Origin of the sequence: Phycicoccus sp. (assembly GCF_035325325.1) — a bacterium.
Lineage (GTDB): Bacteria > Actinomycetota > Actinomycetes > Actinomycetales > Dermatophilaceae > Phycicoccus.
This window is the reverse complement of the sequence record NZ_DAOLAC010000001.1, coordinates 1-56680: the sequence shown is the minus strand read 5'-3', so window position 1 is coordinate 56680 and position 56680 is coordinate 1. Positions and strand designations below refer to the sequence as shown.

Genomic DNA, 56680 nt, shown 5'->3' with positions numbered 1-56680 from the left:
TAGAGCTCGCGCAGCCACCCGGGGTCGGCCACGTCGTCGGCGTCGCAGAACGCGACCCAGTCGGTGCTCGCGGCCTGTACCCCGCGGTTGCGGCCCACGGCCGGCCCGTGCACGACCCGCTCCGCCTGCCAGGGCAGGACCCGGACCCGCAAGCGGTCGGCGTAGGCCGGCACGGCGTCCAGCGAGCCGTCGGTGCACCCGTCGTCGACGACGATCACCTCGAACGGCTCCGCGAAGTCCTGCGCCGCGAGGGAGTCGAGCTGGGCGCGCAACAGCGGGCCGGGGTCGAGGACCGGGATGACCACGCTGACGACCGGTGCGGCGGCCCCACTCACCCGTGCACCTTCCGCCGGACCAGGCTGGTGGCCGCGGCGAGCCCGGGCGGCTTGACCAGGAGGACGAGGCCCCCGAAGACGACGAGGCCGACCGCAACCCCGACGACGAGCTCGACGAGCCAGGAGGCACCAGCCCCCCGGACGAGCGTGGTCGCACCGACGACCGCCGCGGTCATGACCGCCGTCAGGAGGACGTGCGGCAGGAGGCCACGCAGGAAGTCGCGCAGCCGCATCTCGATGTGGTGGAAGGCCAGCATCAGCCCGAACGGGGCGAGAACGAGGTTGCCGATCGTGTACGCGGCGGCGACGGCGACGATCCCCCACTGCACCGCGAGCAGGGTGAGCCCGGTGAGGACCACCGTGTAGACCAGGCCCCACCGGTAGGACCAGTCGCTCCGGCCCTTGGCCAGCAGCAGCTGGGCGCTCGAGCCGACGACCGACTGCACGGCGGCGGCCGGCGCGAGCCACACGACGATGGGGACGGCGTCGACCCACTTCTCGCCGAGCAGGACGTGGATGAGGGGCTCGGCGACCGCGGCCAGCCCGAAGAGCGCCGGGAACGTCACGAGCGCCACGACCTGCGAGGAACGCAGGTACCCGCTGCGCAGGGCGACGTTGTCGGACTGCCGCCGGGAGAAGGCCGGGAAGGTGACCTCGGCGACGACGCTGCTCACCGAGGAGACCGGTGCCAGCGCGGTGCTCTTGGCCATCGTGTAGAGGCCGAGCGGGGCGGCGCCGAGGAACCGGCTGATGATCAGCTTGTCGACCTGGTTGAAGAAGAAGAAGAGCATGTTCGAGAGGAACAGGTTGCGGCTGTAGCCCCAGATCGACCCCAGGCTCGCGGCGCTGATCGTGCGCGTCGGGCGCCAGCGGTCGAACCACCAGACGAACGCGGTGTCGACGCTCTCGCCGACGGCGACGCCGAGGACGAGCGCCCAGTACGACATCCCGAGGGCCGCACCGGTGATCGACACGGCGGCGGTGACGACCGCGGCGACGGTCGTGGAGACCGCCAGCTCGCCGAAGCGCAGGTCGCGGCGCAGCAGCGAGTGGTGGATCTGGCCCAGCGACGAGATCACCGCGATGCCCGCGAACGCCTGCAGCACACCCGTCGACTGCGGGTTGCCCAGGCCCGAGGCCAACGGTTCGGCGAGGAAGAACATCCCGGCCCCCAGGAGCAGCCCCATGCCGAGGTTGAGCGCGAAGACCGAGTTGCGCAGCACCTGGTCGGCCTGCGGGCGCTGGATGAGGGCCGAGCCGGTGCCGAGGTCTCTCAGCTGGTCGAGGAACGCGACGACGACGAGCGCGATCGCGACGACGCCGAAGTCGGCGGGGAGCAGGAGGCGCGCGAGGACGATGTTGGCGCCGAACCGGACCCCCTGCGAGACGACCTGCGCCATGGCCGTGTACCGGGCCGCGCGGGCGACGATGGTGACCCCGACCTGGTGGCCCTCCGGTGCGGTGGCGCCGGCGGAGCGCACGTCCTCGTCCATGCCTGCACCGTCACCTGACTCGACGTTCTTTCCCCTGACCCGGCCATGCTAGGACACCCGGAGGGCGCCCCGGGCGGACTTCGGGAACCCCGGGCGACCCTCGTCGGGGTGGCTCGTGGCCGGTCCCCGCCGCGGGCCGATCAGCCCATCCCGCAGAGGTTCAGGGGCTTGCCGGTGGCGTCCCAGACGTTGCCGCTGCTCCTGAAGGTCGACTTCGGGTTGGGGTAGCAGGCGTCCCAGTGGATGTCGCCGCCGATCCGGTTGCGCGTGACCGAGGTGTTGGTCGACGGGTCGATGAAGATCGGGAACCCGTACCCGAAGAGCCAGTTGCGGTCGATCGTGACGTTCGAGTTGCCACCGTTGGCGTCCTCGAGGTAGATCGCCGCGTTGAGCTGCGAGGTGTAGGGCCCGCCGTCGTAGACCGAGCACGAGATGGTCAGTCCGTTGACCCCGCGCACCTGAGTGCCGTCGTAGTGGGCGTCCGAGGACGGCCGCGGGTCGTGGAGGTAGTTGTAGCGCAGCGTCACCCCGCGCACCTGGCTCCCGCGGTCCGAGGTCACGTGGATGGCGTCCTCGCCGCCGCGGCCGAGGTTGGAGTACTGGACGACGACCGACGAGGCGCTCGAGATGCTGACGTTCTGGGCGGTGACGTGGTCGATTGTCACCTTGCTCCCCTGGACCAGGATGCCGCCGCTCACGGCGACGTTCTGCACGGTGACGTTCGAACCGGTGATCGTCAGGTCTGAGACGTTGGCGTTCTTCAGGACCGCACCGTTTCCGAGGGTGGTCCGCGACGAGCTCGACCGAGTGCCGTGTGCGCCGGTGGTGGAGGCGGAGGGCCGGACCGGGCAGGAGCCGATCGAGCCCGTCGCCGGCGTGGTCGACGACGGCGGCTTGGTCGTCGGGCGCGTCGTGGGGCTTGTCCGCGACGGACGCGGGGAGGCCTTGGTCGGCCTCGTCGACGGGGTGGGTGCGGGGGTCGGCGTCGCGGTCCTCGTGGGCGTCGAGGTCGGCGTGGGGGTCGCCGTCCCCGTGCCGACGCACGGTTGGACCGACGAGCCGTCGGTCCGCACGTTGTCGGACTGCCGGACCGGTGCCGGGTCCGTGTTCTGGCACAGGCCCCAGCGCGGCGTGGCGCCGAAGGTGTTGCGGTCGAGCCGGACGTTGCTCGCGCCCGTCATGACGGTGAAGCCGCCACCGTCGAGCCAGTTGTCGGAGACCTGCACGTCGGAGGTCCCACCGTTGGCGTCTTCGAGGTACAGGGCGGCGTTGCCGTACGCCCCGAGCTGGTACCTCGAGCAGGTGATCGACACCGACTGCGCGCCCCGCACGTGCGTGCCGCTGTACGAGGTGCGGTCCGTGGCCGCCGGGTCGTGGATGAAGTTGCCGGACAGCGTGATGTCGCGGACCTGCCTGGCCGGACCCTGGTCCGATGTCAGCTGGATCGCGGTCTCGCCGCCGGACAGGTTGGAGTCGCGGACCGAGACGCCCCGGGCGCCGGCGATGACGACGGCCTGCGCCGTGACGTGGTCGAGGGTCACGTCGTCGCCGGTGACGACGACCGTGCCCGGCACCTTGACGTGCCGGAGTGTGGCGCCGGCCGCCGTGACGTCGAGCGAGCCGGGGACGGCGACGCCGAACAGCTCCTCCCCCGGGGTGGTGACCGCGGTGAGGTCCCGGGCACGGGTCGCCTCGGTGGCGCCCGTGTTCGTGGCGGTGGGCCGCGCGGCGCAGCGCTGCGAGACGTCGGACACGGTGCTGCCGGGCAGGCGGAGGGCGAGGACGAGGGCGAGGACGGACGCCACGCACAGGCCGACCGCGAGCGCGCGGCGGCCCGTGCTCGAGGGCACGAGGCGGGTCAGGGGCGACAGGGACGTCATGGGCCGGGAACTCCGGACAGGGCTGGGAGGGATGCCCTGCCGAGACAGGACATGACGCGAGCCTGCACCTCGCGTCCTGACAGCCTGCACGAGTACGGCGGTCGTGCCGGTGGCTCCACTCTCGCAAAGGGTTCCGCACGGGTCAACCTCGCCCCCCCGCCGACGAGACGCCGCGCGGGCGGGCTCCCGTGGCCCGGCCACCGGCAGAGGGCCGACGTGCCAGAGTGGGGGCATGAGGCGAGCCGACCCGCCCCGGGTCCTCTACAGCTTCCCGCACACGCTCGGGGCCCCGGGGATCGGCACGACCGCGGCCGCGCAGGTCAGGGGGGTCCTCGACGTCGGCGTCGAGCTCACCGTCGTGTGCACCTCGTCGGTGGCGGACACGCACGGGGCCGACCTGCGCACGACGCTCACCGTCTTCGGTCACCGCGTGCCCCACCGGGTGTTCCTCACCCCGCAGCGGGCCTACGACCACCACGACCGCGTCGTGGCGTCCGTCCTGCGGCGCGGGGAGTTCGACGTCGTGCACACGTGGCCCCGCGGGTGCCTCCGCACCCTCTCCGCCGCCCGCCGCCTCGGGGTCCCCTCGCTGCGCGAGGCGCCGAGCCCGCACACCGGCCACGCGCTCCGGGCCGCCCGTCGGGCGGCGGCCGAGTGGGGCCTGGATCTGCCGGCGGACCACTCGCACGCCTACGACGAGGGCCTCATCGCCCGGGAGGAGGCGGAGTACCGGGCCGCCGACCACCTCCTCGTCCCCTCGGCCTACGCCCGGGACACCTTCGTGCAGGCCGGGCACCCTGCAGACCGGCTCCTCGGCTCCCGCTACGGCTTCGACCCCGCCCGCTTCCGGCCGGAGGACCGCCCGGTCCCCGCCGAGCGCCCGCTCTCCGCGGTGTTCCTCGGCCGCGGCGAGCCGAACAAGGGCCTGCACCTGGCCCTGGACGCCTGGTTCGGGTCGGGCGCGGCCGGCCGCGGCGGCCGCTTCGTCGTCGCCGGGGCCCTCTGGGCGCCGTACACCGACCAGCTCGCCGACCGGCTCGCCCACCCGAGCGTCGAGGTGGTCGGGTTCGTCGACGACACCCCCGCGCTGCTGGCCCGCTCCGACGTCCTCCTCCTGCCGAGCTACACCGAGGGCAGCGCGCTCGTCACCTACGAGGCCATGGGCAGCGGTTGCGTCCCGCTCGTCTCCGACGCCACGGGTGCGCCGGTCCTGGACGGGGTCGACGGCTTCGTCCACCCGGTCGGCGACGGGGCGGCGCTCACCGCCCAGCTGGCCGCGCTGGTCGAGGACCCCCTGCTGCTCGCCCGGACCCGCGCGGCCGTCCTCGCGCGGCGGGACGAGCTCACCTGGGCGGCAGCCGGGCGGCGGCTGGCGGAGGTCTACCGCTCGGTGCGGGACGGCGAGCCGGCCGGCTGACCCGACAGCACCCGTCGCGCGTTGCCCGCGTACAGCTTCTCGAGCAGCTCCGGCTCGAGCCCGAGCCCACTGATCGTCCACCGTCCGGCGTGCGGGACCTCGCCCGTCGAGTAGGGGAAGTACTCGTCCTCGGTCTCGGCGAGGCGGAAGTAGATCCGCACCTCCTCGGCACGGAAGGGGAAGACGTCGGTGCCGAAGAGGACCTGGTCGGGGTGGTCGGTCACGAGGCGCCGCGTCGCGCGGGGCTGGCGACCGAGCTCGCCGACCCGGGCGGCGACGTCGACGACGAGGTTCGGGTGGGCCGCGAGCAGGCCGGAGACCCACGCGAGGTCCTCGGTGCAGCCGGCGGCGTGCGCCGCGACCCACTGCGTCCGGGGATGGCGGCCCACGACCGTCTCGAGCGACTCGAGGAGGCGGGCGCGGCCCTCGGGGCCGAGCGCGGCCCGCGAGGAGCCGGGGAAGCGCCGCAGCTCCTCCAGGCGCTCGTTGTGCCGGTCCATCGGGAGGAAGAAGGCGAGCGGGTCGGCGACGTGGATGAGGACGGGCACGCCCAGCTCGCCGGCCGTCTCCCAGAGCCCATCGAGCCGCGGGTCGTCGGGGAGCACCCGCCGCCCCCCGGCGTCGGTGACGTCCAGCCCGAGGTCCTTCCACACCTTGAGCCCGCGCGCTCCGGCGTCGACCGAGGCCCGCAGCGACGCGGCCAGGCGCTCGTCCGCGTCCGGCCGCCTCAGCAGCTCCCAGTCGACGTGGCAGAAGGTCGCGAAGCGCTCCGGGTGCGCGCGGTCGTACCGGTCGAGGTTGGCCTCGAGTTCGGCACTCCAGCGGCCGTCGAGGTTGACGACCGTCGCGATGTTGCACGCGTCGAGGTCGGCGAGCAGCCGGCCCACGTCCGGCGCCATCCAGCTTCCGTCGCGGGTGAGCCACCGCCCCAGGTGGTTGTGCACGTCGACGGCGGGGACGGCGGCCGCGGGTACGTGGTGCTCGGGCAACGTGAGGAGGGACCGGGGGGCGAACCGGTCGAGGCGCGGCGCCGGGTGGGCGAACCGCCGGGCACGGTTGCGCAGGGCCCGACCGGCGCGCCTGGCGTCCACGGTGCACGTCCTCCCTGCGCTGATGTGACGTCCGGCAGCGTATCCCGGCTGCGGCGAGCGCCGCCGGTGGATGCGCCGGACGTCGCCGGGGTCACACCCGTGCCGGGCGCCCGGTTTGCGGCGGCGAACTCCGGCGGGGCTCCGGCCCGCCGTGCGATGATCCCGGGGTGACCGAGGGAGAGCCGCCGCAGCTGCTCGTCGTCACCGTCACGTGGAACAGCCGAGAGCACCTCGAGGGCTTCGCGGAGTCGCTCGCCCGCGGGGCGGAGGGGCTGCGCTGGCACCTCGTCGTCGCGGACAACGCCTCGAGCGACGGCACTCCCGAGGCGGTCGAGGCCCTCGAGTGGCCCGTGGGCGGCACGGTCGAGGTGCTGCGCACGGGGGGCAACCTCGGGTACGCGGGCGGCATCAACGCCGCCCTGCGGGTGCTGCCACCGGACCTGCCCCTGCTCGTCACCAACCCCGACGTGCGCTACACCGGCGCCGCCGTGACCCGGTTGTTCGACGCCTGCGCGTCCGGGGTGGCCGACATTGCCGTGCCGGTGCAGGTCGACGGCGAGGGCACCGCCCTGCCCACGCTGCGCCGCGCCCCGAGCGTCGCGCGCGCCTGGGGCGAGGCCGTCCTCGGCGGGGCCCGCGCCGGGGCCCGCCCGCGCTGGGGCGAGATGGTCACCGACCCCGCCGCGTACCGGCGGGCGACAGTGGCCGACTGGGCCTCCGGGTCCGTGCTGCTCGTCGCCGGCGCGTGCCGACGGGTCGTCGAGCCCTGGGACGAGCGCTACTTCCTGTACTCGGAGGAGACCGACCTCGCATTGCGCGCCAAGGACGCCGGGTTCCGAGTGCGGCTGGTCCCGGACGCCGTCTGCACCCACCTCCTGGGCGACTCGCACCGCAGCCCCGGCCTCTGGGCCCTCCTCAGCGTCAACCGGGTCCGGCTGTTCCGCCGGCGACACGGACCGGTGCCGACCGCCGCGTTCCGGCTCGGTCTCGTCGTCGGGAGCGTGGCTCGGCTGGTCGCCACCCGCGACCGCACCCACGCCGCCGCGCTGCGCTGGCTGGTCGCGCCGTCTCGGAGCTGGCCGCGCCTCGTCGCCCGGCTGCAGGGGGGCTGACCACGCGGTGCGGCCGTCGGGCTGTCGTCAGCCCCGGGCCCGGTCGTCGCGCCAGGAGGCCTGCCGGCCCGAACGGGCGGCCAGCTCCGCGGCCAGCGTCAGGGCGACGTAGACGACCGCCGCGGGCGCCAGCCACGGCCGGCGCAGGACGACCCCGGCCCAGGCGAGCCGGTCGCTGCGGGAGCCGTCGGCCGGGCCCGCCGGTACGGGGCCTGGCGGCACCGGGTCGCTCGAGCCGGCGCGCAGCAACCGGTTTCCCTGCCGCACCCGCACGAGGCGCCGGTACAGCTCACCGGTGCGGCGAGGCATCCGCACGCGGACCGTGACCTCCGAGACGACCCGCTTCTCACCGGCGGCGAACAGCCCGTCGAGGAACAGGTCATCGGCCACGAGCTCGGGAAAACGCTCGAACCGGGCACGGCCCTCCTCGGACAGCACGACGAGACCACGCCCGAAGAGGCCTGTCGCCATGACCGGGAGGTGCTGGTGGACCGCCGCGTAGGCCCGGACCGGCAGGGCGCAGCCGCGCACGTCGAGGACGCGCCGCGGCGCGACGGCGAGGACGGAGCCACCAAGGGAGGCCGCAAGACGCAGCAGGTCGGCGGCCGGCACCCGAATGTCGGCGTCGAGATAGGCCCGGGGGAAGCCCGCGGCCGCCGCGTCACCCGCGTCGAGGGCCGCGGTCTTGCCCGGTTCCGCGCGCTCGACGACGGTTACCCCCCGCCCCCGGGCGATCGCCGCGGTGTCGTCGGTGCAGCCGTTCGGCACCACGACGACCTCGAGCGGCGGCTCGTGCCGGAGCGCGTCGAGGCAGGCGCCGATGACGGCCTCCTCGTTGTACGCCGCGATGACGACGCTGACCACACCCGACTCCCTCCGCTCCCAACGGCCGTGAGTCTACGGACGACGCGACCGAGTTCAGCGGGGGGCGTGCACCCGCTGCTGCGCGTCGAGCAGCCCGAGGGTGACGAGCTGCTCCACGGCGTCGGCCGCCTCGTCGAGGACGAACGGCAGCTCCTTGCGCTCGGCCGGCGAGAAGTCGCGCAGGACGAAGTCGGCGGGGTCCATTCGGCCGGGCGGGCGGCCGATACCGACCCGCACCCGGTGGTAGTCCTTCGTGCCGAGCGACGAGGAGATGGACCGCAGCCCGTTGTGCCCGCCTTCTCCCCCACCGCGCTTGAGCCGGATGGCGCCGGCGTCGATGTCGAGCTCGTCGTGGACGACGACGAGCCGCTCGGTGGGGATCGAGAAGAAGGAGAGCAGCGCCTTGACCGGCCCGCCGGACTCGTTCATGTAGCACGACGGCACGGCGACGACGGCCGCAGGGCCGGGCACGCCGCCGGGTCCGGTGCCGAGGCGCACCTGGGCGGCGACGGCGCGCGCCTTGTGGGTGCGCAGGGTGTCACCGGAGCGACGGACGATCTCGTCGACGACCATGGCGCCGACGTTGTGCCGGTTGCCGGCGTACCCCGGGCCGGGGTTGCCGAGGCCGACGACGAGCCAGGGTCCGGAGTCGCTCACGGCGTCGATCATGCCATCCGCCCGGGGGACGACGACGGGGCCCGGTCCGTGCGGACCGGGCCCCGTCGTTGTGTGTGGTGTGCGGCTCAGGCCTCGTCGGCCTTCGCCTCGGCGTCGCCCTCGGATGCCCCGCCCTCGGCGGCGGCCTCGCCCTCGGCGGCCTCGTCCTCGGCGTCCTCGCGCTCGATGCCGACCTCGGCCTCGGCGGCCTCGAGCTCGGCCTCGAGCTCCTCGGCGGTGACCTGCTGGGTGACGTTGACGACGAGCACCTCGGGGTCGGTGACGAGGGTGGCGCCCGCCGGGAGGGTGACGTCGCTGGCGTGGACCTGGTGGCCGGCCTCGAAGCCCTCGACGGAGACGGTGACCCACTCGGGGATGTTCGTCGCCTCGACCTCGAGCTCGAGGGTCGACTGGACGGTCGTGACGACGGTCTCGGGGGCGGCCTCGCCCTCGACGTGCACGCCCACCTCGACGTGGACCTTCTCGCCCTTGCGGACGACGACGAGGTCGACGTGCTCGATGACCGGCTTGATCGGGTCGCGCTGGACGTCCTTGGCGAGCGCCATGTGCTCCTTGCCGTCGATGACGAGCGTGAGGAGGGCGTTCGTGTGCTTGAGGGCCAGCATCGCCTCGTGGCCCGGGAGGGTGATGTGCACCGGGTCGGTGCCGTGGCCGTACATGACGGCGGGGATCTTGTCGGCGCGGCGGATCTTGCGGGCGGCGCCCTTGCCGAACTGGGTGCGCTGCTCGACGACGAGCTTGGTGACCTCGCTGGACACGGTTGACTCCTGGGGTGGTTCGAAGCGGACGGTTCGTCGGTCCTCGACGCGGGACGTGGCACCGGACCGGCGCGCGAACGGCCCGCGGACCCCCTCGGGTCTGCGCGCCGCCAGCGTCGATCACGGATGGTCGCGGGCCCTGCGGCCGCCGGACTCCTTCGTCCGGTGCGACGTCCCTCGCCGAGGCAACCCCGAGAGTCTAGGCGACCGGTGACGGAAGGTCGAAATCGGCGGGCGCCTGCGGCTCCCGCCGGGCCCCGCGCCGCTCCCCGACCCGCACCGCCGCGACCCCGGCGAGGATGACGACGCCGCCGACGAGCTGCCACGGACCGGGCAGCTCGCCGAGGACCACCCAGGCGAAGAGGACCGCGAAGAGCACCTCGGTGAGCCCGACGAACGAGGCGAGGGTGGAGCCGAGGTGGCGCGCCCCGAGGACCCCGAGGACGTACGCGACCGCGGCAGCGACGACGACGAGCTCGGCGAGGGCCACCCACGCGGGAGCCGAGGCGCCGGCGAGCCCGACCCGCGCGGCGCCGAACCGCATCGGGATGACCCCGCTCGCCCCGAGCAGGGCGAGGACGACGGCGCCGGCCGCGAGGCCGAACGCGGCGAAGGTGAACGAGGGCAGCGACGTCGGGCGCGCGGCGAGGACGTAGTGGCCGGCGAGGCCGGCGGCGGCGAGCGTGCCCCAGGCGACGCCGACGAGGTCGGGGGTGCTCTGCCCGGTGACGTCCAGGACGAGGGCGAGGCCGACGAGCGCGAGGACGACGCCGACGCCGGTCAGCCGGTGGGGTGCGCGCCGGGTCAGCGCCCAGACGGCGAGCACGACGAGGACGATGCCGAGGTACTCGATGAGCAACGCGACCCCGACGGTCAGCCGCTCGACGGCTTGGAAGTAGCCGAGCTGCGCCGCGGCGACGGCGAGGCACCCGTAGAGGGTGGTCAGCGGGAGCTCGCGGACGACCGAACGCATCCGGTGGCGGACCTGCCAGAGCCCGACGGGCAGCAGGAGGGCCGACGCGCCGGCGATCCGGACGAGGACGACCGCCCCCGGTGACCACCCCGCCTCGATGAGCGCCTTGGCGAACGGTCCGGAGGTGCCGAAGGCGGCGCTGGAGAGCAGCAGCGCGAGCAGACCCACCCCGACGTGCCTGCGAACGGCCTCGACCACGGTGGCCACCTCCCGGTGCGTCTCGACCCCGCCTCGGCCGGCCACGGCCTGTAAGGAGTCAAATGTTATGTTGATCCTGACGCTAGGACATCACCCTGTCAGGAGTCAAGATGGTGTTCACCCATGACACCGACGTCGTGCTGCGGCACGCGGCAGCCCTCGTCAACACCGCGCCCGGGCACGGGTCGAGCGAGGTCGAGGACCTCCCCGACCTCGCGGCGGTCCTCGCCTGGATGGACCGCTGGTCGTGGAGCGGCGCTCGGCCCACGACCGAGGCCGAGGTCGCGGCGCTGCACCGCGTCCGCGCCCGCATCGGGCGTCTCTGGGTCGCCACGCTCGAGCAGCAGGTCGAGGAGGTGAACGCACTGCTCGCCGCCGGCCGAGCCCTCCCCCGGCTCGTCGAGCACGACGGCCAGGGCTGGCACGTCCACGCGACCGACGACGCGGCGCCGTTCGCCGACCGGGTCGCGGTCGAGCTGGCGATGGCGATGGTCGACGTCATCCGGGCCGGGGAGCGCGAGCGGCTCGCCGTCTGCTCCGCCGAGGACTGCGACGACGTGTACGTCGACCTGTCCCGCAACCGCTCCCGCAAGTTCTGCGAGGGCACGTGCGGCACCCGGGCGAACGTCGCCGCCTACCGGGCCCGCAAGGCCGGCGAGGCCTCCTGAGCCGCTGAGTCGGCGGCCAGGCGGTCAGGCGGTCAGGTGGTCAGGCGCGGCCAGGCGGTCAGGCGCGGCCGCCGAAGAGGCTCGTCACCGAGCCGTCCTCGAAGACCTCCTTGACGGCCGCGCTGATCAGCGGCGCGATGGAGAGCGTCGTCAGGCGCTCGAACTCCTTCTCCGGGGAGATCGGGAGGGTGTTGGTGACGATGACCTCGCGGGCCGAGCAGGCCTGGAGCCGCTCGACCGCCGGTTCGGAGAGGATCGCGTGCGTCGCGGCGATGACGACGTCCTTGGCGCCGTCGGCCTTCAGTGCGTCGGCGGCCTTGGTGATCGTGCCACCGGTGTCGATCATGTCGTCGACGAGCACGCAGACCCGGCCGCGCACGTCACCGACGACGCGGTTGGCGACCATCTCGTTGGGACGGTTGATGTCCCGGGTCTTGTGGATGAAGGCCAGCGGCGCTCCGCCGAGGCGCTTGGACCACTGCTCGGCGACCTTGATGCGCCCGGCGTCCGGCGAGACGACCGCGAGGTGCTCGTCGCCGTACCGGCGCGCGACGTACTCCGAGAGCACCGGGATGGCCATCAGGTGGTCGACCGGGCCGTCGAAGAACCCCTGGATCTGGTCGGTGTGCAGGTCGACGCAGATGAGCCGGTCCGCGCCGGCCGTGCGGAACAGGTCGGCGACGAGCCGGGCGCTGATCGGCTCGCGGCCGCGGTGCTTCTTGTCCTGCCGGGCGTAGCCGTAGAACGGCATGACGACGGTGATCCGCTTGGCACTGGCCCGCTTCAACGCGTCGACCATGAGCAGGTGCTCCATGATGTTCTCGTTGATCGGGCTGGTGTGGCTCTGGATGACGAACGCGTCCGAGCCGCGCACCGACTCCTCGAAGCGCACGTAGATCTCGCCGTTGGCGAAGTCGTAGGCGCTCGTCGGGACGAGCTCGGTGCCCAGCTGCGCCGCGACCTCCTGGGCCAGACCGGGGTTCGCCCGGCCCGAGAAGACCATGAGCTGCTTCTTGGGCCGCTTGCGGATGTTGGCCGACGGCGGTCGGTTGTCCTTGCTCACCGGTCGGTGTCCTCCGGGGTCGGCTCGGTGTCCGGGCTCTGCCGGTCGGCGCGGGCGCGCGCGGCGGCGTCCGCGGTGCGGGTGCCGGCGCGGGCGCGGGCGACCCATCCGTCGATGTTGCGCTGCCGCGCACGGGCGACGGCGATCTGTCCGGGCTCGACGTCCTGGGTCAGGGCGCTGCCCGCGCCGACGTAGGCGCCGTCGGCGATGTCCACCGGGCTGACGACGACCGTGTGCGAGCCGACGAAGCTGTGCGCCCCGACGCTCGAGTGGTGCTTCGCGACGCCGTCGTAGTTGGCGAAGACGGTGCCGGCGCCGATGTTGGCCCCCTCGCCGATCGTCACGTCGCCGGCGTACGTGAGGTGCGGGACCTTGGCCCCCTCGCCGATCTCGGCGTTCTTGGTCTCGACGAACCCGCCGATCTTGCCGCGGGCCCCGAGCCGGGTCCCGGGGCGCAGGTAGGAGTAGGGGCCGACCGTCGCACCGGGACCGACGACCGCGAGGTTGGCGACCGCGCGGGTGACCTCGGCGCCGTCGCCGACCTCGGTGTCGGTGAGGGTGACCTCCGGCCCGATGACGGCCTCGGCGCCGATGCTCGTCGCGCCGAGCAGCTGGGTGCCCGGGAGGATCGTCGCGTCGCGCCCGATGCTCACGTCGACGTCGATCCACGTCGTGGCCGGGTCGACGATCGTCACGCCGGCGCGCATGTGCTGCTCGCAGACGCGCTGGTTGAGGACCCGGCCCAGCTGCGCGAGCTGGACGCGGTCGTTGACGCCCTCGGTCTGCCACGGGTCGTCGACGACGTGGGCGCTGACCGCCCGCCCCGACTCCCGGGCGATCTGGACGACGTCGGTGAGGTACTTCTCGCCCTGCGCGTTGTCGGTGCCGACCCGGGCCAGGGCCTCGCGCAGCAGGTCGGCGTCGAACGCGTAGATGCCCGAGTTGATCTCGGTGATCGCCCGCTCGTCCTCGCTCGCGTCCTTCTGCTCGACGATGCGCGCGACGTGGCCGTCGGCGTCGCGGACCACGCGGCCGTAGCCGGTGGGGTCGGCGAGGTGGGCGGTGATGACCGAGACCGCGCTGCCGGAGGTCGTGTGCGCCTCGGTGAGCGCGACGAGGGTCTCGCCGGTGAGCAGCGGCACGTCGCCGTAGGTCACGAGGACGGTGCCCGTGAGGTCGGCGGGGAGCACCTCGAGGCCGCACTCGACGGCCCGGCCGGTGCCCTTGACGTCGTCCTGGTCGGCGATGACGAGGTCGGGGTCGAAGGCGGCGCAGAACTCGACCACCCGGTCCCGCTCGTGCCGGACGACCACCGAGACGTGCTCGGCCCGCGTCGCGCGGGCAGCCCGGACGGCGTGCCCGAGGAGGGTGGTCCCGCCGATGCGGTGGAGGACCTTGGGGGTCGACGACTTCATCCGCGTCCCCTCGCCTGCGGCGAGGACGATGACGGCGGCCGGTGCGGCGGCGTTCACGCTCGGGTGCTCCCGGGGAGGTGGCGGCGGGCGGACCGCCTCACTCTACCGGCGGGCGGCGGGAGCCCGGACCGCGGCATCCACCCGGCCCGGACCCGCTGCCGGCCCGCGATCAGTCCCGGCGGGTGCCGAGGCCCGGCCGGCCCGCACTCCCCGCCGCCCGGACGGCGGCCCACCCGGCCCGTCCGAGACCCGACTCCGGCTCGCCCGAGATCCGCGGCGGCATGACGACGACGGGGCACCGCGCGGCGTAGACCAGGCGGTGCGCGAAGAGCGGTGAGGAGGCCAGCGACCGCGGCGCGTCGACGACCAGCAGGTCGGCGTCGACCGCGGCGTCGAGCAGGGCCCGGCGGCGGTCACCGCGCACCACCCGGACGTCGACGCCGTGGTCGGGGCCGAGGACGCCGGCGACGTCGGCCAGCAGGGCCTCCATCGCCGCGTGCTCGGTGTCCGCCGCGCTGCCGACCCGGGAGGCCGTCGTCCCGGACGGCGTGGCCTGGGGGTTGGGCGTGCGCCAGGCGCGGACCGCGACGACCCGGCCCCCGTGCGCGGCGGCCTGTTCGTGTGCCCACCGCAGGGCCGTCGGTGAGCTGGACCGCGGGCTGACCCCGACGACGACGGTGTAGGTGTGCTCGCTCATCGTGGTCCCCCGATCAGACCGGCAGGTGGACGGTCTCGTTGCCGTCCTCGTCGTAGCTCGTCAGGGGTGGCGCGATCTCCTCGAGCGACTTGTTCTCCGCGTCGACGCCCCACACCGCGGCGACCGCGGCTCCGATGAGCATGATGGCCGTCGCGATGAGGTAGCCCCAGAACATCGGGGTGCGGTCCTTGCCGTCGCCGATCAGCCAGCCGTAGAACACCGGGCCGATCGAGCCGAAGATCTGGGCGATGGCGAAGAAGTACGAGATCGCCTGTCCGCGCACCTCCAGGGGGAAGATCTCCGAGACCGTCAGGTAGCCGGCGGAGGCCCCCGCGGACGCGAAGAAGAAGGCGACGCACCAGAAGGCGGTGTGCACGCCCGGCCCGATCGCGTTCTGCTGGAACAGCCAGGCCGAGATCGCGAGCACGATGCCCGCGAACGAGTAGCAGCCGGTGATCATCTTGCGCCGGCCCACCGTGTCGAAGAGCGGACCGAGCAGCAACGGACCCAGGAGGTTGCCGATGGCGAAGGGGAAGAAGTACAGCGCCGCTTCCGACGCGCTCTTGTCGTAGAAGTTCTGCAGGACGAGCGCGTAGGTGAAGAAGATCGCGTTGTAGAGGAAGCTCTGCGTGATCATGAGCGTGGCCCCGAGGACGGTTCGGGTCGGGTACATCTTGAAGAAGACGTAGCCGAGCTGCTTGGGCGTCAAGCCTTCTCGACCCTTGATCCACATCGCGTCGTCGTCGGAGTGCTCCGGCAGCTGCTTGCCGGCGGCCCGCACGTCGTCCTCGAGGTCGGAGACGACCTTCTCGGCCGCCTCTCCGTGGCCGTGCGTCACCATCCACCGCGGGCTCTCGGGGATGTGCCGCCGCAGGTAGATGATCCCGAGGCCGAGGATCGGGCCGATGAAGAACGCGATGCGCCAGCCGACGTTCTGGTCGAAGCGGTCGGTGTCGAGGAGGATCGTCGAGGCGAAGGCGCCGATCGCCGCACCCGCCCAGTAGGTGCCGTTGATCGCGAGGTCGACCCGCCCGCGGAAGCGACCCGGGATCAGCTCGTCGACGGCGGAGTTCACGGCCGAGTACTCACCGCCGATGCCCATGCCCGAGATGAACCGGAAGGCGAGGAAGAGGATCATGTTCGGCGCGAGCCCCGCTGCCGCGGCGGCGACGAGGTAGAGCGCCAGGGTCAGGGTGAAGAGGCGCTTGCGGCCCCACGAGTCGGTGAGCCGGCCGAAGATGATGGCGCCGAAGACCTGCCCGACGAGGTAGACGGTGCCCGCGAGGCCGACGTCGGCGGCGGACATGTCGAGCGACTTCTCGAACCCACCCGCGGCGACGATCTGCGCCTCGAGCCCGTCGAGGATCCAGGCCGTCCCGAGCCCGAAGATCACGAGCCAGTGGAACTTCACCCACGGCATGTCGTGCATCCGTGCCGGGATGAGGCTCTTGACCGGCTTCTCGTCCGTCTGCGTCGACTGCGTCGTCGTCACCGCACCCCTCCTGAGGCGTTCGCACCCGGGTCGCCGGGCGTCGCACCCGAAGGGACGCCGGTCCGGGGACCGGGCACGGCGACCGGTCGGGTGCGTGGTTGCTGGGCCATCGGCAACGTACGCCCGGAGGGTGGCGCCGCGGGGCTTACGGGACACACGGGACGCACGGGATGCCGACCGGGTGCCCGCGGCGTCAGCGGGGCAGCGGTCTCGGAGCGCGCCGCCGGAGAGCCGAAAGGGTTGCGGGAGAGCCGTTTCCGGAGAGGCGCTCCGAGTCGGTCAGCGGTGGCGACGGATGCGCACGGGCTCGCCGTCGACCGGCGGCTCGGCGCGGGCGGGCCGCGTCTTGACGTGGACGTCGACCGCGATGCCGGCGAGGAACGCCCCGACGCCCGTCCACCGGGCCCACAACGGCAGGTACGGAGCAGCCATGCCGAGGCACACCACCAAGGCCGTCATCATGATCCCGAGATACAGCAGCGACCAGAAGGTCCACCGCAGGGCGGTGCTGATCATGTCCAGGTTCATCCCTGCTCCTCAGGACTCGTCGCCTCACGCCGAATATGACCGATTGTCGCACCGGATTCAACCGTTCGGAGGATGCGGATCCGATCACCCGGGCCCCGGACAGCGCATGCGACACGTGGATCCCACGCGTCGCGCAGGGACTGTGACCCTCGTCACCTGGACGGTCGCGGGCGGTGCGTACCGATGGACCGCTTGACCTGCCGAGTTCTGCATCGAGGAGTGCTCTGATGTTCGAACGCCTGTCACGCTCCTGAGACGGTCGGTTCCTGCGAGGCCCACGCTGTGGTTGGGCAGCGCCTAGCCTCGATCAGGACCGAAGAGGGTAGTACCCCGGACCCGGACCGCACAGGTGTTTTTGTGCAACTCGGGACGAATCGCCAGAGATCGCCGGGGAAAACCACTGCTCTTCATGCCCCAGCGGGTACCGACGCAACACTGAATGTGACGTGTTGAGTAACCGCCAGTCGCCGGAATCGGCAGTGGTGGCGCGTACGCAGGGAGCGCCGTCGCCACCCGGATCTGACGGCGAGTGATCGAAGGAGCACCACCGTGACACCGTCACGTCCCCTGCACACCCCCTCTGTTGCGCCCCGCCCCGTCCACGGTCGGAGGCTCGCGTGATGCCCCGCCGCCTCCTCCCTGTGGCCGCGGTCGCCGCCAGCGTCCTCGTCGGCGCCTCCGCCGTCGCCGCCCTCGGTGACGACGAGGCCGTCGGCGCCGCGCCCGCCCCCGCCGTAACCACGTCGACGACGACCGCCCCGTCCGACGGCGCCCACCCGGTCGACTCGGCCGTGCCCCCCGCCCCCGCGCGGGCGGGTCGACCGGTCACCCCGCGGGCCAACTCCCGGCCGGTCGCCTACGCCTCCCGGTCGGTCAGGCTCCGCAGGTACGTGCCGGCCCCAGCGCCGGCCCGCCCCGCCCCGGTCACACCGGTGCCGGCGAGCAGCACCTGCGCCATGAAGCCGTCCGCGGCGACGACGGGTGCCGCCGGCACGCGCACGACCAGCTCCGTCACCACCCTGACCAGTGGTCAGACGCTCGCGAACGCGAACGTCCGCAGCCTGACGATCACCGGTGACAACGTCACCGTCCGCAACGTCCACGTGGCTGAAGGCATCCTCGTGACCGGCACCCACGTGACCATCAGCCACGTCACGACGCCGGACATCGGCATCTCGAGTGCCCAGCACGTGCTCGTCGAGTACACGAACATCGGCAACAGCCTCAACGACGCCATCCACGTGACATCTGATCGGGGCCGGATGGTCACCGACGTCACCCTCCAGTACAACTACCTGCACGACCCCAAGCCGCCGGCCGACGCGCACTACGACGGCACCCAGGTCCGTGGCGTCAACGGGCTGCGGGTGTCTTGCTCGGTCTACGACGCAGGGAAGTACACCCCGCAGCTCAACGCCGCGATCTACCTCGAGGACGCCAACGGCGGGAACTCGAACGTCACCATCGACGGAAACTGGCTCTACGGAACCGGCATCTCCCTCTTCATCGACCCCTCCGTCAACACGGTGGTGACGAAGAACCGCCTGGGCGGCGACCTGCACTGGGGTCCCTGCTACCAGAACGCCAAGTCGAAGTACACGAGCAGCGGCAACGTCTGGGACAGCACCGGTCAGCCGGTCAATCTCTGCGGCAACGGCTGAGCCCGTCCGGGTGGCTCGGGGCGGAGGCCGGTGACCGGCCCCCGCCCGGGCTCCCCGGGTAGGAATCGAACCTACGTCGCTTGTCCTGATTCAAAGTCAGGCGGGCCCTACCAGCAGACCAACCGGGGACCGTCGCCCACGAGGCGGGACGCTCCGAGGGTACCGGCCACACCGTCGTCCCCCGTCGCCGCAGCGGCGGGGGACGACGGCCGCGTCAGCGCAGGGCCGGGCGGAGGACGCGCCGGTGCTGACGGGTCGATCGGCCCGCCGGGCCGCCCAGGACCATCGGCGCCGGGGCGCCCGCCCGGACGGTGCCCGCGGCCGCACGCCACAGGTCGGCGGCCTCGAGCTCGTGGACCTCGCGGCTGAGGGCGATCCCCCGGCTGCCCAGATGGGTGCAGATGAGGGCCTGGTGGTCGTCGACGTGCTCGTCGAACTCGACGCGGCGCGGGATCATCACCGGCATCTTGCCGGCGTCGAGGGCGGTCAGGGCGGACCCGATCCCGCCGTGTGCGATGACGAGGTCCGCCTCCTGGATGGCCGTCCGCAGCTCGTCGGCCGGGATCTGGTTGCTGCCGGTGATGCCCAGCCCGGTGAGGTCGGTTGCGCCGGTCTGCCACATGACCTCGGCGTCTGGGGACGCGACGTCGGGCAGGATGCGGACGAGCCGCTCGACGGCCCGACGGAACCCGTACCGCGGCATCGTGCCGAGAGTCACGACGACCCGGTGCGGTGTGGGCGGCGCCTCGAGCGCGGGGCCCGCCTCGAAGCCGTCGAAGAGCGACCCGCAGTACGACCAGCGCCCGGTGGCGAGCTCGGGGTACTGGGTGAACAGCCGGGTGCCGGGGATCCGGCTGACGATCCGACCCGTGAGGCTCGGGCCGGCCGCGCGGGCCGCACTTTCGATGTAGTAGCGCGGGATGCCGAGGCTCTTGGCCGCGAGGAAGAACGGGACCGCGATGCCTGCTCCGGTCGAGACCACGGCCCGGTAGCCGCCCGCCCGGAGGATGCGCACGGCGTCCGGGAGGTCGCGGACGGCTGCGGTCAGGTCGCGCGGCCGGATGTAGTCGACGTAGTGCACGGTGTCGTCGCGCAGCAGCGACCGGGACTGGTTGCCGTCGAACGTGGCCCACTCGACCGCGCCGACCGAGCCGACCAGCCGCCCCCGCAGGCGGCGCATCTGCTCGAGGTGACCGCCGGTCGACGCGACGAGGAGGGTGGGCCCGTCGCCCTCGCCGAAGCGGGTGTCGACGGACCCGGGGGTGCTGGACACGCGCCGCCCGGGGAGCCGGGCGGCGCTACGGGCGGGTGGGAGCCGGTCATCGACGGCGGCCATCAGTAGGCCCCCTGTCCGCGGAGGACGGCTCGGACGGTGCGCAGGAGGATCTGCGCGTCGAGCGAGAGCGACCAGTTGTCGACGTACCAGAGGTCGAGTCGCAGCGAGTCGATCCAGGAGAGGTCGCTGCGGCCGGAGACCTGCCATAGGCCGGTCATCCCCGGGCGGACCCGCAGCCGGCGGACGGCGTCCGGCTCGTAGGCGTCGACCTCGCGCGGCAGCGGGGGCCGCGGCCCGACGAGCGACATCTCGCCGCGGACCACGTTGATCAGCTGCGGCAGCTCGTCGAGCGAGTAGCGGCGCAGCACCGCGCCGACCCGGGTGATGCGCGGGTCCTGGCGGAGCTTGAACAGCACGTCGTTGCCGTCGTGGGCCGCCGTGAGACCGGACAGCCGGGACTCGGCGTCGGTGACCATCGTGCGGAACTTGACGATCGAGAAGATGCGTCCGCCCTCGCCGACGCGGTACTGCCGGAACAGCGCAGGCCCGGCGGAGTCGCGGCGGACCGCGAGCGCGACGAGCCCGAACAGCGGGGACAGGGCGACGAGCGCCACGAGGGCGAGGACGCGGTCGGCGGCCATCTTGAGCCGGAACCGGAACCCGCTGGACACGGGGCGCTCGAGGTAGAGCATCGGCAGGCCGCTCGCACGGCGCAGGCTGAGCCGGGGGCCGGCGACGTCGACGATGCCCGGCGCGATGAGGAGGTCGACGTCACGCTGCTCGAGGGCCCAGCCCAGCCGCTGGAGCGTCCGGCCGGCCATCGAGGGGCTGCTCGCGATCGCGACGACCTGGGCGCCCGTCGCGTCGACCGCGGTCAGCGTGTCGTCCTCGACTCCGAGCACCGGCACGTGGGCGAACTCCGGTGTGTCGAGGACCGGGTCGGAGGGGTCGGTGACGCAGACCCCGACGACGGAGAGGCCGGTCGTGGCTGGGTCCTTGGCGATGCGCTCGGCGGCGTCGCGGACGGCCCGGGGGTCCCCGACGAGGACCGCGGAGCGCAGCGACTCGCCCTCGCGGCGGGCCGAGGCGAGGCTCCGACGCATCGCATAGCGGCAGCCGATGGTCGCCACGACCATGAGCGGGAGCGACACGAGGAGCACGCCGCGGGAGAACGACAGCTGCAGCGCGAACGAGACGAACGCGACGAGCGCGACGAGCGTGACGGCGGACCGGACGACGGCGCGGTACTCGTCGGGGCCGGCACCGAAGTACCGGACCTCGTACGCCCCGTGGTTGGCCAGGACCAGCAGCCACACGAAGGTGACCGCGACGATCGTGCTCTCCATGGCCGCCGTCGAGCCCCAGAGGGCGGCCTCCTCACCGAGGAGGAACTGGCGGACCCACAGCCCCGCGATCAGCGCGAGGAGCGCGACCGCGCTGTCGAGCACCAGTAGTTGGGTGCGGTAGCGCCGCTCCCACTGTGTCGGTTCGCTGCTGACGGGAGCATGGCCGTAGGCGGCCAGATCGATGTGTGTGTGAACCGGTGGCGGCGCGAAGCGCAGACCACTCCCCTGCAAAATGCTCATCGAACCGTCGATCCCTGCAATCGATGGAATTCAAGGAGACTTGTTCCGCCGGCCCCGGTGGGGTCGCCGGGTATCCCTGCTGATACTCGGCGAACCGGGTATCGACCACCTCCGGCCCTGCTTCCTTCGGCGGTCGGGGCCCACTATAGGGGCGGCCCCGCTCTTCGCGTAAGCGATTCGGAGAAATCACCGAGGTCGAGCGGATGACCACGTCGACGACTTGGCACAATGTCCCGGTGAGCGACGAGACCGGGGCCAAGAAGTCACGCGCGGCGCGGTCCCGGATGACCGGCCGCGAGCGGCGCGAACAGCTCGTCGGGGTGGGGCGCAAGCACTTCGCCGACCGCGGCTTCGAGGGCGCGACGATCGAGGAGATCGCGGCGTCCGCCGGCGTCTCCAAGCCGGTCGTCTACGAGCACTTCGGCGGCAAGGAGGGCCTCTACGCCGTCGTCGTCGACCGCGAGATCGAGGCGCTGCTCCAGGGCGTCACCTCGGCCCTCGACTCCGGCGGCACCTCACGGCAGCTCATCGAGCGGGCCGCGCTGGCCCTCCTCGACTACGTCGAGTACAACTCCGACGGCTTCCGGATCCTGGTGCGCGACAGCCCTCCCGGCCAGGCCACGGGGTCCTTCGCCAGCCTCATGAGCGACATCTCGTCCCAGGTCGACCACATCCTCGCGGCGCAGTTCAAGCACCACAAGCTCGACCCGAAGGCCGCCCCGATGTACGCGCAGATGCTCGTCGGGATGATCGCGCTCACCGGGCAGTGGTGGCTGGACAACCGGAAGTTCAAGAAGCAGGAGGTGGCGGCCCACGTCGTCAACCTCGCCTGGAACGGGCTGACAGGCCTCGAGCCGAGGCCGACCCTCACCCCGGAGACCCTCGCGACCCAGTGAGCCGGGCCGCGCCGCTCAGTCGGTGCGGTGCGCGACGGCGAAGACCCGGCGGAACGGGAAGAGCACCCCGGCCGACGTCCGCGGGTAGGCCTCGAGCAGCGCCGCGCCGTACGGCTCGAGGAACGCCGCCCGCTCCTCGTCGTCCTCGAGCAGGTCCAGGACCGGCCGCAGCCCGGTCGCCGAGACCCAGGTGAGGACGGGGTTCTCGTCCTCGGCGTCCGGGTCGAGCACGTGGACGTAGGTGGTCTCCCAGGCGTCGACCTCGCAGCCGAGCCGGGCGAGCAGCCGCAGGTAGGTCGCGGGCTCGCCGACCGGCGGTACGTCGAGCGCCGCGGTCAGCTCGCCGGCGCGCGGGTGCGCCTCGGCGGTCTCGCGCATCAGCCGGTGGCTCGGGGCGTCGAAGTTGCCCGGCACCTGGAGCGCGAACCAGCCGCCGGGTGCGAGGGCCCCGACCCAGGCGTCGACGAGGTCGAGGTGGCCCGGCACCCACTGGAGGGTCGAGTTCGTCACCACGACGTCCGGCGCCTTGCCGAGCGAGCTGGGGTCCCACTCGCGCAGGTCGGCCTGCACCCACTCGACGCGCTCCGCGGTGTCGAGTTCGCGCGCGGACTCGAGCATCGACTCCGCGGAGTCGACGCCGACGACGCGCGCCTGCGGCCAGAGCGCCGCCACCGAGAGGGTGCCCGGACCGTGGCCGCAGCCGAGGTCGACGACGAGCCGCGGGTCGTCCGCGCCGACCTGGGCGACGAGGTCGGCGAGCGGCCGCGAGCGCTCGCGCGCGAAGCGGCCGTAGGCCGACGGGTCCCAGCTCGGCGTGGTCCTCATGCGTCCTCCTCGGGCGGGTCCGGCCACCCTGCCGCGCCGGTTTCTCGACGTCAAGAGTCTTGACGGGGAGTAGCATTCGCGCCATGGCCGCTGACGACGTCGACCGTATCGTCTCCGCGTGGCGGCGCGAGCGTCCCGACCTCGACGTCACGCCGCTCGAGGTGCTCTCCCGGGTCTCCCGGCTCGCCCGCCGGCTCGACCTCGCCCGCGGGCGGGCGTTCGCCGGCACCGGGCTCGAGGGCTGGGAGTTCGACGTCCTCTCGGCGCTGCGACGGTGCGGCGCCCCCTACGAGCTGAGCCCCGGCCAGCTGGTCAGCGAGACCCTCGTGACGAGCGGCACGATGACCAACCGGGTCGACCGGCTGGCCGCCCGCGGGTTCGTCGAGCGCCACCCCGACCCCGCCGACCGCCGCGGCGTCCTCGTCCGGCTGACCGGCGAGGGGATGGCCGTCGTCGACGCCGCCCTGACCCGGCTGCTCGCCGACGAGCACGACCTGCTCGCCGAGCTCGACCCGTCCGAGCGCCAGGACCTCGCCGGCCTGCTCCGCCGGCTGCTCCGACCGTTCGAGTCCGGCCCCGCCTGACCCGGGTCAGCCGCCGAGCGCGGTCCGCAGCCACCGCAGCAGCCAGGTGCCGCGGGGCGCGACGGTGGCGCTCGACCCGACGCCGTCGGTCACGACGTCCCAGCCGTGCGCGTCACCGGGCAGGCGCAGCCGCTGCTTGAGCGTCGCGGGGGACGCGGCGAGCGCGGCATCGAGAGCATCCCCGTCGATGCCCGTGTCTCCGTCCGAGGAGACGACGAGCAGCGGGACGGAGGTCGCGCGGGCGGCCGCGAGGGCATCGGGCACCCCGTCCCAGTGGTCCGGCCCGGAGAGGTCGACCACCGCGTCGGCGCCGGCCGCCTGGCCCACGCCGAGGGCCCGGGCGCCGCCCATCGAGGCACCGACGACCGCGACCCGCCGGGCGCCGCGGGCCCGCACCCACTCGACCCCCGCCGCCACCTGCGCACGGGTGTCCGCGGTCACCGCGTCGGGGCACCGCGAGGCCCCGTGGACGCAGTCGTCGACGGCGAGCGCGAGGACCCCCCGCTCCCCGAGCCAGCGCGCGTACGGCACCCATCCGCACAGGCCGCCGGCCCCGGTCTGGTGGAGCAGCACGACGCCGAGCCGGCCCGATCCGAAGGCGATGCCCGAGAGCGTGGCGTCGTCCGGGCCGGGGATCCGCTCGAGCGCCCCGGGCGCGTCGACGAGGCACCGCTCGGCGAGCGTGCTCACGGTCCGCGTCGGGAGCGGTACCGGGCGCGTCGTGGTGGGGGACGCCGATCCCCCGCCGGTGCCCGAGCCGGAGCACCCGGCGAGCGCGAGCACCACGGCGGCCGCCGCGCCCGCGAGCCGTCGTCGTGTCATATGTCGACTCTGACATATGACACTAGCCTGCGTCCATGCCCTCGGACCTCGGCCACGCCCTGCTCGGGCTGCTCGCCCGCCGGCCCTCGACGGGCTACGAGCTCAGCCGGCGGATGGAGCGCCCGGTCGGGTGGTTCTGGAGCGCCGGCCACAGCCAGGTCTACCCCGAGCTGGTTCGGCTCGAGGCCGCCGGGCTCGTCCGGCACGAGGAGGTGCCGGGCCGCGGACCACGTCCGACCAAGCGCTACCACGTGACCCCGTCCGGCACCGAGGCACTGCGGGCGTGGGTCACCGCGGAGCTGGCCCCGCAGCCGGTGCGCGACCTCGAGGTGCTCCGGCTGTGGTCGCTCTGGCTCGTCGACGCGCGGGCCGCCGCCGACCTCGTGGCCCGGGTCCGGGACGGGCACGCCGAGCGGCTCGCCGTGTACGAGGAGCAGCTGGCGTCGCTCGACGGCGACCAGGCGGCCCTCGACCCGGCCTCACCCCTCTTCGCCAGCCGGCTGACCCTCGAGGGCGGTCGGCGCACCCGGGTCGCCGCGCTCGAGTGGTGCGACTGGATGCTCGCCGAGCTGGCCGCCGCCCGGCCCCGCTGACCCGCGCGTCGCCGGCCGCGACCCCGGCTCAGCCGGCGACGTCGGCCGCCTCGAGCCACTCGAGCTCGAGGACCTCGCGCTCGTCGACGACCTCGCGCAGCTCGCGGTTGAGTCCGAGGACGCGTTCGTGGTCGGTGGCCGCCTCGGCCATCGCCGCGTGCAGCCGGTCCTCGCGCTCGGCGAGCCGCTGGAGCTGCTTCTCGACCCGGGCCATCACCTTGCGCGCCTCGCGTACCTCGGCCGGGCTCGGCCCGTCCACCGCCGGCGGGCCGGCGGCGGTCGGCCCCGCGCCCGGGACCTCGCGCACCCCCTCGCCCCGCTCGACGAGCTCGCGACGCAGCCGGAGGTACTCCTCGACCCCACCGGGCAGGTCGCGCAGCCGCCCGTCGCCGAGGAGGGCGAGCTGCCGGTCGCAGACCCGTTCGAGGAGGTAGCGGTCGTGCGAGACGACGACCAGCGTGCCGGCCCAGCCGTCGAGGAGATCCTCGAGCGAGGTGAGCGTGTCGATGTCGAGGTCGTTCGTCGGCTCGTCGAGCAGCAGGACGTTCGGCTCGTCCATGAGCAGGCGGGTCAGCTGGAGCCGGCGCCGCTCGCCGCCGGAGAGGTCGCCGACCCGCGTCTGCTGCCGCGGTCCGGTGAACCCGAGCCGCTGCGCCAGCTGCGAGGCGGAGAGCTCCTTGCGCCCGAGCCGGACGACGGTGCGCACGTCCTCGACCGCCTCGATGACCCGCCGGCCGGCCCACGCGTCCAGCTCGCGGACCTCCTGGGTCAGGTGCGCGAGCCGGACCGTCACCCCCTGCCGGCGCTTCCCCGCCGCGAGCGGCACCTCGCCGGCCAGCGCGCGCAGCAGGGTCGACTTGCCGGCACCGTTGACGCCGACGAGCCCGACCCGGTCCCCCGGCCCGAGCCGCCACGTGAAGCGGTCGAGGAGGACGCGGTCACCGACGGTGAGCCGGGCGTCGAGGAGGTCGACGACGTCCTTGCCGAGGCGGGTCGTCGCGAAGCGCATCAGCTCGACGTCGTCGCGGGGCGGCGGCTCGTCGGCGATGAGGGCGTTCGCGGCGTCGATGCGGAAGCGCGGCTTGCTCGTGCGCGCCGGTGCTCCGCGGCGCAGCCAGGCGAGCTCCTTGCGCAGCAGGTTGTCCCGCCGGTCGGCGACGACTCCCGCCATCCGCTCGCGCTCGGCCCGGGCGAGCACGTACGCCGCGTACCCGCCCTCGTACTGGTGCACGACGCCGTCCTGCACCTCCCAGGTCCGGGTCGCGACCGCGTCGAGGAACCACCGGTCGTGCGTGATGACGACGAGCCCGGTGGCAGGCCCGGCGAAGCGGGTGGCGAGGTGGTCGGCGAGCCAGGCGACGCCCTCGACGTCGAGGTGGTTGGTCGGCTCGTCGAGGAGGAGCAGGTCGGGCGCGGCGACGAGGAGCGCCGCGAGCGCGACCCGGCGCCGCTCGCCGCCGGAGAGCGGGCCGAGCTCGGCCCCGAGCCCCCCGACGACCGGGGCCTCGAGCCCCCCGAGCAGGCCGGTGAGGACGTCACGGACCCGGGGGTCGGCGGCCCACTCGTGCTCGGCGAGGTCACCGAGCACCGCCTCGCGGACCGTCGCCCCCGCGGGCAGGGTGTCGTCCTGGGTGAGCACGCCGGTGCGCAGCCCGTTCGCGCGGGCGACCCGGCCGTCGTCCGGGTTTCGGTCGCCCGCGAGCACCCGCAGCAGCGTGGTCTTCCCGCCGCCGTTGCGTCCGACGACGCCGATCCGGTCGCCCCCGGCGACCCCGAGCGAGACGGCGTCGAGCACCTGGGCGGTGCCGAGGGCGAGGGAGGCGCGCTCGACGGAGACGAGGCTGGCCACTAGTCGACCCGGTGGTGGATGACGTGCGCGCCGTGCACCGGACCGCTCGCCCGACGGACGTCGCGGACCACACCGCTCGCGGTCAGCGCGACGGCGAGGTCGATGCCGGCCTCGGTGCCGTCGACGAGGAAGGCGATGGTCGGTCCGGAACCGGAGACGATGCCGCCGAGCGCGCCGTACTCCATCCCGGCGGAGAGGACCTCGCCGAGGTCGGGGCGCAGACTGACCGCGGCCTCCTGGAGGTCGTTGACGAGCTGGGGCGCGAGCTCGTGGGGGTCGCCGGTGCGCAGGGCCGCCATGAGCGCGGGCGTGGCGACCGGGTCGGGCACGTCGGCGCCGTCGCGCAGCCGGTCGCACTCGGCGTAGACGGCCGGGGTCGAGAGGCCGCCCTCGGCCAGCGCGAGCACCCAGTGGTAGGTGCCGCGGGCGAGGACGGGCGCGAGCAGCTCTCCGCGTCCGCTGCCCATCGCGGTGCCGCCGGCGACGAGGAAGGGCACGTCGCTGCCGAGCTCGGAGGCGATCTCCTCCAGGTCCTCGCGGTCGAGGCCGAGGTCCCACAGGTGGTCGAGGGCGACGAGCGTGGCCGCGGCGTCCGCCGAGCCGCCCGCCATCCCTCCCGCGACGGGGATGCCCTTGCGGATGGACACGTGCACCGGGGTCCCGGAGTAGCGCTCGGCGACGAGCCGGGCGGCCTTGAGCGCGATGTTGTCGTCGTCGGTCGGCACGCCCTCGGCGAGGGCGCCGGAGACGCTGACGCCCCAGGCGTCGGCCGCCCCCACCGTCACGTCGTCGTAGAGGCTCACGGCCTGGTAGACGGTCGAGAGGTCGTGGTAGCCGTCGTCGCGCAGGGGGCCGACGAGGAGCTCGAGGTTGACCTTCGCCGGGACGCGCACGGTCACGGGGCCGGGCACGAGCGGGGCCGAGGTCATGGGCTCACCCTAGCCAGACCGGGGGGTGGTCCCGCGAGCCCAGTGCGAGAGGACGTTTCACGAGGTCGCCGGGGCCACGGGCGCGCCACTGCTCGCGGCACCCCGGGCGGCCGCGACCCGGGCGAACGCCGCCACGTCCAGCTGCTCACCCCGCGTGCGCGGGTCGACGGCCGCCGCGACGAGGGCGGCTTCGGCGGCGGCCGGAGACCCGGCCCACCCGGCGAGGGCGGCCCGGAGGGTCTTGCGGCGTTGGGCGAAGGCGGCGTCGACGACGGCGAAGACCTCCTCGCGGGAGGCGGCCGTCGGCGGCGGCTCCCGGCGGGTCAGGGCGACGAGGCCGCTGTCGACGTTGGGCACCGGCCAGAAGACGCTGCGCGGGACGGTGCCGGCGAGGCGGACGTCGGCGTACCACGCGGCCTTGACGCTCGGCACGCCGTAGGTGCGCGAGCCGGGACCGGCGGCGAGCCGCTCGGCCACCTCGAGCTGCACCATGACGAGCACCGTCCGCAGGCTCGGGAAGCGCTCGAGCATCCGCAGGACGACCGGCACCGACACGTTGTAGGGCAGGTTCGCGACGAGTGCGGTCGGCGGCGGTCCCGGCAGGTCCGTGACGGCCAGCGCGTCGGCCGGCACCACCTCCAGGCGGTCGGCGAGCCCGGGGGCGTGCGCGGCGACGGTGTCGGGGAGGGCCCGCGCGAGGACCGGGTCGACCTCGACGGCCACGACCCGGCGCACGACGGGGAGAAGGGCGAGGGTCAGGCTGCCGAGGCCCGGGCCGACCTCGACGACGACGTCCTGCGGACCGACCCCGGAGACCCGGACGATGCGCCGGACCGTGTTGCCGTCGACGACGAAGTTCTGGCCCCACTGCTTCGTCGGCCGGATGCCGAGCCGCGTCGCGACCTCGCGGATCTCGGCGGCCCCGAGGAGCGCGGCGTCGGGGGCGTCGGTCACGCGGACACCCTAGCCACGCCGCGCGTCCCGGGACGACGGCGCCGCCCGCCCCCTGCTGCGGGGACGGGCGGCACGTCGGTGGTGCGTCGCTGCTGCGGCGCGGTCAGGCGGCGCCGGCGCAACCCCACGGCGAGAGCCCCGCCTTGGCGTAGTACCGGTTGGCCACGGTGATCTGCTCGGCGCGGGTCGCGAGGTCGGCCCGGGGCGCGAAGTCGGCCCCGCCGTTGGCGAGCCACGACGACGTCGCGAACTGGAGGCCGCCGTAGTAGCCGTTGCCGGTGTTGATGCTCCAGTTCCCGCTGGACTCGCACTGCGCGATGCGGTCCCACATCGCCGCGTTCGCGAGGTTGAGGCCCGCGCCCGAGACGTTGCCGGCGCTCGGGGCGGCGGTCTTCTTCGTCCCGACGAGCACGACGGCGTTCGTCGGCTTCGTGAGCACGACCGTGCGCAGGACCTTCGAGGAGTGCAGCTTGCCGGCCACGTAGCGCAGCTGGCGGGTCACCTTCGCGGTGCCGTTCCGGCCGGCCGTGACCGTCTTCGTGGTGCCGGCGGCCATCGACGAGTCGGACTTGCGCGTCGTCGTGAACTTCACCGGCTCGACCTTGGTCGACGAGCGGACGACGACGTGCTGCAGCCCGATCCGCATGCCGGCCCGCACGGGCGTTCCGGGCGCCGGGGAGAGGACGTCGGAGGCGGAGTAGGCGACACCGAGGTCGGTGAGGACGCGCGAGACGATCGGCGCAGTGGTCGTCACGGTGCGGGCGCGGCCGTCGACGAGGAGGCTCACCTGCTTCGGGGTGGTCACGCCGAGCTCGAGCCCGTCGCGGCCGATCGCCTGCGACCGGGACGCGGTGAGGACGGCGCCGTCCGAGCGCACCCCGACGTCGCGCAGCGCGGCGTCGACGGTGGTGGCGGTCGTCCAGTACTCGCGCTTCTGCCCGTCGACGGTGACGACGAGCTTGCGCCCGAACCGCACCGAGACGTGGTCGCCGTCGGAGACCGAGGAGTCGAGCGAGGGCACGACGACGTCGTGCTCACCGACCCGGATGCCCTCCTTGTCGAGCGCGTCGCGGACGGTCCCGCCGAAGACGTGGACCGACCGGGGGGCGCCGTCGACGGTCAGCGCGACGGCCTTGTCGAGGTGCGCGACCCCGACCGAGCCGACGGCGACGGCGAGGGCGGCGACGCCCTGGGCGGCATGGCGGATGGTGCGAGAGAACAAGAGGTCTCCAGGGGTGGGTCTTCCCGGGCACCGGCGTCCGGACGTCGGCCCGAGGGCCCCGGCGACGAGAGCGCCGGGAGTGCGACCGCGACGCCCCGCAGCACTGCGGACCGGGCGCTCACACACGACGTCCGGGGCGTTCCGGCCCCGGCCATCTGCCTCCACGGTGACGGAGAGACGTCCCGAAGGTCAAGTTTCGGTAACGGCGGGACATCGTCCCGGACGCCACATCCGCCTCAGGAGTCACACCGGTCACGCACGGAGGCGTTGAACCTGAGAACCGGATGAGGGAAAGGTCACGCCCGCGGCCCGGCCGTCCGGCTCACCACGGGCCGTAGAGGCGCTCCGCGTTCTCGGAGAGGGCCTCGCAGAGGGTCGCGACGGCCACGCCGAGGACCGAGGCCATGACGCGCACCGTGAGGGGCACGAGCATCGGGCTGTTCGTCGCGCCGCGCCACGGGTGCGGCGTGAGGTAGGGGGCGTCGGTCTCGACGAGGAGCAGCTCGAGCGGCGTCACCGACAGGGCGTCCCGCAGGTCCTTGGCGTTCTTGAAGGTCACCGTGCCGCTGAAGGACAGGTGGTAGCCGCGGGCGACGCACTCGCGGGCCATGTCGAGGTCGCCCGAGAAGCAGTGCATGACCGTGCGCTCGGGCGCGCCCGCGTCGCGCAGGACCCGCAGGACGTCGGCGTGGGCGTCACGGTCGTGGACCTGCAGGGCGAGGCCGGCACGGCGGGCGAGCTCGATGTGCCGCCGGAACGACTCCTCCTGGGCCGCGTGCCCCTCCGGCCCGGTGCGGAAGTGGTCGAGCCCGGTCTCCCCGACCACCCGCACCCGGGGGTGCGCCGTGAGCTCCTCGACGCGGGCGAGAGCGGCGTCGAGCCGGCCCTCGGCCGCGAGCCGCGGCACCTCGTTCGGGTGGACGGCGACGCCGGCGAGAACCGCGCGGTGCGCCTCGGCCGCGGCGACGGCGAACTCGTTGCCCTCGGGGTCGCAGCCGATCTGGACGACCCGGTCGACCCCGACCGCGGCCGCCGCCCGCAGCACGGGCGCGATGCCCTCGACCGTCGGTCCCTCCCCCTCGCGGCTGATGTCGAGGTGGGTGTGGTTGTCGACGACCGGGATCGGCAGCGGGTCCGGCGCCTCGGGCTCCCCGCGCCGGCTCGGCTGCGACGTCATCCCGGCTCAGGCCCCGGCGCGGGCGAGCTCGTCGTCGACGACCGACTCGTCGAGCTTGGTGAAGACCGGCGCCGGCTTGCTCACCGGCGTCCCGACGACCACGGGCCGCGACGCCCAGCGCGGGAAGCCCGAGTACTCGCCGGTGATGACCGGCCAGGTTCGCCCCTCGTCCTCGGGGTCCAGGCCGGTCACCGTCTCGAGCCGCGGCATCGGGACGAGCTCGCCGTCGCCGCCGAGCGCGGTGTGCACCCGGTTCGCGGCGTGCGGGAGGAACGGCGACAGCATCGTGTTGAGGTCGCTGACGCACTGGACGAGCGTGTGCAGGACCGTGGCGAGCCGCTCGCGCTGGTCCTCGCCCTTGAGCTTGAACGGCTCGGTGCGGGAGACGTACGCGTTGACCTCACCCACCACCCGCATCGCCTCGGCGATGGCCGCCTTCTGCCGGTGCCGCTCGAGCAACCCACCGACGGAACCGAACCCGGCCAGCACGGTCGAGCGGATCTCCTCGTCGACGGGTTCGAGCGCACCCGGCCGCGGGATCTCGCCGAAGTTCTTCGCCACCATCGCCGCGGTGCGCGAGACGAGGTTGCCCCAGCCGGCGACGAGCTCGGAGTTGTTGCGCTGGACGAACTCGCGCCAGGTGAAGTTGGCGTCCTGGTTCTCGGGGCCGGCCGCGCAGATGAAGTATCTGATGCCGTCCGGGCCGTAGCGGTCGAGGACGTCACGGACCCGCACGACGTAGCCGCGCGAGGTGGAGAACTGCTTGCCCTCCATCGTGAGGAACTCGCTCGAGACCACCTCGGTCGGCAGGTTGAGCTCGCCGTAGACGCCGGGCTCGCCTCCGCGAGAACCCTTCCCGGCGTACCCCAGCAGCTCGGCCGGCCAGATCTGGCTGTGGAAGGTGATGTTGTCCTTGCCCATGAAGTAGTAGGACAGGGCCTCGGGGTCGTTCCACCACTCGCGCCAGCGCTCCGGCTCGCCGAGCCGGCGGGCCCACTCGATCGAGGCCGACAGGTAGCCGATGACGGCGTCGAACCACACGTAGAGGCGCTTGGCGTGGTTGTCGCGCCAGCCGTCGAGGGGCACCGGGATGCCCCAGTCGATGTCGCGGGTCATCGCCCGGGGCTTGATCTCGTCGAGGATGTTCTGGCTGAACTTGATGACGTTCGGCCGCCAGGTCCCCGAGGCGTCACGCCCGTCAAGCCACTCGCGCAGGGCGTCGGCGAGCGCCGGCAGGTCGAGGAAGAAGTGCTGTGTCTCGACGAACTCCGGTGTCTCGCCGTTGATCTTGCTGCGTGGGTTGATGAGGTCCTCGGGCTCGAGCTGGTTGCCGCAGTTGTCGCACTGGTCCCCGCGGGCGTCGGGGTAGTGGCAGATCGGGCACTCACCCTCGATGAACCGGTCGGGCAGCGTGCGGCCGGTCGACGGCGAGATGGCGCCCTGCTGGGTGCGCTCGACCATGTAGCCGTTGAGCCAGTTCTGGCGGAACAGCTCCTGGGCGACCGCGTAGTGGTTGGCCGTCGTCGTCCGCGTGTAGAGGTCGTAGGTGCAGCCGAGGTCGGCGAGCTCGCCGGCGATGACCGCGTGGTTGGCGTCGACGAACTCGCGCGGCGTGACCCCCGCCTGGTCGGCGAGCACGAGGATGGGCGTGCCGTGCTCGTCCGACCCGCTGACCATGAGCACGTCGTGCCCCGCCATCCGCATGTACCGGCTGAAGACGTCGGACGGCACGCCGAACCCGGCGACGTGGCCGAGGTGGCGCGGACCGTTGGCGTACGGCCAGGCGACGGCGGAGAGGACCTTCATGTCCCGAATCCTAGGTGCCGGCCGCAACCGCGTTCCGGGGGCCACCCGGGCGTGGACGGCTCAGCGGTGCCAATCGTAGGGCGTCGTCGTCGTCACCCTCACCATCCCGGAGCGCTCGAGGATGGGGCGCGAGTACTCGGTGGAGTCGCTGTGCAGCACAGTCTTCCCCAGCCGCAGGGCCGAGCGGGCCCGCTCGGCGGTCAGCGCGCGGTAGATGCCGCGTCCGCGGTACGCCGGCAGGGTCGCACCGCCCCAGACCCCGGCGACCTCGGTGCCCGGCACCGGCTCGAGCCGACCCGAGCTGACGATCAGCCCGTCCGCCTCGGCGACCCAGATCTCGACGTCGGGGTCGTGGGCCAGCCGGAAGAGCAGGTCGTCGGCGCGCCGGGTCGAGACCGGGTCACCGAAGGCCTCGTCGGCGGCCGCGCTCGTGGCCCGGACGTCGGCCTCACCGGTGACCCGGCGCAGCGTCACCCCCTCGGGCAGGGGGACCTCGACCGCGAGGCCGGCGGCGGGGCCCATCATCACCGACTCCACCTCGCCGGGGACGAAGCCGTGGTCGACGAGCGCCTCGTGCAGCCCGGGGGCGACGTCGTGGCCGCGCGTCTTCCACTCGACCTCGTCGACCTCCGGGTCGGCCCGGAAGTGCTCGAGCGCCTCGCCGACCCACCCCCGGACGCACTCGGCGTCCGCGCCCTCGAGGTCGCGGTAGCTGATGAACCCGCGCCCGCCCGGGAACGTGGCGAGCCGGAGCGGGCCGAGCCGGGTCACCGAGCGCGCGCCGGGGGTCTCGGCGTCGGTGCGCAGCTGGTCGTCGTAGATCCGCAGGAGCGCGGCGGGGTCGGTGCTCACGCGCCCGATCCTCGCGCGCCCCCGGCCGGCGCGGCCACCGGGTTTCACCGGGTCGTGTGCTCGGGTGGTCGTCGGGGCGACCGTCCGAGCACACGACCCCCGCGGGGGAACCGGCGGGGACTAACCTGACGTCGGAGCAGCGTCGTTCCCACGGTCGAGTCGCTGCACGAAGGAGGACGCCGTGCTGGCAGCCCTCACCGGGATGGGCCTGTCCGCTGCCGCGGGCCTCAACGCCTACATCCCCTTCCTCGTCGTCGCGCTCGTCGCGCGGTTCACCGACCTCATCGCCCTCCCCAGCGGCTACGAGTGGATCTCGAGCGGCTGGGCCATCGGCATCGGGGCGGTCCTCCTGCTCGCCGAGGTGGTCCTCGACAAGATCCCGGCCGTCGACACGGTCAACGACACGATCCAGACCTTCATCCGGCCGAGCGTCGGCGGGCTGATCTTCGCGGCGACCAACGCCGCCTCCGAGCTCGACCGCTCGACGTGGATGGCCGAGCACCCGTGGGTCGGCGCGGTGCTCGGCGTGGTCATCGCCGGGCTCGTGCACACCGGGAAGATGGCGGCCCGCCCGGTGGTCAACGGCGCCACCGTCGGGTTCGGCGCCCCGGTCGTGTCGACGGTCGAGGACGGCGCGTCCATCGGCCTGAGCATCATTGCGATCCTCGCGCCGGTCTTCGTCGTCGTCGCGCTCGGCCTCCTCGCCTGGCTCCTCGTGTGGATGTGGCTGCGCGTGCGTGCCTGGCGACGCTCGAGACAGCCCCCGTCGTACGCCGGCCCCTGACCCCGCGGCGGGTCCAGCGCCTACCCCACTGCCGTCGGCGGCGCGGGCACGACGGACGGCGACGGGACGACCGGGCGCTCGGTCGCTGCCGGGGCGTCCCACGAGGTCGCCCGTCCCCAGCGGTCGAAGACGAGGTCGACGGCCCCGGTGCCGGTGATCGTCGCCCGCAGCAGCTCGCCACTGCCGTCGGCCGCGACCCACAGCCGGCCGCCGGTCGTCGCGGTGCCGACCACCCAGGCCGCCCGGCCACCGAGCTCGGTGACGACCACCGGGGTGGTGGACCCCTCGAGACGGGCGACGGCCGGGGCGTCGAGCAGCGCGGTCACGAGGCCGCGCAGGGTCTCGGGCGCGACCTCGGCCACCTGGGCGTCGGTCGTCGGGACCCAGCGGCCGACCCGCGAGGGGGCGGTCGCGGCCGGGACGACGGTGCGCCAGAAGGCGAGGTCCCCCGCGAGCCAGTGCCCGTCGCCGACGGAGAGCAGGACGGAGGTGCCGCGGCCGGCGACGGTGCGGACGAGGCGCTGGTCGTCACCGGAGGAGGTGCCCTCGACCTCGAGGCGCGGTGCCGCCGATCCCGCGCCGACGGTGCCGACGGCACGCCCCGAGTCGGCGGACAGCGCCGAGGTCCGCACCGCGACCAGCACCTCGCCGGTCGTCGGCAGCGCGGCCGACGACGTCGGCGCCGTGGGGCTCGGGGAGGGCTGCGGGATGCGGAGGGCGTCGCAGCCCGACGTCCCGAGCGTGACCGCCGCGACGAGCGCCGCGACGGGGGCCGCCCGTCGGACGCGGGTCATCGGCCGTCGTGCAGGGCGTGGACGAGCAGAGGGACGGCGCCGCGGAGGAACGGCTCGCGCTGCGCTGCGGGCATCCGGACCGCGGTGACGAGCAGGCCCTCGACCGCGGCGACGACCACGACGGCGTCCTCGGCAGGACTCGGCCGGCCGGCCAGGGCACCCATCCGCTCGACCGTGCCGAGCAGACCCCGCCGCCACCGCTCGAACACCTCGACGAGGTCGGGCTGGCGCGCTGCCTCCAACGAGAGCTCGGCCTGCGCCCGGACGAGGGACGGCTCGCGCACCCAGCCGACGGTGAGCTCGGTGACCGCCGCGCTCACGGCATCCGGGTCGCCGGCGCAGTCGGCGAGCTCCTCCCCCAGGGCCGCGACCCGCGTCTCGAGGGCCCGCCCCACGTACTCGGCGAGGGCGACGAGGAGGGCGACCCGGGTGCGCAGGTAGGCCGAGCACGTGCCCTCCGGCAGCCCGGCGCGGCGGTCGACGGCTCGGTGGGTCAGGCCACGCAACCCGCCGTCGGCGACGACCTCGACCGCGGCGGCGAGCAGCTCGGCGCGCCGGCCCGTGGGGATCGTCGTGGCGCCCCGGGTGGGGGTGGGGGTCGGCCGGGCGTCGGCGTCGGGGCGGGCTGCGGTGGACATCACCGCCATTGTGCCGCCCCCACCCGCGCGTCGTCGTCGGCGGCGGGAACACCGGGTTGACCGGCCGCGTTCTACATCGGTAGAATCCTCTACAGAAGTAGAAAGGACGACCACCATGGGCACCTCCGCCGCCGTCACCACCCTCACCCTCCTGCACGCGCTCGTCGGCGTGGGCGTCGTCGCCGTCCTCGTCGGACTGGCCGTCGTCGTGCCGGCCCTCACCCGCAGCCGTGAGGACCGCATCCGCCGGCACCTCAGCATCCCGGCGTACTACGGCCTGACCCCCGCGCACTGACCGTGCGGCGAGCGCCGGCCCGTCCGGCCGGCGCTCGCCGCACGTCCAGCCGGCCCCCAGCCGGCTCCCGGCGGGCGTCCGGGGTGGGCCACCTACGCTGGCCCCATGCGGCGCCGGCACCTCACCGAGACCTGGCTCGTCCTCGGGGTCTCGCTCGGGTCGTCGGCGATCTACGCCCTGCTGCGCATCGTCGACCGGCTGACCCGTCCGGAGAAGCTCTCGCAGCAGACCGCCGCGATGAACACCTCGGTCACCCCCGACCGGCCGTGGCTCGACGTCACCTACCAGCTCGTCGGCATCGGGCTCGCGCTCGTCCCGGTGCTGCTCGCCATCCACCTGCTGCGCCGCGACGACCCGGACGAGCCGCACACGATGGGCTTCGACCTGCGCCGGCCCGGGCAGGACCTCTGGCGCGGCGCCGCCCTCGCGGCCGTCGTCGGCATCCCCGGCCTCGGGCTCTACCTCGTCGCGAAGGCGCTCGGGGTCAACGCGACCGTCGCCGCCGCCAACCTCGTCGGTGCCGCGTGGTTCACCATCCCCCTGCTCGTGCTCGCCGCCGCCCAGAACGCGGTCCTCGAGGAGACGGTCATGGTCAGCTACCTCTTCCGCCGCTGGGGAGAGGCCGGCTGGGGGACCTGGCGGGTCGTCGCCACCTCGGCGCTCATCCGCGGCACCTACCACCTCTACCAGGGGTTCGGTGGCTTCGTCGGCAACGTCGTCATGGGCCTGCTCTTCGGCTGGCTCTACACGCGGACCAGACGGGTCATGCCGCTCGTCGTCGCGCACACGATCCTCGACGTCGTCGCCTTCGTCGGCTACTCGCTGCTCAAGCCGCACGTCTCCTGGCTCTGACCCTGCCGCCGCTTTCCCGCCCCCGGCGAGAAACCCCGCCGTCGCACCGGAAGCGTTCCGGTGCGTCGGCGGGGTTTGCGGCATCCGGCGGGAAAGCCGGAGGGGGGCTCAGCCGCGGAGGGCGGCGCGCAGGTCCTTGTTGAGCGTCGAGATGACGTCCTGCGGGATGCCCTTGGGGCAGGCCTGCGAGCACGCGCCGACGTTCGTGCAGCCGCCGAAGCCCTCCTCGTCGTGCTGCTCGACCATCGAGACCACCCGGGCCGCCCGCTCAGGCTGGCCCTGCGGCAGCTCGGAGAGGTGGGTGACCTTGGCGCCCATGAACAGCATCGCCGACGCGTTCGGGCACGCGGCCACGCACGCCCCGCAGCCGATGCACTCGGCGGCCATGAAGGCGCGGTCCGCGTTCGGCTTCGGCACCGGCGTCGCGTGGGCGTCCGGGGCCGCACCGGTGTTGACCGACACGTAGCCGCCGGCCTGGATGATGCGGTCGAAGGCGCCGCGGTCGACGACGAGGTCCTTGATGACCGGGAAGGCGTTGGCCCGCCACGGCTCGATCGTGATGACCTCGCCGTCGGAGAAGCTGCGCATGTGCAGCTGGCAGGTCGTCGTCTTCTCCGGGCCGTGCGCCTCCCCGGAGATCATGAGGCCGCACATGCCGCAGATGCCCTCGCGGCAGTCGGAGTCGAACGCGATCGGCTCCTCCCCCCGGGCGTTCAGCTGCTCGTTGAGGACGTCGAGCATCTCGAGGAAGGACATGTCGGGGCTGATGTCCTTGACCTTGTAGGTCTTCAGCTCGCCCCGGTGGCGCGGGCCGGCCTGGCGCCAGATCTTGAGGGTCAGGTTCATCGGAGGGACCTTCGTGTCGTCGTGGTGGCGGAATCCCGTTCTGTCACTTGTAGCTCCGCTGCTTCAGCTCGATCGCCTCGTAGACGAGGTCCTCCTTGTGGAGGACCGGCTGGCGCATCTCGCCGAGGGCCTCACCGCCGCCGAACTCCCACGCCGCGACGTAGAGGAACTCGTCGTCGTGGCGCAGCGCCTCGCCGTCCTCGGTCTGGCTCTCGGCCCGGAAGTGCCCGCCGCACGACTCGCGCCGGTGCAGGGCGTCGATGCACATCAGCTCGCCGAGCTCGAGGAAGTCGGCGACGCGGCCGGCCTTCTCGAGGCTCTGGTTGAGGGTGTCGGCGGCGCCGAGCACACGGACGTTGCGCCAGAACTCCTCGCGCAGACCGCGGATGAGGTCGATGGCCTTGAGCAGGCCCTCCTCGCTGCGCTCCATCCCGCAGTACTCCCACATGATGTTGCCGAGCTCGCGGTGGAAGGAGTCGACGCTGCGCTCGCCGTTGACCTCGAGCAGGCGCGCCGTGCGCGACTCGACCGACTCGCGGGCCGCGACGACGTCGGGGTGGTCGGCCGACAGCTTGTCGAACGGGCCCTTGGCCAGGTAGTCGCGGATCGTGTTCGGCAGGACGAAGTAGCCGTCGGCGAGGCCCTGCATGAGGGCGGATGCCCCGAGCCGGTTCGCGCCGTGGTCGGAGAAGTTCGCCTCGCCGATGACGAACAGGCCGGGGATGCTCGACTGGAGGTCGTAGTCGACCCAGAGGCCGCCCATCACGTAGTGCACCGCCGGGTAGATGCGCATCGGCACCTCGTACGGGTTCTCCCCGGTGATCCGGGCGTACATGTCGAAGAGGTTGCCGTACTTGGCCTCGACGGCCGCCTTGCCCATCCGGGAGATGGCGTCGGCGAAGTCGAGGTAGACCCCGCGCCGGAAGTCGCCGACCATCGGGCCGACGCCGCGGCCCTCGTCGCAGACGTTCTTCGCCTGGCGCGAGGCGATGTCGCGCGGGACGAGGTTGCCGAAGGAGGGGTAGATGCGCTCGAGGTAGTAGTCGCGGTCCTCCTCGGGGATCTGGCGCGGGTCCTTGTCGCAGTCCTCGCGGTTCTTCGGCACCCAGATCCGGCCGTCGTTGCGCAGCGACTCGGACATGAGGGTCAGCTTCGACTGGTGCTCACCCGAGACCGGGATGCACGTCGGGTGGATCTGCGTGTAGCAGGGGTTGGCCATGTAGGCGCCCTTGCGGTGCGCCCGCCAGGTGGCGGTGACGTTGCTGCCCATCGCGTTGGTGGAGAGGAAGAACACGTTGCCGTAGCCGCCGGAGCCGAGGACGACCGCGTCGGCGAGGTGGGTCTCGATCTCGCCGGTCACCAGGTCGCGGACGATGATGCCGCGGGCCCGGCCGTCGACGACGACGACCTCGAGCATCTCGTGCCGGGTGAACTGCTCGACGGTGCCGGCGGCGACCTGGCGCTCGAGGGCCTGGTAGGCGCCGATGAGCAGCTGCTGGCCGGTCTGGCCGCGGGCGTAGAAGGTGCGGGAGACCTGGACGCCACCGAACGAGCGGTTGTCGAGGAGGCCGCCGTACTCACGGGCGAACGGCACGCCCTGCGCGACGCACTGGTCGATGATGTTCGCGCTCACCTCGGCGAGCCGGTAGACGTTGGTCTCGCGCGAGCGGTAGTCACCGCCCTTGACCGTGTCGTAGAAGAGGCGGTAGACGGAGTCGCCGTCCTCCTTGTAGTTCTTCGCCGCGTTGATGCCACCCTGGGCCGCGATCGAGTGCGCGCGCCGGGGAGAGTCCTGGAAGCAGAAGACCTTGACGTTGTAGCCGGCCTCGCCGAGGGTGGCCGCGGCCGAGCCGCCGGCCAGCCCGGTGCCGACGATGATGACGTCGAGCTTGCGGCGGTTGGCCGGGTTGACGAGGGCGGCGTCGAACTGGCGCTGGGTCCACTTGCCGGCGATCGGGCCGGCCGGGGCCTTGGTGTCTGCGATCGGCTCGCCCTCGGTGTAGAGGCCGTGGGCGATGCCGGCGTTCACGGGTGCGGTCGTGGTGTCTGTCATCGGGTCAGTGCCTCACTTGATCAGGCCGAAGAGGATGGACAGCGGCGGGATGAGGAACCCGACGACGATGACGGCGGCGACGGCGTGGCCGACCATCTTGGCGCGGCGGTAGGCGTGCGACGTCATCGTCCAGCCGAGGGTCTGCTGCGCGCTGAACGTGCCGTGCGAGAGGTGCAGCGCGAGGGCGAGCATCGCCAGGACGTAGATCAGCGTGTTCCACGGCACCTGGAAGCTCGCGACGACGAGCTCGTAGGGGTTCTGCTGCACGTTCACCCCCTGCCGGTCGGGGTTGACCGAGAACTTGAGGATCGTGAACTGCAGCAGGTGCCACACGACGAACAGGAGGAGGAAGACCCCGCCCCAGCGCATCCACGCGGTGCGCATCGCGGTCTTCACGGCGGCGTACTTGGTCCGGCGGGCGTTCCCGGCCCGGCTCCACAGGGAGAACGCGGCGTAGGCGTGCCCGACGAGGCTGAGCAGCAGGACGACGCGGATCACCCAGAGCAGCCCGCCGTACGGGAGCATCGGCTCCCCGATGGTGCGCAGGTGCTCGGCGTAGGTGTTGAACGCCTCCTCCCCCGCGAGCGCCTTGAGGTTGCCGTACATGTGGAGGAGGACGTACGCGACGAACACGATGCCGGTCCCCGCCATGAGGATCTTGAGGCCGATCGTGGAGCGCCGGGCCGTCGTCGCTGAGCGCGAGGAAGTCATGGTGGCCACGAACCTGCACCCTAGCCTCCGCCTCGGAACGGATCGAGGGGTGTCGAGGCCGGCCGGGTGTGACATTCCCCCGGTTACCCCGAGGTAGACCGTGGTCGGCGGTGCGCTCAGGCGCGCCGGGCGGCGACGGCGGTGTCGTAGAGAACCTTCTTGGAGAGCCCGGTCGCGGCGGCCACCTCGGCGCAGGCGTCCTTGAGCCGCTCGCCGGCGCCGGCGCGGGAGAGCACCTCGGCCACGGCCTCCTCGACGCTCGCCACCGGTCCGCTCGCCCCGGCGACGACGACCGTCACCTCGCCGCGGGCGTGCTCCTCGGCCCACTCCGCGAGCTCGGCGAGGCCGCCGCGGCGGACCTCCTCGTAGGTCTTGGTCAGCTCGCGGCACACGGCGGCCGGGCGGTCCGGGCCGAAGGCCCCCGCCATCGCCGCGAGCGAGCGGGCGAGCCGGTGCGGTGCCTCGAAGAAGACCATCGTGCGCTGCTCGCCGGCCAGCGCCGCGAGGGCCCGCTCGCGCTCGCCCTCCTTGCGCGGCGGGAACCCCTCGAAGCAGAACCGGTCGACCGGCAGCCCGGAGACCGCGAGCGCGGTGAGGACCGCCGACGGCCCCGGCACCGCCGTGACGCGCACCCCGGCCGTGACCGCGGCGACGACGAGCCGGTACCCCGGGTCGGAGACCGAGGGCATCCCGGCGTCGGTGACGACGAGGACCCGCGCGCCGCCCACGAGCTCGGGGACGAGGTCGGCCGCGCGCCCCGACTCGTTGTGCTCGTGGAAGGAGACGACCCGACCGGCCGGCGTGACGTCGAGCGCGGCACAGAGGCGACGCAGCCGGCGGGTGTCCTCGGCGGCGACGACGTCGGCGGTGGCGAGCTCGTCGCGCAGCCGGACCGGCGCGTCGCGCGGGTCGCCGATCGGGGTGGCCGCGAGGACGAGGACTCCGGCGCTCATCCCGTGATCCTCGCACGCTCCGCGGACGGCGCAGGAAGCCCACCTACGATGTGCCGGTGACCCGGACCGACGAGCTGCGCCACCGCCTGCTCGGGTTCCGGCCCACCGACGCCTTGTGGGGCTGGCTCGGCCCCGGACTCATCGCGCTCGTCGGCGGCGTCCTGCGGTTCTGGAACCTCGACCGGCCGCACGCCCTGGTCTTCGACGAGACGTACTACGTCAAGCAGGGCTACTCGATGTTCCGGTACGGCGTCGAGATGCGGGTCCTCTCCTCGCTCAAGAAGCCGGACGAGGCCTTCGTCGGCGGCAACCCCGACGTGTTCAGCACGACCGACGGCGACTTCGTCGTCCACCCGCCGGTCGGCAAGTGGGTCATCGGGTTCGGGGAGTGGCTGTTCGGCGCTGACTCCGGGTGGGGCTGGCGGTTCTCCGTCGCCCTCCTCGGGACGCTGTCGATCCTCATGGTCGGCCGGATCGCCCGCCGCCTGTTCGGTTCGACCGCCCTCGGCTGCGTCGCCGCGTTCCTCCTCGCGTTCGAGGGCTCGCACTTCGTGATGTCGCGCACCGGCATCCTCGACATCATCGTCATGTTCTTCGCGCTGGCCGCGTTCGGCGCCCTGCTCGTCGACCGCGACCGCAGCCGCGAGGTCCTCGCCGCGAAGGTCGGCGCGATCCCGCGGGGAGAGTGGCCGAACGGCGTGGGTCCGTGGCTCGGCTGGCGGCCGTGGCGCTGGGTGGCCGGCGCCTCGCTCGGCCTGTGCACGGGCACGAAGATCTCCGGGCTGTTCTTCCTCGCGGCCTTCGGGCTGATGACCGTCTGGTGGGACCTCGGGGCCCGCCGGGCCGCCGGGGTGCGGCACTGGGCCCGCGGCGGACTGCTCGCCGACGGACCGTTCGCCGCGCTCCAGATGGTCGTGACGGCCGCGGTCGTCTACACGCTGTCGTGGACCGGCTGGTTCCTCAGCGACGTCGGCTACCACCGCCACTGGGACCGTTACAACCCGGGACAGGGCATCCAGTGGCTGCCGTCGGTCCTGCGGAACTGGGTGAAGTACCACCAGGACGCGCTGCACTTCAACACCACCCTCCACGACCCGCACCCGTACCAGTCGAACCCGTGGTCGTGGCTCGTCCAGACCCGCCCGACGTCCTTCTACTACGAGGGCGTGACGCAGGGGGTCGACGGCTGCGGGGTGGCGCAGTGCTCGCAGGCCATCAACCCGATCGGGACGATCTCGGTGTGGTGGCTCGGCATCGTCGCGCTGCTCGTCGTCCTCTGGTGGTGGCTCGTGCGCCGCGACTGGCGAGCCGGGGCGATCGCGGCCGGCGTCATCGGCGGCTACCTGCCGTGGTTCGCCTTCCAGGACCGCACGATCTTCACCTTCTACGCGATCGCCTTCGAGCCGTGGGTGGTCCTGGCCGTGACCTTCGCGATCGGGTTGTGGGTCGGCCGGCGCGCACCCGACCCGGACCGCTGGCGGGTGCGGGTCCTCGTGGTCGGTGGCTACCTCCTGCTCACCCTCGCGCTCTTCGCGTTCTTCCACCCGATCTACGTCGCGGACACCATCCCCTACGAGCACTGGCACTGGCGGATGTGGTTCCCCAGCTGGATCTGAGCCGCGCCGCGCCCCGCGTCCCACCCGGGGGCGGCGCCGCCCGTCGGTGGTCGCACGTCGTCGGAGTCGACCCCGGCACGGGCCAGGAGCCACGCGACGACGGAGTTGGAGTTCCACATCTCCCCGAGCCCGAGCTCGTCGCGACCCCAGGTGAGGGCGGGGACGTGGCCCGCCTGGTGCAGCACCGCGCGGCATCGTGCGGGGTCGTCGCTGAGGCCGTGGCGGCCGCCGACGGCCGCGGCCAGGTCCGGGACCGTGTAGCCGGGCCAGCACCGCACCTCGTAGCGGAACAACCGCCACCGACCGAGGGCCCGCAGCGCGACGGGTCCGACGACGGCGGCGGCGCGATCCGCGTCGACGGGGTCGCGCTGCCACACGGGGGCCATCTCGACGCTGGTCGCGAGGTCGTCGACGGTCACGACGAGCACCGCGTGGTAGAGGTCGCGTGCCGGGCGCTGCGCGGCGAGGGCGTGCGCGGCCTCCCACCACCGGCCACCCAGGCGGACGACGTGCCGGCCGGCCCCGAGCGGGATCCAGTACAGGTCGAGCGCGGTGTCGCCGGGTCGGCGGGTCACCCCACGGCCTCCTCCGTCCGCTGCCCGAGCAGCGGCCGGAACACCGCCGCCGCGAGCGCCAGCGCGAGGGCCGCGGCGCCGACGAAGCCGACGGTCAACCCCACCGAGGCGCCTGCCGCGCCCGTCCCGAGCATGACGACCGCCATGCCCGCGACGGCAGAACCGAGGAGGGCGCACCAGGCGACGACGGGGGCGCGCGCCACGCGTGCCCACGGGCGGTCTCGCAGCAGGCCGACGCCGACGACGAGGAGGACGGGGACGACGACGCCGAGGTCCAGGACCTTGACGGTCCAGAACGGCGAGGGGTCGGCGAGGTACTCGGCGCTGCGGGGGGTCGCGCGCCACGCGTCGAGCAGCCCCGGCAGGTGCAGGCCGAGGGCGAGGAACGCGGCGACCACGAGCATGTACCACCCCGTGGTGCGTCGCAGCGGCATGGTCGTGGGCGCGGTGGCGGCGAGCCGGGAACCGGCGAGCACCAAGGCCGCACCACCGAGGACGAGGACGACGAGCAGGAGGGGGAACCACCGCTCGCTCGTGCCGGGATAGCGCCGGACGTCGCCCGCGACCGCCAGCTCGGCCGCGGTGTAGAGCGCGTAGGCGGCCGGCGCCACCGCGAGAGCCGGCGCGCCGGGGTGACCGCGGCGTACCAGCCAGGCCGCCACGACACACGTCGGTGCGACGAGGACGAGACCGACGAGGTCGCCGCCGCGCACCTGCGCCGTCGCGCCGCCCGAGACGTGGTACTCGATGACCCCGAGGCCGAGGGGTCCGAGGAGGGCCGCCGCCGCCACCGCGAGGCCGAGCAGGACGAGGACGGGCGCCAGTGCGCCCGCGTCCCGCCGGGAGGAACGCGTGACGCGCGCGACCGGAGCCCCGGGTGACAGCGGCGTTCTCGGGGGCGTCGAGTGCAGGTCCGACCTCATGGCAGCTCCCTCCGTGACGGAGGTGGCTCGGGCCGTGGGCGGGTCACCCCCACCGGATGCCTCCAGCGTCCCACCGGGGGCGCCCCCGACCAAGGGCACGACCCGGTGAGGTGCGCGACACGGTGGCGGGCGGTCGGTGGGGGTGTCGGTGCGGCGGCGTACGTTCGAGACATGTTCCTCCTCGACGACGGGCGGCTGGTCACCAGCGCCAGCGACCTGCGCACGGCCTCGGCCTGCGAGTTCGCCCTCGTCGCAGGCCTCGACGTCGTGCGAGGGCTGCGCGCGCCGGTCGAGGACCCCGACGACCCGATGCTCCGCCGCGTCGCCCAGCTCGGCGACCAGCACGAGAACGCCGAGCTGCGCCGGCTGGGGCAGCTCCACCCCGGGCGGGTGCGGCAGCTGCCGTCCCCGGTGTACACCCGCGACGGCCTGGCCGCCGCGATGGACTCCACGCTGGAGGCCCTGGCCTCGGACGCCGCGGTGCTGTCGCAGGCGACCCTCTTCGACGGCGCCTTCGTCGGGCGCGCCGACTTCCTCGAGCGGAGCGAGGCCGGGTGGGTGGTCAGCGACACCAAGCTCGCCCGGCACGAGAACGTCCCGGCGCTGCTGCAGGTGGCGGCCTACGCGGCGCTGCTCGACGACGCCGGTGTGCCGGTCGCGCCGGTCGCCCGGCTCGTGCTCGGCGACGGCGAGGTCCGCGACGTGCCGCTCGGTGACGTCCTGTCCGTCTACCGCGTCCGGCGCGCACGGCTCGAGCAGCTGCTGGCGGACCACCTCGCGGGCGGGGGACGCGCCGTGTGGGGCGACCCACGGTGGCTCGCCTGCGGGCGATGTGCCGCGTGCACCCCCGAGGTCGAGGCGTCGCGTGATCTCCTCCTCGTCGCCGGGATGCGCGGACCCACCCGGGCCCGCCTGCTCGAGGCCGGGGTCCGCACCATCGACGACCTCGCCGAGCGCACCGAGCCCGTCCCCGACGTGCGCCCGGCCCAGCTCGAGCGCCTCGTCGCCCAGGCGCGCCTCCAGGTGCGCCAGGACGCCGACCCCGCCGGGGGCGTCTCCTACGAGCTGGTCGACACCGAGGCCCTGCGGCGGATGCCGCCTCCCGACCCGGGGGACATCTTCTTCGACTTCGAGGGCGACCCGCTCTGGCACGAGCGCGGCTCGGGCGACTGGGGCCTCGAGTACCTGTTCGGGATGGTCGAGGTCGACTCCGGCGCACCCGAGTTCACCGCACTCTGGGCGCACGACCGCGCCGGCGAGAAGCAGGCGCTCATCGACTTCGTCGGGCACGTGACCCAGCGGCGCCGCCGGTGGCCGGGCCTGCACGTCTACCACTACGCGCCCTACGAGACCTCCGCGCTGCTGCGGCTCGCCGCCCGGCACGGTGTCTGCGAGGACGACGTCGACCAGCTGCTGCGCGACGGCGTCTTCGTCGACCTCTACGCCGTCGTCCGGGCCGCGGTGCGGGTGTCGCAACGGTCGTACTCCATCAAGAAGCTCGAGCCGCTCTACATGGAGGCGCGCGAGGAGGACGTCCAGGGGGGCGCCGAGAGCATCGTGGCCTACCACGAGTTCGAGCAGGCGCTCGTCGACGGCCGCACCGACGAGGCGGCGCGGCGGCTGCAGGACATCGCCGACTACAACGAGAAGGACTGCGAGTCCACGCTGCTGCTGCGCGACTGGCTGCTCGAGCGCCGGCGCGAGGTGTGGGGGGACGCACCGACGCCACCCCCCGACGAGGTGACCGAGGCGCAGGTCAGCGAGCGCCGCCGGGCCGCCCTCGACCTCGAGGCCGCCGTCCGGGCGCACGTCGACGGCGTCGTGGCCGCCGACCGGACCGCCGAGCAGCAGGGTGTCGCGCTCGTCGGCTCGGCGGTGCTCTTCCACGCCCGCGAGGACAAGCCGAAGTGGCAGGAGCACTTCGAGCGGCTGCGGCTCCCGATCAGCGAGTGGCGCTCCGCCGAGGGCGTGTTCGTCGTCGACGAGGTCGAGGTGGTCGAGGACTGGTACCTGCCGCCGCGGGCCCGCAAGGCCCGTCGGCGGCTGCGGCTGCACGGCGAGCCGACGCGCAACCTCGCCCTGCAACCCGGCGCCAAGGTGTCGGCCGTCTACGCGGTCCCGACCCCCGAGGGCGTCGGGGCCGGGGTCCACGACGCGCACGGCGCCAGCGGGTCGGGCATCACGGTGTGCAGCGCCGAGGACTCGCTGAGCCCGTCCGGGTGGGTGCGCCAGGTGCTCGAGGTCGAGGAGACCCAGCCCGGGCCGTCCCCGCACGAGGTCGGCCCGGTGGCGCTCGTACCCAACGACCACGTCGGCACCGCGAGCATCGACGACGCGCTGGCCGAGGTCGCCGAGCAGGTGCGCGCGAGCGGACGGCTCCCGCGGTCGGCGGGCACCGACCTGCTCCTGCGCCGGCCGCCGCGGCTGCACGGCGGGGCTCCGCTGCCGCCGGCCGACGGGCCCGCGGGCTACGTCGGCGCCATCACGGCGGCCCTGCGGGCCATGGACCACTCCACCCTGGCCGTCCAGGGACCGCCCGGTACCGGCAAGACCTACGTCGGGTCCCACGTCATCGCCCGGCTCGTCGCGGACGGCTGGGCCGTCGGGGTGACCGCCCAGAGCCACGCGGCGGTCGAGAACGTCCTCACCACCCTCGTCGCGGCGGCCGGGGTGCCCGCCGACCAGGTCGGCAAGGCCGGCGCGCGGTCCCCCGACGTCCCGTGGACCACCCTGGAGCGCGCTGACGACCTGGCCGCCTTCGCCGCCGGACACCGCGCGGCCGGACGGGGGTACGTCGTCGGCGGCACCGCCTGGGACCTCACGAACACCAAGCGCGTCGAGCGGGGCCAGCTCGACCTGCTCGTCATCGACGAGGCCGGGCAGCTCTCGCTCGCCAAGGCCCTCGCGGTCTCGGTGGCGGCCCAGCGGCTCCTCCTCCTCGGGGACCCGCAGCAGCTGCCCGGGGTCACGACCGGGACGCACGCCGAACCCGTCGACACGGCCGCCCTGGTCTGGCTCGCCGGCGGGGCCGCCGTCCTGCCCGCCGAGCTCGGCTACTTCCTCGCGACGACGTGGCGGATGCATCCCGCGCTCACCGCCCGGGTGTCCGACCTCGCCTACGACGGTCGGCTCACCTCGAACGCCGCCGTCACCGGGCGCCGCGTCCTCGAGGGCGTCGAGCCGGGCCTGCACGTCCGGCTCGTGGAGCACCGGGACAACTCGACCCACTCCCCCGAGGAGGCCGAGGTCGTGCTCGACCTCGTCCACGACCTGCTCGGCCGGCGGTGGACGGACCCGGGCCCCCGTGGCGCGGACCGTGCCGGCGGCGCCACGGCGGACGGCTCGCGCCCGCTGGGCCAGCGCGACGTCATCGTCATCACGCCCTACAACGCCCAGGTCACGCTCCTGCGCAGGCGCCTCGACGACGCCGGCCTCACCGACGTCGCCGTCGGCACGGTCGACCGGTTCCAGGGCCAGGAGGCGGCCGTGGCGATCCTCTCCATGGCCGCGTCGTCGCACTCCGACGTCTCTCGCGGGATGGGCTTCCTCCTCGACCGGCACCGCCTCAACGTCGCCGTCTCGCGCGGCCAGCACTCGGCGTTCGTCGTCCGGTCCCGCGTGCTCACCGACTTCTCTCCGCGCACCGCGGAGGAGCTGATGGCGCTCGGCGCCTTCCTGCGGCTGTGCGACGGTGCCGTCTCCACCGCCCACCACCCCGCGCGGGCCGGCTGCGGGCCGGTCCCCGTCGGCGGCTGACCGCGAGGCGGGCATCGGCCGTCCGGCCGACCCACGACCGGAAACCCTCAGGTCGGCGCGGCGGCCGCCGATGGGCCGGACATGACGCGTGTCCGGCTCGCCCCCGTGGTCCTCGGGCTGTTCGGGGTGCTCTGGTGCGCCTACCCGCTCCTGCCGACGGGGAACGCTCGCTCGTTGTACTCCGACGCGGTCGCCGTGGCCGCGCTCGGCATCGGGCTGCTCCGGGCGGCCCGCATCCCCACAACCGCGCGTCGCGGCTGGGTCCTCGTCGTCCTCGGCTTCGCCGGCTGGGTCCTCGGCGACCTCGTCTTCACCCTCGAGGAGATGGCCGCGCTCGACGCGTACCCGGCGCCGAGCGACGTCGTCTACCTCGGGTCGTACGCGGTCATCGCGGCGGGCCTGCTCCGGCTCGTCCGCGGGCGGCAGAACCGCTCGGACCCGACACCCGTGCTCGACGCGGCGATCGTCGCGGTCGGCTTCGGCATCCTCGTGTGGACCTTTCTCGTCGCCCCGATCTCCTCCGACTCCACCCTGTCGCTGGCCGGCCGGCTCGTCGCGTCCGCGTACCCCGTGGCCGACGTCCTGCTCCTCGGGGTGCTCGTGCGGCTGTGGAGCACCGTCGGGGCACGCAGCGCCGCCTTCCACTGGCTGCTCACCGGCCTGACCGCCACGATGGTCGCCGACATCACGTGGAACCTCGTGGCGCTGCGCGACCCGCGTGCCGAGACCCCGGCGTGGCTCGACATGCTGTGGCTCCTCGGCTACCTGGCCACCGCCGCCGCGGCCTCCTCTCCCACCGCCCGCCACCTCGGAGGCGACGTGCCGGGCGAGGTCGGGGCCTCCGCCCGGCGCCGGCTCGTCGCACTCGGGTGCGGGCTCGCGCTGCCCGGGCTGGCCCTGCTCGCGGACGGCATCGTCACGCACAACGTGCCGTGGATCACCGTGTCGATCGGCTCGACGCTCATGTCCGTCCTCGTCCTGACCCGCATGGGGCTGCTCATCCGGACGGTGGAGGTGCAGGCCGTCCAGCTGGCCGCCCTCGCCCGCAGCGACGGGCTGACCGGAGCCCCGAACCGGCGCACCTGGGACCACGAGCTGGGACGGGCGGTCCAGCAGGCCGAGGAGACCCGCGAGCCGCTCGCCGTCGCCCTCGTCGACCTCGACCACTTCAAGCGCTACAACGACACCTTCGGCCACCAGGCGGGGGACCTGCTGCTGCGGGAGGCCGTCGCGGCCTGGACCGCGCTGCTCCTGCCCGGCGAGCTGCTGGCGCGCTACGGGGGCGAGGAGTTCGGGCTCGTCATGCCCGGGGCCGGCGTCGAGGAGGCCGCGCAGCGGCTCCAGCTCATGCAGTCGCTCACCCCGCGCGGGCAGCGCTTCTCCGGCGGGGTGGCCGCGTGGTTGCCCGGCACCGAGCCGGCCGACGTCGTGGCCCTGGCCGACCGCGCGCTGTACGACGCCAAGCACGCCGGTCGCGGCTGCGTCCGGGTGGCCAACGCCGCCCACGACGTGCCCTCGACGCCGCCCGTCCAGATCGCCCTGCAGCCCGTGGTCGACCTCGCCCTCGGCCGGGCGGTCGGCCACGAGGCACTCAGCCGCTTCGCCGACGGCGACCCGGAACGGGTGTTCGCCCAGGCCCATCGGGCCGGCAACGGCAACGCCCTCGAGGCCGCCGCCATCCGGTACGCCCTCCAGCAGCGTCCCGAGACCGGCTACCTCTCCGTCAACGTCAGCGTCGGCGCCCTCGTCAGCGAGCACGTGCGGGCCGTGCTCCCGGACGACCTGCGGGGCATCGTCCTCGAGATCACCGAGCAGGCCGACACCGAGCACTGGGACGAGGTCGCTGCCGTCATCGCCGAGTGCCGGGCCCGCGGAGCGCACATCGCCATCGACGACTGGGGTCGTGGGTACTCGACGATGGAGCGCACGATGCGGCTGCGGCCGGAGGTCGTCAAGCTCGACCGGTCCCTCGTCCTGGACCTCGAGGACCCGCTCCGGCAGCGCGCCGTCCGCACCCTCGTCGACTGGGCGCACAGCATGGGCGCCACGGTCTGCGCCGAGGGCATCGAGCACCCGGAGCAGGCGGCGACGCTGCGCGAGCTCGGGGTGACCCTGGGCCAGGGCTACCTGTTCGGCGTGCCGACGGTCGACCCGGCCGCGACGGCCCCGCTCGACGTGCTCGGCACCGCCGCCCCGGCCTGACTCACTGCCCGGTGCGTCCGTCGATGCACTCGCGCAGCAGGTCGGCGTGCCCGACGTGGCGGGCGTACTCCTCGATCATGTGCACGACGACGTCGCGGACCGCGACCTCGCCGTCGCGCCGGGTCACGGTCGAGCCGAGGTCGGCGGGCGACAGCGTGTCGAGCCACGAGTCGGCCGCCTCCACCTCGTGCCGCCAGGTGCGGAACGACTCCTCGACCATGGCGGGATCGCCCGTCGCACTGGTGAGCTCCCAGTCACGGTCGTCCGGGTCGGCGTAGAGGGGGTCGACGGTCAGGCCCTGGAGCACGTGGCGGAACCAGTACTGCTCGACGACCGCCAGGTGCCGGACGAGGCCGAGGAGACTCAGGCTGCTCGGGGGCACCGAGCGCCGGGCCAGCTGCTCGGCGTCCAGCCCCTCGCACTTCATCTCGAGGGTCATCCGGTAGTGGGTCAGGTACTGCCGGAGGACGGGCAGCTCGTCGACCGGCTGGCCCTGCGGCCGAGGGTCGCTGGCACGGTCGGTCCACGTGTCGCTCATGCCGCACAGCCAACCGGCTCCGCGGCGGCGCGAGCAACCCGATTCGGCGCGAGCCTCGGGTCCGCGGTGTTGCCGTCGTCAGGTCAGGGATGGGCCGGGGGCGGCTGGGGCTCGTCTCGTCCTCGGGGTCGAACCTCGTCCACGGCCACGGTGGTCGGTGCCGGGTGGTCGACCTGGAGGGTCGTGTGGTCGATCCCGTGGACCTCGGCGAGCATGACGGCGAGCGCCTCGCGCTGCTCGTGGCAGTCGAGGTGCTCCTCGACGAGGACGTGCGCCGAGAGCGCCGGGAAGCCCGAGGTGACCTCCCAGACGTGCAGGTCGTGGAGCTCGACGACCCCGTCGACCCCCCGGACGTCCCGCTCGATGGCGGCGACGTCGGTGCCGCGCGGGGCGGCCTCGAGGAAGATCCGTCCGGAGTCCCGCAGCAGTCCCCAGCCGGCCGTGGCCATGAGGCCCGCGACGACCAGCGCGGCCAGGGCGTCGGCCCGGGTCCACCCGGACAGCAGCACGACCAGCCCGGCCGCGGCGGTGGCGATGAAGGCGAACAGGTCGTTGAGGATGTGCTGGAAGGCGCCCTCGACGTTGAGCGAGCTGCGGTCGGCCCTGGCGATGAGCCAGCTGGCGCCGACGTTGACGACGATGCCGACGAGCGCCGTGCCCAGCACGAGGCCGCCCTCGACCTCGGGCGGGTCGACGAAGCGCCGGACCGCCTCGTAGACGAACCACACCGTCAGCCCCCACAGGGTCAGCCCGTTGAGCTGCGCGGACAGGATCTCGACCCGCTTCCAGCCGAACGTCAGGTTGCCGCGCGCCGGACGGGCCGCCACCCGCCGCGCGACCAGGGCCAGGGCGATGGCCGCCGCGTCGGTCAACATGTGCCCGGCGTCGGAGATGAGGGCCAGCGACGAGGCGATGACGCCGACGACCACCTCGCCGACCATGAACACGAGGATGAGCGTCAGCGCCGCGCCGAGGTACCGCGCGTCGCGGGTGTCCGCGCCGCCGCTGCCGATGCCGTGGTGGTGACCGCCGCTCATCGGCAGCACTCGTCCTCACCGGACGTACAGCAGTCCGTCTCCGCCGGCTCGGCGCCGGCAGCGGGAGCGCAGCATCCCTCCCCGCGCCAGGCCTCCCGGCCCTCACGCACGGCGACCGCCGCGATGACGAGACCGGCCAGCGGGTCGGCCCACCACCAGCCGAGGGTCGCGTTGAGGACGAGCCCGGCCAGGAGCACGGCGGACAGGTACGTGCAGAGCAGCGTCTGGGTCGAGTCGGCCACGACGCTCGCGGAGCCGAGCGCACGGCCGGTGCGGCGCTGCGCCCAGGACAGCCCGGGCATGACGGCCAGGGAGACGCCCGCGAGCACCATCCCCACGACCGAGGTGTCCGGGGCGCTGCCGGACACCAGCGTGCGGACGGACTCGACCGCCACGTACGCGGCCAGGCCGTAGAACGCCAGCGCCATCGCGCGCAGGGCCGTCCGCTCGCGCGACTCGGGCAGCGGGTGCGCGAACTGCCAGAGGATGATGAGACCGCTCGAGACCTCGACGACGGAGTCGAGGCCGAACCCGACGAGGGCCACCGAGCCGGCCGCCACACCGGCACCGACGGCGACGACCGCCTCGATCACGTTGTACGCCACGGAGGCGCCCGCGAGGAGGCGAGCCCGGCGACCGAACCGTCTGCGATGCTCCGCCTCGGCCGAGGTGAGCGGTCCCGGGTCCGTCGACGTGCTCATGCCGTCACCCCCTGGGCGGTGGCGCCCTGGCGCGGGCACAGGACGGCGGCGTCGCCGGTCAGTCCCAGGAGCCGCTCGGCCGCGGCGAGCAGGTCGACCGTGGCCTCGCGGTGGGCCAGGGAGTACACCGAGGACCGGCCCTCGGCGCGGACGCTCACGAGGCCGCAGTCGAGGAGGCACGCGAGGTGCTTGGAGACCGTCGACTGGGCGAGGCCGAGGTGCGCGGTCAGGTCGACCACCCGGTGCTCGCCCTCGAGAAGATGCTGCACGATGGCGACGCGGGACCTGTCGCCGAACCCCCGGAAGAGGCACGCGGCGGCGGTGACCGCCCGGACCTCGAGGGACGGCGCGACAGTCGTGCCGGCCGATCCATCGCCAATCGTCTTTCTCATCGCCATATGGCGATGCTATGCCGGGTTGGCGCGACGGACAACGTCCTGGCCACGTGGGCCGGACGGCTGGGTGTGGCTGGTCCTGCGCTCAGGGCGACTGCTCGACCGAGGCGGGACACCGACGACAACGACGAAACCCCGCCCGGTCAGCAACGTTCATGCTGGTCGGACGGGGTTCCCGGTGGGTGGAGCTGAGGGGATTCGAACCCCTGACCTTCTCATTGCGAAGGCGATTCGCGCCGTAGTGGGCCTTTCGGGATAGGTGCTTCCCCGTTGCAGGGCTTGCCCGAGAGCGGGTCCACGCCGAACCCGGGGGGCATCGGGGGGCACGGTTTCGGCAGGGAGTGGCACCGACCGGTAGCGGAGTACAGGAGCTCGGCGGAGTGGCCGGGTCAAGGGTGGCCGTAGGTCATCGCGGAGCGACGGCGCAGCCGCCCTTGATGCGGTCCGGAGTCGGGCGGATGCTCTGCGTCGGGTCGGCGCCATGGAGGTGAGGACGTCTCTGCGAGGCCAACCGGCACGCTCGATGTTGTGCGCGGCGAGGGGGTGGGGTGCGACGGGGGTGCGCGGAGGGCGCGAAGCGCCCGCAGCGCGGGGGTCCCTGTCGCGGGGCCCCGCCGCCGAGCTGCGCCGCGGCGCGGAGCGCCGCCTTGAGCCAGTACAGAAAGTCCTCCCCGGCCGAGTAGCTCCGACTCGGGTTGGGAACCCGGACGGCCGTCCCAAGCCTCCGCCCATGGACCAGCGAACAGCCGTAGCGGAAGCCGGTCGGCTCATCCATGCTGAAACCGTGAGCGACTTCTTCGAACGGCGGCGCAAACGTCGTGAACGCTGGGGCCGTCTGCGGGAGCTAGGAGATTGCCCCGAGTGCCGTCACCCGTGGACCGAGCACCCTGGCACGGGCAACGACGCCAACGGCATGTGCGGCGAGTGTGAGTATGAGTTTGAGCACGACCAGCGGACGACGACGGCGCCTGGATGTCGGCTGGCGTGCCCGGTACCCGACTAGGGCATTGCTCGCGTTACGAACGGCGGCGCGCAGGCAGCCGCAGGACCGAGGGAGGCTGTACCGCTACCCCAGTTCTTCCGGCCCTATCGAGCGGCGGTGGACGGATGGGTGCGAACGGCCGCCCCCCACAGACGCTGGCGACGATCGACCACCTCTCTTCCTCGATACTTGGTCCTATGCCCCACAAGCCTGAGCATGGCCTCTGGTGGCGCCTCGTCCGCCTCCAGCCGTTCGGGAGCGACGGCAGTTGGCGATTCGAACACCCATACTTTTCGACCATGCTCGTGCTCGTCGGCGTTGCGCTTGCACCTTTAGGCATCAACTGGTTCGCGCCACCCGACGCGCGCGTGCCTTGGGTTGTGGTGGGGCTCATCTGTCTCGCCTGGGTGGCCGGCGCATGGGCGGCCGTCCGCCTTGATGCCCGCCTCATGGGTCGCTTGAGAAGGTCACGGCGGGACGGGGGACCCGACGACGCATCGTCGTCTGCCGGCACAGATCCCGATCGCTGAGTTGATCCGTCGCGCAGCCCCTCAGGAGTGCGCGCCCTGATCAGAGCGGACTGCGCAATAGCGTGCGACCACGCTGTCTGGCATGAGTAGCCCTGTGTCAAGCAGCTGGGTTCTGGAGGCGTTGTAGGGCGCGGTGCTTGGTGGGGTCGTAGGGCTGTTGGTCTTGCCAGCAGCGCCAGATGATGTGGATCCAGGCGCGGGCGAGGATGCGGACGGCGTGGGGGTGGTCGTGTCCGCGGTCGCGGGCTAGTTGGTAGAGGTCGGCGGCCCAGGGGTTGGCGCGGTGTGAGTCGCCGGCAAAGTCGATGACGGCGCCGCGAAGCTGTTTGTCCACGGCCCAGCGGAACGTGACGACCTTGACCTTGCCGGACTGTTTGGTCGAGGGTGCAGCGCCGGCCAGGCACGCCAGGGACTCCGGGGTGGGGAATCGTCCTCGGGCATCACCGATCTCGGCGAGCAGCCGTGCTGCGCGCACGGTTCCCGAGCGAGGCAGGGAGGTGAAGATCGCGGCGTCGGGGTGGGCGGCCAGCTGGTCGGCGATCTGGTCCTCGAGTGCGGTGATCTGTTGGCGTAGTTCGCTCAGGGCGGCCACCAGGGACAGGGTGATCGCCGCCCTGGGTGCGGCTTGGGCGCCGGTGGTGCCGCGCGGTGCGTCGCGCAGGTGGCGCCACAGGTCCTCGAGGTTGGCCAGGTGGTTGTACCCGACCGAGCGCAGCCAGTTGCCCAGCCGGGCCTGGGAGAGCCAGTCGGCCTTGTCCTGGGAGGGGGAAGCGGGTCAGGAACCGCAGGGTGATCGGTGAGTCGATGTCCCGGAAGAGCCCGATCGCGCCGGGAAAGGTGGTGTGCAGGTGCGCGCGAAGCTGGTTGCCCATCGCGACCCGTGCCGCGACCAGGTCCTGGCGGGCGCGCACTGTCATGCGCAGGGTGAGGGTGGCGTCGCTGTCCGGGGTCAGCGGCCGTAGCCGTGCCCGGTCGGTGCGCAGGGTGTCGGCCAGGACGTAGGCGTCGAACCCGTCGTCCTTGTTGCCGGCCGAGCCGTACCTGCTACCCAGGTTCTTCAGCTGGTTCGGCGCGATGACGATGACCACCAGGTCCGCGTCGAGGAGTGCGTCGACGACCGGGCCGTCGCCGCGTTCGATGGCCACCTCGAGCACCCCAGCGCGACGCACCCGGCGCACCAGGTCACGAAGGCCAGGCGTGGTGTGGGCGACGGTGAACCGTTGACGCTGCACCCCCCTGCCGTCGACCACCGCGACGGCGTGCTCGGCGCTCGCCCAGTCGATCCCCGCGGTCGGTGCGGGTTCCGTTCCTGCAGGTCGTGGGTCGATCATCGGATGGTGCTCCTTTGCTGTTGCCGCAGCAGGTGGGCACCCCAACGGTTCGGGACACGATTACCGGTCGCTCACTGATCGGCGCTCTGGTGGCGCGCGGGACTGATGCACCGATAGGTGACAGGTTGGGTCAGGCGGCCTGAGTGGCCGGTGTGGTCATGATCGCCTCGTACTCGACGGGGGTCAATCCGCCGAGGGAGTCCTGCCTTCGGCGGCGGTGGTAGGTCCGTTCGATCCAGGTGACGATCGCGATGCGGAGGTCGTCGCGGGTGGCCCAGGAGCGGCGGTCGAGGACGTTCTTCTGGAGCAGGGAGAAGAAGCTCTCCATGGCGGCGTTGTCGCCGCAGGCGCCGACCCGGCCCATTGACCCGACCATGCCGTGACGGTGCAGCGCGCGGACGTGCTTCCTGCTGCGAAATTGGGCGAGTTCAAGGGGTCGTTGCAACACCGGGTTGTTGAAGGGAGCGTAGTTGC

51 protein-coding genes, 1 tRNA gene and 1 pseudogene (1 of these 53 cut by a window edge) are annotated in these 56680 nt (G+C 73.4%); 13 read left to right on the top strand and 40 right to left on the bottom strand.

What is annotated here, in order from left to right; genetic code table 11:
- The 3 genes from PKA89_RS00265 to PKA89_RS00255 form a co-directional block, all read right to left on the bottom strand.
- Positions 1-335, bottom strand: partial view of a glycosyltransferase gene (locus tag PKA89_RS00265; RefSeq protein WP_324415402.1) — the beginning only. Its footprint begins 556 nt before the window's first position; only the first 335 of its 891 coding nucleotides appear in the window; its start codon is at positions 333-335; its stop codon lies beyond the left edge, outside the window.
- Complete coding sequence (locus PKA89_RS00260) at positions 332-1828, bottom strand: lipopolysaccharide biosynthesis protein (protein WP_324415400.1); 1497 nt, start codon at positions 1826-1828, stop codon at positions 332-334. Before PKA89_RS00260 ends, PKA89_RS00265 begins: the two co-directional genes overlap by 4 nt.
- Before the next feature lie 140 nt (positions 1829-1968).
- Positions 1969-3708 carry a right-handed parallel beta-helix repeat-containing protein gene (locus PKA89_RS00255; protein ID WP_324415398.1) on the bottom strand — a complete coding sequence of 580 codons (1740 nt, stop codon included), beginning with the start codon at positions 3706-3708 and terminating at the stop codon, positions 1969-1971.
- Between the two features lie 232 nt (positions 3709-3940).
- Between PKA89_RS00255 and PKA89_RS00250 the strand changes: the two genes are divergently transcribed.
- Positions 3941-5125 (top strand): glycosyltransferase family 4 protein, encoded by a 1185-nt coding sequence (locus PKA89_RS00250; RefSeq protein ID WP_324415396.1) that lies wholly within the window; start codon positions 3941-3943, stop codon positions 5123-5125.
- Here PKA89_RS00250 and PKA89_RS00245 read toward each other — a convergent pair.
- A complete protein-coding gene (locus PKA89_RS00245) occupies positions 5089-6216 on the bottom strand; it encodes an amidohydrolase family protein (protein WP_324415393.1) in 1128 nt (375 codons plus the stop codon). The genes PKA89_RS00250 and PKA89_RS00245 overlap by 37 nt on opposite strands.
- 167 nt (positions 6217-6383) lie before the next feature.
- Between PKA89_RS00245 and PKA89_RS00240 the strand changes: the two genes are divergently transcribed.
- On the top strand, positions 6384-7328 hold the full coding sequence (locus PKA89_RS00240; protein ID WP_324415391.1) for a glycosyltransferase family 2 protein: 945 nt from the start codon (positions 6384-6386) through the stop codon (positions 7326-7328).
- A gap of 27 nt (positions 7329-7355) precedes the next feature.
- Here PKA89_RS00240 and PKA89_RS00235 read toward each other — a convergent pair whose 3' ends face one another.
- The 4 genes from PKA89_RS00235 to PKA89_RS00220 form a co-directional block, all read right to left on the bottom strand.
- Entirely contained in the window at positions 7356-8192 is an 837-nt protein-coding gene (locus PKA89_RS00235; protein WP_324415389.1) for a glycosyltransferase family 2 protein, read from the bottom strand.
- A gap of 54 nt (positions 8193-8246) precedes the next feature.
- Positions 8247-8861 carry an aminoacyl-tRNA hydrolase gene (pth, locus tag PKA89_RS00230; protein WP_324415387.1) on the bottom strand — a complete coding sequence of 205 codons (615 nt, stop codon included), beginning with the start codon at positions 8859-8861 and terminating at the stop codon, positions 8247-8249.
- Between the two features lie 74 nt (positions 8862-8935).
- The gene (locus PKA89_RS00225; protein WP_324415385.1) at positions 8936-9628 is read right to left on the bottom strand and encodes a 50S ribosomal protein L25/general stress protein Ctc; all 693 of its coding nucleotides are present in this window, start codon (positions 9626-9628) and stop codon (positions 8936-8938) included.
- Positions 9629-9827: 199 nt separating this feature from the next.
- Positions 9828-10808 (bottom strand): DMT family transporter, encoded by a 981-nt coding sequence (locus PKA89_RS00220; protein WP_324415383.1) that lies wholly within the window; start codon positions 10806-10808, stop codon positions 9828-9830.
- 101 nt (positions 10809-10909) lie between these two features.
- Here PKA89_RS00220 and PKA89_RS00215 point away from each other — a divergent pair, with 101 nt between their 5' ends.
- Positions 10910-11467, top strand: coding sequence for a CGNR zinc finger domain-containing protein (locus PKA89_RS00215; RefSeq protein ID WP_324415381.1), 558 nt, complete (start codon positions 10910-10912; stop codon positions 11465-11467).
- A 58-nt stretch (positions 11468-11525) separates the two neighbouring features.
- Here the strand turns inward: PKA89_RS00215 and PKA89_RS00210 are convergent, their stop codons facing one another.
- The 5 genes from PKA89_RS00210 to PKA89_RS00190 all read right to left on the bottom strand — a co-directional run bounded on the left by PKA89_RS00210 (position 11526) and on the right by PKA89_RS00190 (position 16662).
- Positions 11526-12530, bottom strand: a complete 1005-nt coding sequence (locus PKA89_RS00210; protein WP_324415378.1) for a ribose-phosphate diphosphokinase — start codon at positions 12528-12530, stop codon at positions 11526-11528.
- The gene (gene glmU / locus PKA89_RS00205; protein WP_324415376.1) at positions 12527-14002 is read right to left on the bottom strand and encodes a bifunctional UDP-N-acetylglucosamine diphosphorylase/glucosamine-1-phosphate N-acetyltransferase GlmU; all 1476 of its coding nucleotides are present in this window, start codon (positions 14000-14002) and stop codon (positions 12527-12529) included. Before glmU ends, PKA89_RS00210 begins: the two co-directional genes overlap by 4 nt.
- 112 nt (positions 14003-14114) lie before the next feature.
- A complete protein-coding gene (locus tag PKA89_RS00200) occupies positions 14115-14642 on the bottom strand; it encodes a universal stress protein (protein ID WP_324415374.1) in 528 nt (175 codons plus the stop codon).
- A 13-nt stretch (positions 14643-14655) separates the two neighbouring features.
- Entirely contained in the window at positions 14656-16134 is a 1479-nt protein-coding gene (locus tag PKA89_RS00195; RefSeq protein ID WP_324415372.1) for an MFS transporter, read from the bottom strand.
- Between the two features lie 279 nt (positions 16135-16413).
- A complete protein-coding gene (locus PKA89_RS00190) occupies positions 16414-16662 on the bottom strand; it encodes a hypothetical protein (protein WP_324415370.1) in 249 nt (82 codons plus the stop codon).
- Between the two features lie 620 nt (positions 16663-17282).
- Here PKA89_RS00190 and PKA89_RS00185 point away from each other — a divergent pair.
- On the top strand, positions 17283-18323 hold the full coding sequence (locus tag PKA89_RS00185) for a right-handed parallel beta-helix repeat-containing protein (protein WP_324415368.1): 1041 nt from the start codon (positions 17283-17285) through the stop codon (positions 18321-18323).
- Positions 18324-18373: 50 nt separating this feature from the next.
- Here the strand turns inward: PKA89_RS00185 and PKA89_RS00180 are convergent.
- The 3 genes from PKA89_RS00180 to PKA89_RS00170 form a co-directional block, all read right to left on the bottom strand.
- Positions 18374-18452: transfer RNA gene (locus tag PKA89_RS00180), tRNA-Gln, on the bottom strand.
- 85 nt (positions 18453-18537) lie between these two features.
- Positions 18538-19596: a glycosyltransferase gene (locus PKA89_RS00175; RefSeq protein ID WP_324415366.1), complete on the bottom strand. Its 1059-nt coding sequence runs from the start codon at positions 19594-19596 to the stop codon at positions 18538-18540.
- A 62-nt stretch (positions 19597-19658) separates the two neighbouring features.
- On the bottom strand, positions 19659-21047 hold the full coding sequence (locus PKA89_RS00170; RefSeq protein WP_324415364.1) for a sugar transferase: 1389 nt from the start codon (positions 21045-21047) through the stop codon (positions 19659-19661).
- A 422-nt stretch (positions 21048-21469) separates the two neighbouring features.
- Here PKA89_RS00170 and PKA89_RS00165 point away from each other — a divergent pair, with 422 nt between their 5' ends.
- Positions 21470-22081, top strand: coding sequence for a TetR/AcrR family transcriptional regulator (locus tag PKA89_RS00165; RefSeq protein ID WP_324415933.1), 612 nt, complete (start codon positions 21470-21472; stop codon positions 22079-22081).
- A gap of 15 nt (positions 22082-22096) precedes the next feature.
- Here the strand turns inward: PKA89_RS00165 and PKA89_RS00160 are convergent, their stop codons facing one another.
- The gene (locus tag PKA89_RS00160; protein ID WP_324415362.1) at positions 22097-22906 is read right to left on the bottom strand and encodes a methyltransferase domain-containing protein; all 810 of its coding nucleotides are present in this window, start codon (positions 22904-22906) and stop codon (positions 22097-22099) included.
- A gap of 83 nt (positions 22907-22989) precedes the next feature.
- Here PKA89_RS00160 and PKA89_RS00155 point away from each other — a divergent pair, with 83 nt between their 5' ends.
- Positions 22990-23490 (top strand): MarR family transcriptional regulator, encoded by a 501-nt coding sequence (locus PKA89_RS00155; protein WP_324415360.1) that lies wholly within the window; start codon positions 22990-22992, stop codon positions 23488-23490.
- A 6-nt stretch (positions 23491-23496) separates the two neighbouring features.
- Here the strand turns inward: PKA89_RS00155 and PKA89_RS00150 are convergent, their stop codons facing one another.
- The gene (locus tag PKA89_RS00150) at positions 23497-24312 is read right to left on the bottom strand and encodes a hypothetical protein (RefSeq protein ID WP_324415358.1); all 816 of its coding nucleotides are present in this window, start codon (positions 24310-24312) and stop codon (positions 23497-23499) included.
- Between the two features lie 35 nt (positions 24313-24347).
- Here PKA89_RS00150 and PKA89_RS00145 point away from each other — a divergent pair, with 35 nt between their 5' ends.
- Complete coding sequence (locus PKA89_RS00145; protein ID WP_324415356.1) at positions 24348-24905, top strand: PadR family transcriptional regulator; 558 nt, start codon at positions 24348-24350, stop codon at positions 24903-24905.
- A 28-nt stretch (positions 24906-24933) separates the two neighbouring features.
- Here PKA89_RS00145 and PKA89_RS00140 read toward each other — a convergent pair whose 3' ends face one another.
- From PKA89_RS00140 to PKA89_RS00110, 7 genes are all read right to left on the bottom strand, one after another.
- Complete coding sequence (locus tag PKA89_RS00140) at positions 24934-26754, bottom strand: ABC-F family ATP-binding cassette domain-containing protein (RefSeq protein WP_324415354.1); 1821 nt, start codon at positions 26752-26754, stop codon at positions 24934-24936.
- Entirely contained in the window at positions 26754-27683 is a 930-nt protein-coding gene (locus PKA89_RS00135; RefSeq protein WP_324415352.1) for a 4-(cytidine 5'-diphospho)-2-C-methyl-D-erythritol kinase, read from the bottom strand. The genes PKA89_RS00140 and PKA89_RS00135 overlap by 1 nt, the downstream gene beginning before the upstream one ends.
- Before the next feature lie 57 nt (positions 27684-27740).
- Positions 27741-28637, bottom strand: a complete 897-nt coding sequence (rsmA, locus tag PKA89_RS00130; protein ID WP_324415351.1) for a 16S rRNA (adenine(1518)-N(6)/adenine(1519)-N(6))-dimethyltransferase RsmA — start codon at positions 28635-28637, stop codon at positions 27741-27743.
- A 103-nt stretch (positions 28638-28740) separates the two neighbouring features.
- Positions 28741-29859, bottom strand: coding sequence for a ubiquitin-like domain-containing protein (locus PKA89_RS00125; protein WP_324415349.1), 1119 nt, complete (start codon positions 29857-29859; stop codon positions 28741-28743).
- A 322-nt stretch (positions 29860-30181) separates the two neighbouring features.
- Entirely contained in the window at positions 30182-31036 is an 855-nt protein-coding gene (locus tag PKA89_RS00120; protein ID WP_324415347.1) for a TatD family hydrolase, read from the bottom strand.
- A 6-nt stretch (positions 31037-31042) separates the two neighbouring features.
- Positions 31043-32842 (bottom strand): methionine--tRNA ligase, encoded by a 1800-nt coding sequence (gene metG, locus PKA89_RS00115; RefSeq protein ID WP_324415345.1) that lies wholly within the window; start codon positions 32840-32842, stop codon positions 31043-31045.
- A gap of 60 nt (positions 32843-32902) precedes the next feature.
- Entirely contained in the window at positions 32903-33694 is a 792-nt protein-coding gene (locus PKA89_RS00110; RefSeq protein ID WP_324415343.1) for a GNAT family N-acetyltransferase, read from the bottom strand.
- A 181-nt stretch (positions 33695-33875) separates the two neighbouring features.
- On the opposite strand from PKA89_RS00110, the gene PKA89_RS00105 reads away from it, so the two are divergent.
- Entirely contained in the window at positions 33876-34478 is a 603-nt protein-coding gene (locus PKA89_RS00105; protein ID WP_324415341.1) for a DUF4126 domain-containing protein, read from the top strand.
- A gap of 20 nt (positions 34479-34498) precedes the next feature.
- Here the strand turns inward: PKA89_RS00105 and PKA89_RS00100 are convergent, their stop codons facing one another.
- Both PKA89_RS00100 and PKA89_RS00095 read right to left on the bottom strand, forming a co-directional pair.
- Positions 34499-35272 (bottom strand): hypothetical protein, encoded by a 774-nt coding sequence (locus PKA89_RS00100; protein ID WP_324415339.1) that lies wholly within the window; start codon positions 35270-35272, stop codon positions 34499-34501.
- The gene (locus PKA89_RS00095; RefSeq protein ID WP_324415337.1) at positions 35269-35910 is read right to left on the bottom strand and encodes a hypothetical protein; all 642 of its coding nucleotides are present in this window, start codon (positions 35908-35910) and stop codon (positions 35269-35271) included. The genes PKA89_RS00100 and PKA89_RS00095 overlap by 4 nt, the downstream gene beginning before the upstream one ends.
- Positions 35911-36025: 115 nt before the next feature.
- Here PKA89_RS00095 and PKA89_RS00090 point away from each other — a divergent pair, with 115 nt between their 5' ends.
- Positions 36026-36205 carry a hypothetical protein gene (locus tag PKA89_RS00090; protein ID WP_324415335.1) on the top strand — a complete coding sequence of 60 codons (180 nt, stop codon included), beginning with the start codon at positions 36026-36028 and terminating at the stop codon, positions 36203-36205.
- Positions 36206-36310: 105 nt separating this feature from the next.
- Positions 36311-37057, top strand: a complete 747-nt coding sequence (locus PKA89_RS00085; RefSeq protein ID WP_324415333.1) for a CPBP family intramembrane glutamic endopeptidase — start codon at positions 36311-36313, stop codon at positions 37055-37057.
- 108 nt (positions 37058-37165) lie between these two features.
- Here PKA89_RS00085 and PKA89_RS00080 read toward each other — a convergent pair whose 3' ends face one another.
- The 4 genes from PKA89_RS00080 to rsmI all read right to left on the bottom strand — a co-directional run bounded on the left by PKA89_RS00080 (position 37166) and on the right by rsmI (position 41620).
- Positions 37166-37903 (bottom strand): succinate dehydrogenase/fumarate reductase iron-sulfur subunit, encoded by a 738-nt coding sequence (locus PKA89_RS00080; RefSeq protein WP_324415331.1) that lies wholly within the window; start codon positions 37901-37903, stop codon positions 37166-37168.
- Positions 37904-37946: 43 nt separating this feature from the next.
- Complete coding sequence (locus tag PKA89_RS00075) at positions 37947-39956, bottom strand: fumarate reductase/succinate dehydrogenase flavoprotein subunit (protein WP_324415329.1); 2010 nt, start codon at positions 39954-39956, stop codon at positions 37947-37949.
- 12 nt (positions 39957-39968) lie between these two features.
- Positions 39969-40667: a succinate dehydrogenase cytochrome b subunit gene (locus tag PKA89_RS00070; RefSeq protein WP_324415931.1), complete on the bottom strand. Its 699-nt coding sequence runs from the start codon at positions 40665-40667 to the stop codon at positions 39969-39971.
- 116 nt (positions 40668-40783) lie between these two features.
- A complete protein-coding gene (gene rsmI, locus PKA89_RS00065) occupies positions 40784-41620 on the bottom strand; it encodes a 16S rRNA (cytidine(1402)-2'-O)-methyltransferase (RefSeq protein ID WP_324415327.1) in 837 nt (278 codons plus the stop codon).
- 56 nt (positions 41621-41676) lie between these two features.
- Between rsmI and PKA89_RS00060 the strand changes: the two genes are divergently transcribed.
- Positions 41677-43236 carry a phospholipid carrier-dependent glycosyltransferase gene (locus tag PKA89_RS00060; protein ID WP_324415323.1) on the top strand — a complete coding sequence of 520 codons (1560 nt, stop codon included), beginning with the start codon at positions 41677-41679 and terminating at the stop codon, positions 43234-43236.
- Here the strand turns inward: PKA89_RS00060 and PKA89_RS00055 are convergent.
- Positions 43191-43811 (bottom strand): hypothetical protein, encoded by a 621-nt coding sequence (locus PKA89_RS00055; protein ID WP_324415321.1) that lies wholly within the window; start codon positions 43809-43811, stop codon positions 43191-43193. The genes PKA89_RS00060 and PKA89_RS00055 overlap by 46 nt on opposite strands.
- Positions 43808-44734, bottom strand: coding sequence for a hypothetical protein (locus PKA89_RS00050; protein ID WP_324415319.1), 927 nt, complete (start codon positions 44732-44734; stop codon positions 43808-43810). The genes PKA89_RS00055 and PKA89_RS00050 overlap by 4 nt, the downstream gene beginning before the upstream one ends.
- 171 nt (positions 44735-44905) lie before the next feature.
- Here PKA89_RS00050 and PKA89_RS00045 point away from each other — a divergent pair, with 171 nt between their 5' ends.
- Positions 44906-48490, top strand: coding sequence for a TM0106 family RecB-like putative nuclease (locus PKA89_RS00045; protein WP_324415317.1), 3585 nt, complete (start codon positions 44906-44908; stop codon positions 48488-48490).
- 81 nt (positions 48491-48571) lie between these two features.
- On the top strand, positions 48572-50692 hold the full coding sequence (locus PKA89_RS00040; RefSeq protein ID WP_324415315.1) for a bifunctional diguanylate cyclase/phosphodiesterase: 2121 nt from the start codon (positions 48572-48574) through the stop codon (positions 50690-50692).
- 1 nt (position 50693) lies between these two features.
- Here PKA89_RS00040 and PKA89_RS00035 read toward each other — a convergent pair whose 3' ends face one another.
- The 7 genes and pseudogenes from PKA89_RS00035 to PKA89_RS00005 all read right to left on the bottom strand — a co-directional run.
- Positions 50694-51230, bottom strand: coding sequence for a DinB family protein (locus PKA89_RS00035; protein ID WP_324415313.1), 537 nt, complete (start codon positions 51228-51230; stop codon positions 50694-50696).
- Between the two features lie 83 nt (positions 51231-51313).
- Complete coding sequence (locus PKA89_RS00030) at positions 51314-52267, bottom strand: cation diffusion facilitator family transporter (RefSeq protein WP_324415311.1); 954 nt, start codon at positions 52265-52267, stop codon at positions 51314-51316.
- Positions 52264-52968, bottom strand: a complete 705-nt coding sequence (locus PKA89_RS00025; protein WP_324415309.1) for a cation transporter — start codon at positions 52966-52968, stop codon at positions 52264-52266. Before PKA89_RS00025 ends, PKA89_RS00030 begins: the two co-directional genes overlap by 4 nt.
- Positions 52965-53366, bottom strand: coding sequence for a metalloregulator ArsR/SmtB family transcription factor (locus PKA89_RS00020; RefSeq protein WP_324415307.1), 402 nt, complete (start codon positions 53364-53366; stop codon positions 52965-52967). Before PKA89_RS00020 ends, PKA89_RS00025 begins: the two co-directional genes overlap by 4 nt.
- A 1606-nt stretch (positions 53367-54972) precedes the next feature.
- Entirely contained in the window at positions 54973-55467 is a 495-nt protein-coding gene (locus PKA89_RS00015) for an IS110 family transposase (protein ID WP_324415305.1), read from the bottom strand.
- Positions 55468-55765: 298 nt separating this feature from the next.
- A pseudogene (locus PKA89_RS00010) lies at positions 55766-56206 on the bottom strand (transposase); the annotation flags it as partial.
- Between the two features lie 130 nt (positions 56207-56336).
- On the bottom strand, positions 56337-56680 hold a 344-nt coding region (locus tag PKA89_RS00005), incomplete at its 5' end, for an integrase core domain-containing protein (RefSeq protein ID WP_324415303.1).

Excerpts from the sequence above, each read along its gene's own strand:
- PKA89_RS00260 (WP_324415400.1), bottom strand. The coding sequence starts at position 1,828 with ATGGACGAGGACGTGCGCTCCGCCGGCGCCACCGCACCGGAGGGCCAC.
- PKA89_RS00255 (WP_324415398.1), bottom strand. The coding sequence starts at position 3,708 with ATGACGTCCCTGTCGCCCCTGACCCGCCTCGTGCCCTCGAGCACGGGC.
- PKA89_RS00250 (WP_324415396.1), top strand. The coding sequence starts at position 3,941 with ATGAGGCGAGCCGACCCGCCCCGGGTCCTCTACAGCTTCCCGCACACG.
- pth (WP_324415387.1), bottom strand. The coding sequence starts at position 8,861 with ATGATCGACGCCGTGAGCGACTCCGGACCCTGGCTCGTCGTCGGCCTC.
- PKA89_RS00215 (WP_324415381.1), top strand. The coding sequence starts at position 10,910 with ATGGTGTTCACCCATGACACCGACGTCGTGCTGCGGCACGCGGCAGCC.
- PKA89_RS00200 (WP_324415374.1), bottom strand. The coding sequence starts at position 14,642 with ATGAGCGAGCACACCTACACCGTCGTCGTCGGGGTCAGCCCGCGGTCC.
- PKA89_RS00190 (WP_324415370.1), bottom strand. The coding sequence starts at position 16,662 with ATGAACCTGGACATGATCAGCACCGCCCTGCGGTGGACCTTCTGGTCG.
- PKA89_RS00185 (WP_324415368.1), top strand. The coding sequence starts at position 17,283 with ATGCCCCGCCGCCTCCTCCCTGTGGCCGCGGTCGCCGCCAGCGTCCTC.
- PKA89_RS00165 (WP_324415933.1), top strand. The coding sequence starts at position 21,470 with ATGACCGGCCGCGAGCGGCGCGAACAGCTCGTCGGGGTGGGGCGCAAG.
- PKA89_RS00160 (WP_324415362.1), bottom strand. The coding sequence starts at position 22,906 with ATGAGGACCACGCCGAGCTGGGACCCGTCGGCCTACGGCCGCTTCGCG.
- PKA89_RS00155 (WP_324415360.1), top strand. The coding sequence starts at position 22,990 with ATGGCCGCTGACGACGTCGACCGTATCGTCTCCGCGTGGCGGCGCGAG.
- PKA89_RS00150 (WP_324415358.1), bottom strand. The coding sequence starts at position 24,312 with ATGACACGACGACGGCTCGCGGGCGCGGCGGCCGCCGTGGTGCTCGCG.
- PKA89_RS00145 (WP_324415356.1), top strand. The coding sequence starts at position 24,348 with ATGCCCTCGGACCTCGGCCACGCCCTGCTCGGGCTGCTCGCCCGCCGG.
- PKA89_RS00135 (WP_324415352.1), bottom strand. The coding sequence starts at position 27,683 with ATGACCTCGGCCCCGCTCGTGCCCGGCCCCGTGACCGTGCGCGTCCCG.
- PKA89_RS00120 (WP_324415347.1), bottom strand. The coding sequence starts at position 31,036 with ATGACGTCGCAGCCGAGCCGGCGCGGGGAGCCCGAGGCGCCGGACCCG.
- metG (WP_324415345.1), bottom strand. The coding sequence starts at position 32,842 with ATGAAGGTCCTCTCCGCCGTCGCCTGGCCGTACGCCAACGGTCCGCGC.
- PKA89_RS00100 (WP_324415339.1), bottom strand. The coding sequence starts at position 35,272 with ATGACCCGCGTCCGACGGGCGGCCCCCGTCGCGGCGCTCGTCGCGGCG.
- PKA89_RS00095 (WP_324415337.1), bottom strand. The coding sequence starts at position 35,910 with ATGTCCACCGCAGCCCGCCCCGACGCCGACGCCCGGCCGACCCCCACC.
- PKA89_RS00090 (WP_324415335.1), top strand. The coding sequence starts at position 36,026 with ATGGGCACCTCCGCCGCCGTCACCACCCTCACCCTCCTGCACGCGCTC.
- PKA89_RS00085 (WP_324415333.1), top strand. The coding sequence starts at position 36,311 with ATGCGGCGCCGGCACCTCACCGAGACCTGGCTCGTCCTCGGGGTCTCG.
- PKA89_RS00080 (WP_324415331.1), bottom strand. The coding sequence starts at position 37,903 with ATGAACCTGACCCTCAAGATCTGGCGCCAGGCCGGCCCGCGCCACCGG.
- PKA89_RS00075 (WP_324415329.1), bottom strand. The coding sequence starts at position 39,956 with ATGACAGACACCACGACCGCACCCGTGAACGCCGGCATCGCCCACGGC.
- PKA89_RS00070 (WP_324415931.1), bottom strand. The coding sequence starts at position 40,667 with ATGACTTCCTCGCGCTCAGCGACGACGGCCCGGCGCTCCACGATCGGC.
- rsmI (WP_324415327.1), bottom strand. The coding sequence starts at position 41,620 with ATGAGCGCCGGAGTCCTCGTCCTCGCGGCCACCCCGATCGGCGACCCG.
- PKA89_RS00050 (WP_324415319.1), bottom strand. The coding sequence starts at position 44,734 with ATGAGGTCGGACCTGCACTCGACGCCCCCGAGAACGCCGCTGTCACCC.
- PKA89_RS00045 (WP_324415317.1), top strand. The coding sequence starts at position 44,906 with ATGTTCCTCCTCGACGACGGGCGGCTGGTCACCAGCGCCAGCGACCTG.
- PKA89_RS00040 (WP_324415315.1), top strand. The coding sequence starts at position 48,572 with ATGACGCGTGTCCGGCTCGCCCCCGTGGTCCTCGGGCTGTTCGGGGTG.
- PKA89_RS00035 (WP_324415313.1), bottom strand. The coding sequence starts at position 51,230 with ATGAGCGACACGTGGACCGACCGTGCCAGCGACCCTCGGCCGCAGGGC.
- PKA89_RS00030 (WP_324415311.1), bottom strand. The coding sequence starts at position 52,267 with ATGAGCGGCGGTCACCACCACGGCATCGGCAGCGGCGGCGCGGACACC.
- PKA89_RS00025 (WP_324415309.1), bottom strand. The coding sequence starts at position 52,968 with ATGAGCACGTCGACGGACCCGGGACCGCTCACCTCGGCCGAGGCGGAG.
- PKA89_RS00020 (WP_324415307.1), bottom strand. The coding sequence starts at position 53,366 with ATGGCGATGAGAAAGACGATTGGCGATGGATCGGCCGGCACGACTGTC.